The 55180-nt window shown below is 70.0% G+C and carries 53 protein-coding genes, 2 tRNA genes and 1 pseudogene (1 of these 56 cut by a window edge); 26 read left to right on the top strand and 30 right to left on the bottom strand.

The genetic code is table 11. From position 1 onward, the window contains the following. The 7 genes from C466_RS05465 to C466_RS05435 form a co-directional block, all read right to left on the bottom strand. On the bottom strand, window positions 1-6 hold the 5' portion of the coding sequence (locus C466_RS05465) for a hypothetical protein (protein WP_004598502.1). It extends 378 nt beyond the left edge of the window; the window shows 6 of its 384 coding nt (coding positions 1-6); its start codon is at window positions 4-6; its stop codon lies off the left edge, out of view. 36 nt (window positions 7-42) lie between these two features. Next, complete coding sequence (locus C466_RS05460; RefSeq protein ID WP_004598501.1) at window positions 43-915, bottom strand: alpha/beta hydrolase; 873 nt, start codon at window positions 913-915, stop codon at window positions 43-45. Continuing rightward, on the bottom strand, window positions 912-1910 hold the full coding sequence (locus C466_RS05455; protein ID WP_004598500.1) for a phosphate signaling complex PhoU family protein: 999 nt from the start codon (window positions 1908-1910) through the stop codon (window positions 912-914). The genes C466_RS05460 and C466_RS05455 overlap by 4 nt, the downstream gene beginning before the upstream one ends. Window positions 1911-2103: 193 nt before the next feature. Beyond that, window positions 2104-3051 carry a D-2-hydroxyacid dehydrogenase gene (locus tag C466_RS05450; RefSeq protein WP_004598499.1) on the bottom strand — a complete coding sequence of 316 codons (948 nt, stop codon included), beginning with the start codon at window positions 3049-3051 and terminating at the stop codon, window positions 2104-2106. 78 nt (window positions 3052-3129) lie between these two features. Next, the gene (locus C466_RS05445) at window positions 3130-4317 is read right to left on the bottom strand and encodes a cystathionine gamma-synthase (RefSeq protein WP_004598498.1); all 1188 of its coding nucleotides are present in this window, start codon (window positions 4315-4317) and stop codon (window positions 3130-3132) included. 108 nt (window positions 4318-4425) lie between these two features. Continuing rightward, a tRNA-Glu gene (locus C466_RS05440) sits at window positions 4426-4534 on the bottom strand. Between the two features lie 128 nt (window positions 4535-4662). After that, entirely contained in the window at window positions 4663-5229 is a 567-nt protein-coding gene (locus tag C466_RS05435; RefSeq protein WP_004598497.1) for a peptidylprolyl isomerase, read from the bottom strand. Window positions 5230-5340: 111 nt separating this feature from the next. Here C466_RS05435 and C466_RS05430 point away from each other — a divergent pair, with 111 nt between their 5' ends. Continuing rightward, the gene (locus tag C466_RS05430; protein WP_004598496.1) at window positions 5341-5856 is read left to right on the top strand and encodes a universal stress protein; all 516 of its coding nucleotides are present in this window, start codon (window positions 5341-5343) and stop codon (window positions 5854-5856) included. After that, window positions 5853-6770, top strand: a complete 918-nt coding sequence (gene truA / locus C466_RS05425) for a tRNA pseudouridine(38-40) synthase TruA (RefSeq protein ID WP_004598495.1) — start codon at window positions 5853-5855, stop codon at window positions 6768-6770. The genes C466_RS05430 and truA overlap by 4 nt, the downstream gene beginning before the upstream one ends. Before the next feature lie 35 nt (window positions 6771-6805). On the opposite strand, the gene C466_RS05420 is transcribed toward truA, so the two are convergent. Continuing rightward, a complete protein-coding gene (locus C466_RS05420) occupies window positions 6806-7339 on the bottom strand; it encodes an Rrf2 family transcriptional regulator (protein ID WP_049897987.1) in 534 nt (177 codons plus the stop codon). Window positions 7340-7769: 430 nt separating this feature from the next. Between C466_RS05420 and nadE the strand changes: the two genes are divergently transcribed. Then, window positions 7770-8765, top strand: coding sequence for an NAD(+) synthase (gene nadE, locus C466_RS05415; RefSeq protein WP_004598493.1), 996 nt, complete (start codon window positions 7770-7772; stop codon window positions 8763-8765). A gap of 52 nt (window positions 8766-8817) precedes the next feature. Here nadE and C466_RS05410 read toward each other — a convergent pair whose 3' ends face one another. After that, window positions 8818-10251: a M28 family metallopeptidase gene (locus C466_RS05410; RefSeq protein WP_004598492.1), complete on the bottom strand. Its 1434-nt coding sequence runs from the start codon at window positions 10249-10251 to the stop codon at window positions 8818-8820. 118 nt (window positions 10252-10369) lie between these two features. Between C466_RS05410 and C466_RS05405 the strand changes: the two genes are divergently transcribed. Further along, a tRNA-Gly gene (locus C466_RS05405) sits at window positions 10370-10440 on the top strand. A 570-nt stretch (window positions 10441-11010) separates the two neighbouring features. On the opposite strand, the gene C466_RS05400 is transcribed toward C466_RS05405, so the two are convergent. Then, on the bottom strand, window positions 11011-12447 hold the full coding sequence (locus C466_RS05400) for a KaiC domain-containing protein (protein ID WP_004598491.1): 1437 nt from the start codon (window positions 12445-12447) through the stop codon (window positions 11011-11013). A 146-nt stretch (window positions 12448-12593) separates the two neighbouring features. On the opposite strand from C466_RS05400, the gene C466_RS05395 reads away from it, so the two are divergent. Beyond that, the gene (locus tag C466_RS05395) at window positions 12594-13421 is read left to right on the top strand and encodes an NAD(+)/NADH kinase (protein ID WP_004598490.1); all 828 of its coding nucleotides are present in this window, start codon (window positions 12594-12596) and stop codon (window positions 13419-13421) included. Window positions 13422-13497: 76 nt separating this feature from the next. After that, on the top strand, window positions 13498-14190 hold the full coding sequence (locus C466_RS05390) for a VTT domain-containing protein (protein ID WP_004598489.1): 693 nt from the start codon (window positions 13498-13500) through the stop codon (window positions 14188-14190). A 286-nt stretch (window positions 14191-14476) separates the two neighbouring features. On the opposite strand, the gene C466_RS05385 is transcribed toward C466_RS05390, so the two are convergent. From C466_RS05385 to aspS, 3 genes are all read right to left on the bottom strand, one after another. Continuing rightward, window positions 14477-15223 carry a DUF4382 domain-containing protein gene (locus tag C466_RS05385; RefSeq protein ID WP_004598488.1) on the bottom strand — a complete coding sequence of 249 codons (747 nt, stop codon included), beginning with the start codon at window positions 15221-15223 and terminating at the stop codon, window positions 14477-14479. A gap of 1 nt (window position 15224) precedes the next feature. Next, the gene (locus C466_RS05380) at window positions 15225-15527 is read right to left on the bottom strand and encodes a hypothetical protein (protein ID WP_004598487.1); all 303 of its coding nucleotides are present in this window, start codon (window positions 15525-15527) and stop codon (window positions 15225-15227) included. 328 nt (window positions 15528-15855) lie between these two features. Next, a complete protein-coding gene (gene aspS / locus C466_RS05375) occupies window positions 15856-17160 on the bottom strand; it encodes an aspartate--tRNA(Asn) ligase (RefSeq protein ID WP_004598486.1) in 1305 nt (434 codons plus the stop codon). A 567-nt stretch (window positions 17161-17727) separates the two neighbouring features. On the opposite strand from aspS, the gene C466_RS05370 reads away from it, so the two are divergent. Then, window positions 17728-18075, top strand: coding sequence for a hypothetical protein (locus tag C466_RS05370; RefSeq protein WP_004598485.1), 348 nt, complete (start codon window positions 17728-17730; stop codon window positions 18073-18075). Between the two features lie 27 nt (window positions 18076-18102). On the opposite strand, the gene larC is transcribed toward C466_RS05370, so the two are convergent. Continuing rightward, entirely contained in the window at window positions 18103-19500 is a 1398-nt protein-coding gene (gene larC, locus C466_RS05365) for a nickel pincer cofactor biosynthesis protein LarC (RefSeq protein ID WP_004598484.1), read from the bottom strand. Window positions 19501-19839: 339 nt separating this feature from the next. Next, a complete protein-coding gene (locus C466_RS05360; protein ID WP_004598483.1) occupies window positions 19840-20031 on the bottom strand; it encodes a hypothetical protein in 192 nt (63 codons plus the stop codon). Window positions 20032-20260: 229 nt separating this feature from the next. Between C466_RS05360 and C466_RS05355 the strand changes: the two genes are divergently transcribed. The 4 genes from C466_RS05355 to C466_RS05340 all read left to right on the top strand — a co-directional run bounded on the left by C466_RS05355 (window position 20261) and on the right by C466_RS05340 (window position 23764). After that, the gene (locus C466_RS05355; protein WP_004598482.1) at window positions 20261-22483 is read left to right on the top strand and encodes a CDC48 family AAA ATPase; all 2223 of its coding nucleotides are present in this window, start codon (window positions 20261-20263) and stop codon (window positions 22481-22483) included. Between the two features lie 58 nt (window positions 22484-22541). Continuing rightward, window positions 22542-22790 (top strand): hypothetical protein, encoded by a 249-nt coding sequence (locus C466_RS05350; protein WP_004598481.1) that lies wholly within the window; start codon window positions 22542-22544, stop codon window positions 22788-22790. A gap of 75 nt (window positions 22791-22865) precedes the next feature. Then, the gene (locus C466_RS05345; protein ID WP_004598480.1) at window positions 22866-23399 is read left to right on the top strand and encodes a DUF5815 family protein; all 534 of its coding nucleotides are present in this window, start codon (window positions 22866-22868) and stop codon (window positions 23397-23399) included. A 140-nt stretch (window positions 23400-23539) separates the two neighbouring features. Continuing rightward, window positions 23540-23764, top strand: a complete 225-nt coding sequence (locus tag C466_RS05340; protein ID WP_004598479.1) for a hypothetical protein — start codon at window positions 23540-23542, stop codon at window positions 23762-23764. 73 nt (window positions 23765-23837) lie between these two features. Here C466_RS05340 and C466_RS05335 read toward each other — a convergent pair whose 3' ends face one another. Continuing rightward, on the bottom strand, window positions 23838-24857 hold the full coding sequence (locus tag C466_RS05335) for a hypothetical protein (RefSeq protein ID WP_004598478.1): 1020 nt from the start codon (window positions 24855-24857) through the stop codon (window positions 23838-23840). A 199-nt stretch (window positions 24858-25056) separates the two neighbouring features. Here C466_RS05335 and carB point away from each other — a divergent pair, with 199 nt between their 5' ends. Continuing rightward, entirely contained in the window at window positions 25057-28281 is a 3225-nt protein-coding gene (gene carB, locus C466_RS05330; RefSeq protein WP_004598477.1) for a carbamoyl-phosphate synthase large subunit, read from the top strand. A 72-nt stretch (window positions 28282-28353) separates the two neighbouring features. Here the strand turns inward: carB and C466_RS05325 are convergent, their stop codons facing one another. Continuing rightward, window positions 28354-28947, bottom strand: a complete 594-nt coding sequence (locus C466_RS05325) for a nitrous oxide reductase accessory protein NosL (RefSeq protein ID WP_004599595.1) — start codon at window positions 28945-28947, stop codon at window positions 28354-28356. Window positions 28948-29051: 104 nt separating this feature from the next. Between C466_RS05325 and C466_RS05320 the strand changes: the two genes are divergently transcribed. From C466_RS05320 to C466_RS05310, 3 genes are read left to right on the top strand one after another with little or no spacing between them, the layout of a single operon-like run. Then, complete coding sequence (locus tag C466_RS05320; protein WP_004598475.1) at window positions 29052-31106, top strand: NosD domain-containing protein; 2055 nt, start codon at window positions 29052-29054, stop codon at window positions 31104-31106. After that, a complete protein-coding gene (locus tag C466_RS05315; protein WP_004598474.1) occupies window positions 31103-31891 on the top strand; it encodes an ABC transporter ATP-binding protein in 789 nt (262 codons plus the stop codon). The genes C466_RS05320 and C466_RS05315 overlap by 4 nt, the downstream gene beginning before the upstream one ends. Then, window positions 31888-32751: an ABC transporter permease subunit gene (locus C466_RS05310; protein ID WP_004598473.1), complete on the top strand. Its 864-nt coding sequence runs from the start codon at window positions 31888-31890 to the stop codon at window positions 32749-32751. The genes C466_RS05315 and C466_RS05310 overlap by 4 nt, the downstream gene beginning before the upstream one ends. A 47-nt stretch (window positions 32752-32798) precedes the next feature. Here the strand turns inward: C466_RS05310 and C466_RS05305 are convergent, their stop codons facing one another. Beyond that, window positions 32799-33152 carry a DUF7471 family protein gene (locus tag C466_RS05305; protein ID WP_004598472.1) on the bottom strand — a complete coding sequence of 118 codons (354 nt, stop codon included), beginning with the start codon at window positions 33150-33152 and terminating at the stop codon, window positions 32799-32801. A gap of 111 nt (window positions 33153-33263) precedes the next feature. Between C466_RS05305 and C466_RS05300 the strand changes: the two genes are divergently transcribed. From C466_RS05300 to C466_RS05285, 4 genes are all read left to right on the top strand, one after another. Continuing rightward, window positions 33264-33776, top strand: a complete 513-nt coding sequence (locus C466_RS05300; protein WP_004598471.1) for a winged helix-turn-helix transcriptional regulator — start codon at window positions 33264-33266, stop codon at window positions 33774-33776. 127 nt (window positions 33777-33903) lie between these two features. Beyond that, window positions 33904-34758, top strand: a complete 855-nt coding sequence (locus tag C466_RS05295; RefSeq protein ID WP_004598470.1) for a sulfite exporter TauE/SafE family protein — start codon at window positions 33904-33906, stop codon at window positions 34756-34758. 110 nt (window positions 34759-34868) lie between these two features. Beyond that, a complete protein-coding gene (locus C466_RS05290) occupies window positions 34869-35558 on the top strand; it encodes an SCO family protein (RefSeq protein WP_049897985.1) in 690 nt (229 codons plus the stop codon). A gap of 79 nt (window positions 35559-35637) precedes the next feature. Next, entirely contained in the window at window positions 35638-36282 is a 645-nt protein-coding gene (locus tag C466_RS05285) for a DJ-1/PfpI family protein (RefSeq protein WP_004598468.1), read from the top strand. A 16-nt stretch (window positions 36283-36298) separates the two neighbouring features. Here the strand turns inward: C466_RS05285 and C466_RS05280 are convergent, their stop codons facing one another. The 4 genes from C466_RS05280 to C466_RS05265 all read right to left on the bottom strand — a co-directional run bounded on the left by C466_RS05280 (window position 36299) and on the right by C466_RS05265 (window position 39202). Next, window positions 36299-36775, bottom strand: coding sequence for a universal stress protein (locus C466_RS05280; RefSeq protein WP_004598467.1), 477 nt, complete (start codon window positions 36773-36775; stop codon window positions 36299-36301). 100 nt (window positions 36776-36875) lie between these two features. Further along, on the bottom strand, window positions 36876-37244 hold the full coding sequence (locus tag C466_RS05275) for a hypothetical protein (RefSeq protein WP_152418582.1): 369 nt from the start codon (window positions 37242-37244) through the stop codon (window positions 36876-36878). Window positions 37245-37302: 58 nt separating this feature from the next. After that, window positions 37303-38355, bottom strand: a complete 1053-nt coding sequence (gene trmB / locus C466_RS05270) for an HTH-type sugar sensing transcriptional regulator TrmB (protein ID WP_004598465.1) — start codon at window positions 38353-38355, stop codon at window positions 37303-37305. A 97-nt stretch (window positions 38356-38452) separates the two neighbouring features. Beyond that, entirely contained in the window at window positions 38453-39202 is a 750-nt protein-coding gene (locus C466_RS05265; protein ID WP_004598464.1) for a proteasome assembly chaperone family protein, read from the bottom strand. 140 nt (window positions 39203-39342) lie between these two features. Between C466_RS05265 and C466_RS05260 the strand changes: the two genes are divergently transcribed. The 3 genes and pseudogenes from C466_RS05260 to C466_RS05245 all read left to right on the top strand — a co-directional run. Next, entirely contained in the window at window positions 39343-40434 is a 1092-nt protein-coding gene (locus tag C466_RS05260) for a mechanosensitive ion channel family protein (RefSeq protein ID WP_004598463.1), read from the top strand. Between the two features lie 44 nt (window positions 40435-40478). After that, window positions 40479-42107: an MATE family efflux transporter gene (locus C466_RS05255; protein WP_004598462.1), complete on the top strand. Its 1629-nt coding sequence runs from the start codon at window positions 40479-40481 to the stop codon at window positions 42105-42107. Between the two features lie 340 nt (window positions 42108-42447). Further along, a pseudogene (locus tag C466_RS05245) lies at window positions 42448-42732 on the top strand (HVO_A0114 family putative DNA-binding protein); the annotation flags it as partial. Window positions 42733-42866: 134 nt separating this feature from the next. Here the strand turns inward: C466_RS05245 and C466_RS05240 are convergent. The 5 genes from C466_RS05240 to C466_RS05220 form a co-directional block, all read right to left on the bottom strand. After that, window positions 42867-43094: a DUF7385 family protein gene (locus C466_RS05240; protein WP_004598460.1), complete on the bottom strand. Its 228-nt coding sequence runs from the start codon at window positions 43092-43094 to the stop codon at window positions 42867-42869. Between the two features lie 85 nt (window positions 43095-43179). Further along, window positions 43180-44382, bottom strand: coding sequence for a DUF418 domain-containing protein (locus C466_RS05235; protein WP_004598459.1), 1203 nt, complete (start codon window positions 44380-44382; stop codon window positions 43180-43182). Between the two features lie 797 nt (window positions 44383-45179). Next, window positions 45180-46244 carry a Gfo/Idh/MocA family protein gene (locus tag C466_RS05230; RefSeq protein ID WP_004598458.1) on the bottom strand — a complete coding sequence of 355 codons (1065 nt, stop codon included), beginning with the start codon at window positions 46242-46244 and terminating at the stop codon, window positions 45180-45182. 80 nt (window positions 46245-46324) lie between these two features. Continuing rightward, window positions 46325-46816, bottom strand: coding sequence for a hypothetical protein (locus tag C466_RS05225; RefSeq protein WP_004598457.1), 492 nt, complete (start codon window positions 46814-46816; stop codon window positions 46325-46327). 70 nt (window positions 46817-46886) lie between these two features. After that, window positions 46887-48659 carry a thiamine pyrophosphate-binding protein gene (locus C466_RS05220; protein ID WP_004598456.1) on the bottom strand — a complete coding sequence of 591 codons (1773 nt, stop codon included), beginning with the start codon at window positions 48657-48659 and terminating at the stop codon, window positions 46887-46889. 160 nt (window positions 48660-48819) lie between these two features. Here C466_RS05220 and C466_RS05215 point away from each other — a divergent pair, with 160 nt between their 5' ends. Both C466_RS05215 and C466_RS05210 read left to right on the top strand, forming a co-directional pair. Then, on the top strand, window positions 48820-49104 hold the full coding sequence (locus C466_RS05215; protein WP_004598455.1) for a DUF5789 family protein: 285 nt from the start codon (window positions 48820-48822) through the stop codon (window positions 49102-49104). Beyond that, window positions 49104-49658, top strand: a complete 555-nt coding sequence (locus tag C466_RS05210) for an adenylate kinase (RefSeq protein WP_004598454.1) — start codon at window positions 49104-49106, stop codon at window positions 49656-49658. Before C466_RS05215 ends, C466_RS05210 begins: the two co-directional genes overlap by 1 nt. 72 nt (window positions 49659-49730) lie before the next feature. Here the strand turns inward: C466_RS05210 and C466_RS05205 are convergent, their stop codons facing one another. Continuing rightward, a complete protein-coding gene (locus C466_RS05205; RefSeq protein ID WP_004599593.1) occupies window positions 49731-51659 on the bottom strand; it encodes a DEAD/DEAH box helicase in 1929 nt (642 codons plus the stop codon). Window positions 51660-51771: 112 nt separating this feature from the next. On the opposite strand from C466_RS05205, the gene C466_RS16915 reads away from it, so the two are divergent. After that, the gene (locus tag C466_RS16915; RefSeq protein WP_004598452.1) at window positions 51772-51915 is read left to right on the top strand and encodes a hypothetical protein; all 144 of its coding nucleotides are present in this window, start codon (window positions 51772-51774) and stop codon (window positions 51913-51915) included. Window positions 51916-52322: 407 nt separating this feature from the next. On the opposite strand, the gene C466_RS05200 is transcribed toward C466_RS16915, so the two are convergent. Next, window positions 52323-53081 (bottom strand): hypothetical protein, encoded by a 759-nt coding sequence (locus C466_RS05200; protein WP_004598451.1) that lies wholly within the window; start codon window positions 53079-53081, stop codon window positions 52323-52325. A 33-nt stretch (window positions 53082-53114) separates the two neighbouring features. Further along, entirely contained in the window at window positions 53115-53948 is an 834-nt protein-coding gene (locus tag C466_RS05195; RefSeq protein WP_004598450.1) for a thermonuclease family protein, read from the bottom strand. A 366-nt stretch (window positions 53949-54314) separates the two neighbouring features. Between C466_RS05195 and C466_RS16460 the strand changes: the two genes are divergently transcribed. Continuing rightward, window positions 54315-55136: a hypothetical protein gene (locus C466_RS16460; protein ID WP_152418581.1), complete on the top strand. Its 822-nt coding sequence runs from the start codon at window positions 54315-54317 to the stop codon at window positions 55134-55136. Window positions 55137-55180 lie beyond the last annotated feature (44 nt).

Raw genomic sequence — 55180 nt, 5'->3', positions numbered from 1 at the left:
TGGCATGCGATCCACTCGGGGGAGCGCGGTCAAAAAACCCGCTCACCCGGCAACGACGGGCGCGCCGGAGCGGACGGCGCCCGGAGCGCGGTCCGAAACCGATCGCGACGGGCCGTCGCGGGTCACCGCGCCCCGTTCCGAGAGCCACGTTCCGGTCGCGTTCCCGACCGCCTCGCGGCTTGCGTCCGGCGACAGCGACGCGGGATCGTCGCCGGGCTGTGGTCCGTACGCTCCGAATCCGGCGTGGTTGACGCCGTCGAGTTCGACGACCCGAGCGTCCGCCGGGAGGTTCGACCGAGACGCGCGCTCGCGCTCGGCGTCGATCACCCCGTCGGCGCCGCCCAAGACCGAGAGCGCGTCGAGGCCGCTCTCGGAGACGTCGCGATCGCAGTACGCGGCGTGGAGGACGAGCGCGTCGTACGCCTCGGCGTTTCCGGCCGCGTGTCGACAGGCCATGGCGCCGCCGAGCGAGTGGCCGCCGACCGCCCACGCGTCCACCTCGGGGTAACGTTCGCGGACGCGATCGGCGCGGTCCGGCGCGAGGACAGCCAGGTTGAGCGGGGCGTCGACCACGACGACGAACGCGTCGCGATCGGACGCCGCCACGATCTCTGCGGCGGTGGGAACGTAACTCTCGTGTGCCACCCGCCCGCCCGGATAGTAGACGAGCCCGACTGTCGATGACGTCACCGGCCCGTCGCGGACCGCGGTCCCGACCGCCGTCCGATCGACGGAGACGTTCGGGTCGGCCTCGACCGCCGCGACCGCGTCCGCGTCCGGCCCCAGTCCGGCGGCGAAGTACGCGGCGCCGCCGGCGACGACGATCGCGACGAGGAGGACGACCGCACCTCCGACGAGCGCGAGCGTCCGGCGCCGGGGCAGTCGGCGCACCATCGCGTCGAGGGCGTCCCTCACGGCGTCGGCGCGGCCTTCTGGAGGGCCGTCTCGGCGATGTTACCGCCGTAGTCGGCCGACCGGAGGACGGAGTCGACGACGAGCCCCAGCAGCTGTGCGCGCGTCGGGTCGAGGTCGCGGAGGCGCTCGTCGATGGAGCGCACGCGCTCGTCGATCGCTCTGACGCCGGTCCGCGCCTCGTTGGCTCGGCGGGTCGCGGCGTCGGTGTCGTCGTCGAACAGCGCGTCCATCGCCGCGTCGATCACGTCGACCGCGTCGCCGTGGAGGTCGCGCACGGCGTCGACGACCTCGTCGGGAAGCGGCTCGTCGATGTTCAGCGTCAGGTGCGCGATCTTCGTCGCGTGGTCGCCGATCCGCTCCAGCTGGCGGGCGCTGGAGTGGTAGTCGAAACACTCCTCGCGCGGGAGGCCGAGTTCCTCGGCGGCCTTCGGCGTCCGCAGCGTGGCGCGGAAGATCCGCGAGACGACGAGCCACAGCCGGTCGAGGTCGTCGTCGCGGCCGATCACGTCGCGCGCGAGCTCGTGGTCGCGCTCGGCGAGCGCGGTGATCGCGTCGTCGAGCATCGACAGCGAGATCAGCCGCATCCGCGTGACAGCGTTGTGGATCGAAAGCTCCGACGAGTCGAGGAGATCCTGGACGACGACGCGGTCGCGCGTCTCCTCTAACACCTCCAAACCGACGAGGCTCTGGACCGCGTCCCGGATCGTCGACCGCTGCTCGGTGGTGATCTCCGCCCCCTCCAGTTCGATGACGTCGAACCCGCTGACGTACATCGTCGTCACCGCCCGGCGGAGCGCCTGGCCCGTCAGGTCGGCGATGTCCAGCGTTCCCCGGGTCCGCTCCGAATCGGACCGCGGCGTGAGGAACAGCGAGTCGCCGTCCGGGTGGAACTCGATCTCCGTCCCGGCCTCGACGCCGTTGTCGGTCGCCCACGTCTTCGGAATCGAGACGGTGTACGTCGAGCCGCCGGTGACCTGGACCTTCCGCGTTTCCATACCTCACCCTCGGGAACGGAACACCTTAATTTTGATCAAAATATATACCTCCGTTTTCCTGCGTCTGGGGTTTGATGGAGTCTCTTCTGTGTCGATAGGCGACTGACAAGGGCGATAGCGACGACATCGTTCGATTTAGAAGTACAAAATATATAGGAGTATATAGATTTATTTGGTCGGTCGCCGGACTCTTTCACACCACCCGGTTGCGGAGCTCGTCGCCGGCGTCAAGCCGCGCGACGTTGTCCGCGAGGATGTCCGCGACGCGCTCGTAGTATTCGGGCGTGTGGCCGGCGTTGTGCGGCGTGATCGTCGCGTTCGAGAGTCCCCACAGCGGGTGGTCCTCGGGGAGCGGCTCCGGGTCGGTGACGTCCAGCGCCGCGCCGCGGATGCGGTTGTTCCGGAGCTCCGTCACCAGGGCGTCGGTGTCGACGATCGGTCCGCGCGCGATGTTGACGAGGACGGCGTCGGGCCGCATCGTCCGGAGCGCGTCGGCGTCGACGAGCCCCCGCGTCGTCTCCGTGAGCGGACAGGCCAGCACGACGTACTCGGCGTCCGTGACGGCCTCGTGGAACTCGTCGAACCCGTACACCTCGTCGGTCGGGCCGCCCTTCTCGGGGGAGTAACGCACGCCGACCGTGTCGACGTCGAACGACGCCAGCCGGTCGACGACGGCCTGCCCGATGGCGCCGAGCCCGACCACGGCGACGGTCGAGCCGTACACCTCCGTGGTCTCGTAGGTGCGCCACTCGCGGCGGGACTGCTGGCGGTACGCCCGGTGGAACTGTCGCGCGTGCGCGATCATCGACCCGACGACGTGCTCGGCGATGTTCGGCCCGTGGACGCCGGAGGCGTTCGTCACGGCGACCCCGTGGTCGTCGAGCAGGTCGCGCGGCAGGTGGCCCGTCCCCGCGAACACGCAGGCGAAAAGCTCCAGCTCCTCGGCGGCCGCGAGCAGTTCCTCGTCGATGGTGAGCCCGACGGCGACCCGCGCGGTCCGGATCAGGTCGCGCTCCTCGGCCGGCGTCCGTGCCCGCGCGACCGTCGCGTCGGGGAGTCGCTCGCGGATCGCCGCCGCCAGTTCGTCGGGGCCCAGTCCGTGGATCGTCTGGCGAAGCACCAAGACGTCTGGATCGCTCATGGAGGCAGTCTCGGCGGCACCGATAAAAATGATGTCAGTCGTCAGACGCCGGTCGTGACCGCCCGGACGGTTAGACGCCTACGACAGCGCCGCGTCGAACGCCGCTTGGAGGTCGCCCTTCATGTCGTCGACGTGTTCGATCCCCACGGACACCCGGATGAGCCCGTCGGTGAGCCCGGCAGCGAGCCGCTCCTCGCGCGGGATCGCCGCGTGGGTCATCGCGGCGGGCTGCTCGATGAGGCTCTCGACGCCCCCGAGCGACTCCGCGAGCGTGAACACCTCCGTCTCGCTCACGACCGTCGACGCCTCGTCGAGGGTGCCGTCCAGCTCGAAGGAGAGCATGCCGCCGAAGTCGTCCATCTGCTCTGCCGCGAGCTCGTGGTCCGGGTGCGACTCCAGCCCGGGGTAGTAGACGCGCTCGACCGCCTCGTGTCCCTCCAGCCACTCGGCGAGTTCCATCGCGTTTTCGCAGTGACGGTCCATCCGGACCGGGAGCGTCTTCGTCCCGCGGAGGACGAGGAACGCGTCGAACGGGCCGGGCGTCGCGCCGACGGAGTTCTGATAGAAGCCGAGCCGCTCGTCCAGCTCCTCGTCGTCGACGATCAGGGCGCCGCCGATGGTGTCGGAGTGGCCGCCGAGGTACTTCGTCAGCGACTGGGAGACGACGTCCGCGCCGTGTTCGAGCGGGCGCTGGAGGTACGGCGTCGCGAACGTGTTGTCGACCGCGCAGAGCGCGTCGCGCTCGTGGGCGATGTCGGCGAGCGCGCCGATGTCGTTGACGTTCATCAGGGGGTTCGTCGGCGTCTCGACCCACACCAGCTCGGTCTCGTCGCGCATCGCGTCACGAACCGCGTCGTGGTCCGTGGTGTCGACGAAGCTGGTCTCGATGTCGTACTCGTCGTACACCTGCGTCAGGATGCGGTGCGTCCCGCCGTACACGTCGTCGCCGGCGACGACGTGGTCGCCCGCGGACAGCAGGTTGAGGACGGTGTTGATCGCGCCCATCCCCGAGGAGAAACAGCGGGCGTGACTGCCCGACTCCAGCGAGGCGAGGTTCGCCTCGAGGTCGCTGCGCGTCGGATTCCCCGTGCGACTGTACTCGTAGCCGCGGTGGTCGCCCGGCGCGTCCTGCTCGTACGTCGAGTTCGCGTGAATCGGCGTCATCAGCGCGCCCGTCTCCGGGTCCGGCTCCTGGCCGGCGTGGATCGCGCGGGTCTCGAAGCGGCGGTCGTTGTCGCCGTCGCGCTCGTCGGGTCGGTCGCTCATACCCGACTCTCCGTCACCGACAGCCGTGATTCTTCCCCTTTGGCCCGACCGGAGAACGGGGCGGATCGGCCGGAGAACGAGACGCGTCGCTCGCGGTGTGAGAGTGGATGCTCGGTCAGGGATTTGAACCCTGGTCGTCGGCTGACTTCCGAACCGGCGCCGAGGCGCCGCGTCCGCCGAAAGGCCAACATGATTGGCCGGACTACACCAACCGAGCGCGAACGGTGCTTACGTCGGGGATAATTTAACTCTTCTCAACTCTCCGCAGCGTGAGAGGTCGGCGCACGCGGCCCAGGCCGCGGACGGATCGGGGCCGAGACCTGACGCAGGCCGGAGTCGACGGTCTTACTCGTCGATGTTGACCTTCTCGATCTCGACGGCCTCGCGGGGGTCGTCGTTGCGGCCGGTCGGCACGCCGCCGATCTCCTCGACGGTGTCCATCCCGTCGATGACCTGCCCGAAGACGGCGTGTTTGCCGTCGAGGTGCGGGGTCGCGTCCAGCGTGATGAAGAACTGCGAACCGTTCGTGTTCGGGCCGGAGTTCGCCATCGAGAGGATCCCGGGTCCGTCGTGGGTGAGGTCGTCGTGGAACTCGTCGTCGAACTGGTAGCCGGGGCCGCCGCGACCGTTCTCCATCGGGTCGCCGCCCTGGATCATGAAGTCGTCGATGACGCGGTGGAAGACGATCCCCTCGTACAGCGAATCGCCGCGGACCTCGCCGGTCTTGGGGTCCTCCCACGTGTTCGTATCCCGCGCCGGCTCCGCGTCGGCGGCGGGGTCGTGGCGCGCCAGCCCGAGGAAGTTCTCGACCGTCTTCGGCGCGCGGTCGGCGAACAGTTCGACGACGATGTCGCCGTGGTTGGTCTGGAGCGTCACCTGCGGGTTGTCGGGGTTGGAAACCTCTCGTGCCATGTCCCCAGGGACGGCCGCCCGTCGGAAAACCCTGCCCATCCGGTTCTCCGCGACCTGCGAACGGGGGCGAACGCCGACAGGACTTTGCGGGTGGGCGTTCCGTCACCACGCATGTACGACAACATCCTCCTGCCCGTCGCGCCCGGCGGCGAGGCGAACGACGCGATCCCGCATGCCGCCAGCCTCGCCGAGCGATACGACGCGACGGTCCACGTCATCTCGGCCGCCGACACCGCGGTCGACACGCTCGCCGGCCCGCGGACCGGCGTGTTCTCCGACCGGCTCGCGGAGGCGGCCGAAGAACGGGTAGAAGCGGTGACCGCAGAACTGGAAGCGGCCGGCGTCGAGGCAGTCGGAAGCGTCGTCCGCGGCGACCCGCTGGACGTCATCGAGAACGCGATCGACGACGGCGCCGACATCGTCGTCATGCCGAGCCACACCCGTCGCGGGATCCGCCGGCTGCTCCTCGGGAGCGTCACCGAGAAGGTCGTCCGCGTCGCGTCGGTGCCGGTGGTAACCGTTCCGATGGCCGACCCCGAAGAGGCCGGAGGAGAGGCGGAGCCGACCGAGACCGACGAAGACGCGAGCGACGCGACGGACGGCGGCGACGCGTCCGACGCCCAGTGACGGCCGCGTCGAACGATCGCGGGACGATCACCCGCGCCTTCCGGGTCGCGTACGACGGCCGGGGGTATGCCGGCTTCCAGCGCCAGCCGCACGCCAGCACGGTCGCGGACGCGCTCCTCGAAGCGCTCGCGGAACACGGCGTCGTCGAGCGCGGCGACGGGTCGACCCACGCCACGCCGGCCGGCTACGCCGCGGCGGGCCGGACCGACGCCGGCGTCTCCGCGGTGGCACAGACCGTCGCCTTCGAGGCGCCGACGTGGCTCACGCCCCGCGCGTTCAACGGCCACCTGCCGGGGTCGGTCCGCGTGTGGGCCGCGGCCGACGTCGAGGGGGGGTTCCATGCGACGCACGACGCGGTCCAGCGGACGTACCGCTACCACCTCTACGCGCCCGAATCGGGCTCCGAATCCGGCTCGGACCGCACGCGCCGAGACCCGGAGCACGCGGTCGACGACGACCGGTTCCGGGCGGCGCTCGCGCGGTTCGACGGCGAGCACGACTTCCACAACCTGACCACCGACGAGACGGGAACGGTCCGCGACCTCGACGCGCGGGCGACCCGGGAGGGCGACGCGCTCGTCGTCGAACTCTCGGCGGACGGGTTCCCCCGCGCGCTCGTCCGGCGCGTCGTCGCCGCGGTCCGCGCCGTGGGTCGCGGAACCGCCGACCTCGCGTGGATCGACCGGCTGCTCGCCGCCGAACCGGTCTCGGGCGATCGCGGCGTCGGTCCCGCGCCCCCGGAACCGCTCGTGTTGTGGGACGTGACCTACCCCGACGCGGAGTTCACCGTCGACCGCGAGGCGGCGGAAAGCGCACGCGTCGCCTTCGGCGAGCGACACCGGGACGCTCGCCACGCCGCGGCCGCGACCGGCGCGGTCCGCGACAGGCTGATCTCCGCGGTCGACGGGGAGTGAATCGGACTTTCGGACGCCCGCCGCTCGGGCCGCCGCTACGCAGCCGACCCCCCCGCCGCCGTCTCCATGCCGTCGACGCGGACCAGGAGGCTGTTGCCGTCGACGTTCGTCGCGTCGACGACGCCGGAGAGCCGCAGCCCGGTGGCGGGCGTCGGCCCGACGGTCACGTGATCGCCCGCGTCGAAGGGGCCGACCGGGCCGCGGATCACGAGCTCGGCGCGACACAGCTCCGGATTTGCGACGCTCGACAGGTCGATCTCTGCGACCGTGACGTCCTCGACGGGGTCGCCCTCGCGCTCGACCGGCGTCGTCGCGGCGTCCTCAAGGCGCTCGATGCCGAGCGCGTCGTACGCCTCGTCGGTCGGGATGTAGCCGCCGTCCGGCCCGGCGACGCCCTCGACGAGGCCGAGGGTGCTGAGGCTCCCCATGCGGTTCCGCACCGTTCCCGGATTGCGGTCGATCGCGTCGGCGATCTCCCGCCCCTGTACCGGTGCCTCCCGGCCCTCGGAGAGGTTCACGAGCGCGGTGAGCACGCGTTCCTGACTCGAACTCAGCTGAATACGTGACATGGACAAATCGAACTCTATCTAACTAATAAATGTTCGTATATAATCACATTATATGCTTAGAACAATTGTTCTACGACTGATTTCTATTCAAACGTACTCAAATAGGGCGCATTATTTCGGGAGACGAGTTATTCCCTCGTTCAGCGGCATAGAAGCTCAAGTATACCAGATTATTTCGAGTATAATCGTATGTACATCGTAGTTCACGAGTAACTCTACTCTATTCAGCCGTAACAGTACCAATTCCTTATACGATCCACACCGCAAGTATTTACCATCGCAAACGGAAGCGGCGGCCGACTGATGACGATCCAACGCGACGCTCGCGAACGCCCGCAGAGACGCACCCGCGCCTCCTCACGAGCCGTCGGCGGACAGCCCCGTCGGCGGACGATTCGGACGGGACGGACAGTCCGCGCCGGAGGAGGAGATGGCTGACCCGGAGTCGGCGTTCGATCCGGACGAGGCCGCCGCCGAGCGGTCGGCGGAAGGGGCGGTGTCGAACCACGATCGAGACGCCGCCAGTTCTCACCCCCCTCCCGCCTCGCTGCTCCCGGAGCGGGATCTCGCGGTCGAACGCGACCGAGTTCGGTCGTTCGTCGCCGATCGGGTCGACGCCGCGGGCGCCGACGGCGTGGTAGTGAACATGAGCGGCGGGCTCGACTCGACGGTGACGGCCGCGCTCGCAGTCGAGGCGGTCGGCGCCGACCGCGTGTACGGGCTGATTCTCCCGTGTAACAAGGTCGGCGCGCCGCACGCACGCGACGCAGAGGCGCTCGCGGAGGCCTTGGGCATCGACCACGACACGGTTCACCTCCAGCCGCTGTTCGCGCAGTTCGGCGCCGTCGCTCCCGACCGCTTCGACCTCCACGACGAGCCGGTCCGGTCCGGCAACGCCGTCGCGCGCCTCCGGATGGCCGTCGCCTACCTCGCCGCCAACGCGACGAACTGCCTCGTCTGCGGCACCGCGAACCGGAGCGAAATCCTGTTGGGCTACCTGACGAAACACGGCGACGGCGCGGGCGACCTGTTCCCGCTGGGTCACCTCTACAAGACGGACGTGCGGGCGCTCGCGGCCGAACTCGACGTGCCGGAGTTCGTCGTCGAGAAGCCGCCGACCGCGGGGTTTCTCCCCGGACAGCGCGACGCGGACGACCTGGGCGCGCCCTACGCCGTCGTCGACCCCGTCCTCCACCTCGGCGTCGACCGCGGACTCGACCCGGAGTCGGTCGTCCAGCGGATCGAGGCCGCGGTCGCCGACCGGGACGCGGAAGACGGCGCCAACGCCGACACAGCCGACGCCGGGAACGAGGCCGGCGAACCCGCCGCGGTCGACCGCGAACTCGTCGCGGACCTGCTCGGACGTCACCGCGCGACGGCGCACAAGCGGCTCCCGCCGCCGACGCCTGAGGCTGACGTGAAGTGACCGAGGAGCCGTGAATTGACCGAGGAGCGGGACCCGGGGCGAGACCGGCCGCTCAGTCCCAGTCGCTGGGCCAGAGGTCGGCGGCGCGCATCCCCGTCTCGAAGTCGGCCTCGCGGAACGCGGCCGCGAGTTCGTCGCGGTCCAGCCGCGGCAGGTCGCGCTCGGGCGCCGCGAACTCGGCGACGAGCAGCGCGATCAGCATCGCGTGTTCGCGGACGTTCCGGTCGTCGACCTTGTCGCGGGTGTCCGCGTGAGTGTGACCCCATCCCCGCCCGCGGTCGCCCGAGTCGCTGTGGAGCTGGAGCGCCGGCACGCCGCGGCGCACGAACGGCCACTGGTCGGAGAACGGGTGCGGCTGCGCGTCGACCGCGATCGGCTGGCGCGTCGCGGTCGACACCGCCTCCGCGACCGACGCGGCCGCCGTGGAGGCGTGCGCGAGCGCGACGAGGTCGCGGAACCGCCCCGCGCCGTCGACGTTGACGACGCCCTTCACGCGGTCGAGGTCCAGTCGGTCCGCGAGGTGCTCCGCGCCGAGCAGCCCGACCTCCTCGGCGCCCACGGCGACGACGTCGACGCTGAGGGGGAGGTCGGCGTCCGCCAGCACTCCGGCCGCGGTCGCGACCGTCGCGATGCCGCAGCCGTTGTCGAGCGCCCCCTCCGCGATGTCGTGGGCGTCGTAGTGGGCGAGCAGCAGGACGCGCTCGTCGGTGTCCGGGCCCGCTTTCCCGATCACGTTGCGGCTCTCGCCCGGGGTCGTGGACGCCTCGACCGACAGTTCGGCCTGTGCGACGTCGTCCGCAGCGATTCCGTTTCCGCCGCCGACAGCGTATTCGCGGAGCCACGAGCCGGTCTCCTTCGAGACGCCGACCGCGACCGCCTCGGCCTCCTCGCCGAACGTGAGCGACCCGGTGGGCGGGAGCTGGCCGTCGAGGTGGTTGACGAACACGAACCCGACCGCGCCGGCGTCGATCGCGTAGCCGAACTTCTCCATGCGGTGGACGAACCGGCCGCCCTCCAGCGTGGTCGTCGAGGCGACCGCGATCCGCCCCGCCACGTCGCGCTCGTCGATCTCTCTCGGGGTGCCGTACCCCACGTCGACGAGTTCGCCCGCGACGCTCCCCGACGGCGAGTACGGGAGCGCTAAGGCCTCGAACGAGCGCGTCGCCGGCTCGCCGTCCCGCCCCGAGACGGTCACGTCGAGCGACGCCGACCCGCGCTCCCAGGCCGGGAGCTCGAACGGCTCCGTGCGCACGTCCGCGAGCCCCGCGCGCTCGAAGGCGTCGGCGACGAGGTCGGCGGCCCGGCGCTCACCCTCGCTGCCTGCCATGCGACTCCCGATCGCCGTGAGGTCGGTGAGGAAGCGCCACGGCTCGTCGTCGGTCCAGGTCGCGCCGAGCGCGGGCGCGAGGTCGGCCGCGCGCTCTCGCACGCGGTCGACCGCCGCGGCCGCGTCGGTTCGCGTCGCGTCTGCTGTGTCGTCGGTCATGGGCGTGCCTCCGTCGGTGACGGCTTAAGCGTGTGGCTCGCGGCACCGACGCCTCGGAGTCGGCCGGCGTTCGCCGAAACGCTACGTTCAAGTGGGACGGTCGGGTACCTCGAATCGAGCACCGTTGGTCCAGTGGTAGGACATTAGCTTCCCAAGCTAATAGCCCGGGTTCAATTCCCGGACGGTGCATTCCTGCGGCGAGCAACGTCGCGAGCCGCAGGAATCGGCAGCGGAATTGAACCCTATCAGTCGCGCGCAGCGAGTGAAACGAGCGAGCACGTCTGATTCCGGTTCAATTCCCGGACGGTGCATTTCTGCGACGAGCGAGTCGCGAGTCGTAGGTCTGCCGGAATACCCTCAGACACGGCGAACACCTCCGAAGTCTCAGCCGCTTATTTATAAATAACCGACTGCGGATCGACGACGAACACCGCCAAAGCCCCAGTCGCGAGGGCTCGGTGCGCTCGCTGCGGTCCTCGTCGTTCGCTTCGCTCACTCCTGCGGTCCTTGCGTTGCGCGCCTTCGCCCTCGCGACTGCCCCTTTGAGTCCCTCCCCGCACAGCACCGCCCCGCACCTCACGCCTCCCCAGCCTCGCGGCTCACGCTTCGCGGCTTCGCCGCTCGCGTTCGCCGCGTCCCTCGCGCGTGCGGTTCGCGGCCTTTCGGCCGCTCACCGGCACGCGCCACCGCACAGCGTTCGTTTATAAGCAACCGCGGCTGCGCAATGTGCCGATTTAAATACCACGTCGCCCTGCCCGCTCAGAAGATGTTCGCCTGATCGTACACCGAGATCCCGGTGTCGGTGATGTCGTACGGCTTCGTCTCGCGGGAGTGGTTCGCGTCGCGGATCTTCTGGATCTCGACGGCGAGGCGGGTCTCGCGGAAGTCCGACCCGCGGACGTACTGGAGGACGAACACCGCGTCGGTGAGGTACTCGACGATGCCGTGTCGGGAGGCGTACGGCGTTTCTTCGCTCGCCTCGGAGGTGAGCAGCGTCGTGACGCCCGACTCCTTCAGCGAGCGCGTGAACCCGAACACCTCCGAGCGCCGCTTCGCGGGGTGGTCGTACATCATCTCCAAGAGGGAGACGGAGTCGAGCACCAGCCGGTCCGCGTCGAACTCGGCGATGAGCCGGACGAGGTCGTTGCGGATCGACGACAGCGAGTTGGCCATCTCGATGGGGTCGATGGCGACGACCGCGAGGCGGTCCTCCGCCGCGTGCTCGCGGAACGACCACCCCTTCTCTGTCGCCGTGTCGAGGATCGACTCGCGGGTCTGTTCGAGCGTGATGTAGATCCCCTTCTCGCCCGATTCGAGCGCGTCGTTGAGAAACTGGAGCGCGAACGTCGTCTTCCCGGTGCCGGCCCCGCCGATGACCGAGAGCAGCGACCGGCTGGGGACGCCGCCGAGGATCATGTCGTCGAGCCCCTCGATCCCGATGTCGGTCCGCTCGATTCCGGACTCGAACTCGTCGGGGTCGACGTCGAAGTCGGTCGTCCCTCCGGCGTCGGCATCGTCGCCGAACTCACCGAACCCGAAGTCGTCGTCGCCTCCGCCCGTGCTTCCGCGGTAGCCGCCGAACGGGTCGTCGCCACCGCCTGCCGCTCCGCCGCCCCCGCCGCTCGACTGGCCGTCTGACCCCCCACCGCCCCGACTGCCGCCGAAGGGGTCGTCAGCGCCGAACGGGTCCGTCGCGCCGCCACCGCCGTCGGCGTCCGTTCCGGCGTCGGCCTCCTCCCCGCCACCGCCGCCGAAGGGGTCGTCTTCGCCGAAGGAGTCGAATCCGGAGCCGGCGTCAACGTCGCCGAACGCGTCCGCCGGAACACCGCCGCTCGCCGCGTCGTCGGTGCCGGACTCGCCGCCCTCGGACTCGCCGCCCCCGGACTCGCCGCCCTCCCCGACGTCGCCGGCGAAGGGGTTCCCGTCGCCCGCCTCGGCGCCCGTCTCGTCGGCGGCACCGCCGAACGGATCGGCGAACTCGGCGTCGTCGCTCGCGGCCTCCGTCTCCCCCGCACGGTCGTCCGCACCGGCTTCCGGATCGTCCGCGTCGTCCGCACCGGCTTCCGCGTCTTCCGGGTCGTCCGCACCGGCTTCCGTACCGTCGGAACCGCTCTCCGCACCGTCCACCGGCGGGTCGTCGGACTCCTCGTCGGTCTCGCGGAGCGCGCGTTCGAACCAGTCGTCCTCCTCGCTCATCGTTTCCGCCGCCCGTGGGGGGTCGACATGGACCCAGCAACGCGGCCGAGCGGCTTGAAACTTTCCGGCGAGGTTTCAGATACCGAGAACCCGGCCGGGCGGCCGATGTCCGCACGCTTTTATCCGGGGCTCGGGATGGATTCCGCATGGAAGTGGGCATCGTGGCGCGAAAGGGAAGCGAGCGGGCGGCGTCGCTCGCGGCGACCCTTCGGGACGTCGTCGTCGACGCGGGCGAGAGCGTCTGGCTCGACGAGGAGACCGCCGCAGCGCTCGACGCCGGCGACGACGCCCGACCGGTCGACGCGTTCGGCGACTGCGACCTCGTCGTCGCGGTCGGCGGTGACGGAACCTTCCTTTTCGTCGCGCGCAACGCGGGCGACACCCCGATCGTCGGGGTGAACCTCGGCGAGGTCGGGTTCCTCAACGCCGTCCCGCCGGCGGACGCCGCGACCGCGCTCCGCGCCGAGATCCGTGCGTTCCGCGACGGGGGGCTGGACGTCCGCGAGGCGCCGCGGCTCACCGCGAGCGCCGGCGACTGGACGTCGACGCCGGCCGCGAACGAGGTGGTCGTTCAGGGCGACCGGCGCGGGCCGGGCGGCGGGATCGACTACGAGGTGCGCGTCGACGGGTCCCGGTACGCCGGCGGCCACGCCGACGGGGTCCTCGTGGCCACGCCGACCGGGTCGACCGCGTACAACCTCTCCGAGCGCGGCCCGCTGGTCCACCCGGAGGTCGGGGGGCTGGTCGTCAACGAGATGGTCGCGGACGAGGGGATGCCCCCGCTCGTGGTGGACGCCGACGCGACCGTCACCGTCTCGGTCGCGGACGAGGCGGGCGCGACGGTCGTCAGCGACGGCCGCGACACCGAGGCCCTCGACGGGCCGGTCGAGGTGACCGTCGAGCGCGCCGCGCCGCCGATACGGATCGCGGGCCCGCCCTCGGACTTCTTCGAGGCGCTCGGAAAGCTGTCGTGAGCCGGACGCGCACGCCTTCGGCTCCCGATCGAACGCGCCCACAAAGCGTTTACCGGGCGCCCGCGGACCGAAGAGCGTGAATCGCCGGTCGACGCTCGGGCGGTACGCGGTCGCGGGCGCCGCCGTCGCAGCGCTGGGGGCGCTCGCGCTCGCGGTCTCCCCTGAGGCCGCGCTCTCGCGGCTGCGATGGCTCGCGACGGAGCCGCTCAGCTTCGGGGTCGCCGTCGTCGCGCTCGCGGCCGTGCGGCCCCTCCTCGCGTGGCCGACGACCCTCCTCGCCGTCGCCGTCGGCTTCGGGTACGGCTGGGTCGGGACGCCGTTCGCGCTCGCGCTCGTCGTCGGCACCGCGCTCCCGCCGTACGCGCTCGCTCGGGCGGGGCGGCTCCGAATTCGCGACGGTTCCGAGACGACCGAAGGCTCGGGCGTCGCCGCCCGGTTCTGTCGTGCCGGCGAGCGCTTCGCGGCGGAGTCCGGCAGCATGCGCGCCGTGGCCGGCACCCGCCTGCTGCCGCTCCCCTCCGACGCGGTGACGGCCGGGGCCGCGGCCGCCGGCGTCGGGGTCCGACCGTTCCTGATCGGCACGGCGTTGGGCGAGCTGCCCTGGGTCCTCACCGGGGTCGCGGTCGGCGTCTCGCTCGACCGCCTCGCGGCGAGCGGCGGGTCGCTCGTCGACCCGACCGTGATCCTCGGGATGGCCGCGGTCGGCGCGCTGGTGCTCGCCGGACCGCTGTACCGGACGTTCGTGCGGCCGGACGCGACGGCGGCCTGACTCGGCGCGAAATGAACAGCGTCGAAGCGGCGAACGGATCGGAGAAAGCGAAGACCGCCCGTGCGTCGTCGTCGCGCGGGCGATCGTGCGGGTCGTGTGCCTCTGACGGCAAACGGGTGCCTCGACTCGGGAACCGACCGCAACGGCGCGCGCATTCCCCCGGTCCCCGAATCCCGGGAACCGACCCAGCCCTGACCCCGAAGCCGCGGTGCGGTCCGCGCCCGCTCCGCGCGAGCGGCCGGACGCGACCGCGACTCCAACGGGGGACCGGGGGACTGCGGCGTCGCTACGAGCCGTCGGTCTCGTTGTCGCCGCTCGATTCGTCGCCTTCCGAGTCCGTCGACTCCTCGTACTCCACCTCGATACCGCTCGGCACCGGTCGGAGGAGGTAGCGGCCGTTCCCGCGCAGCACCGGCGCGAAGTCCGCGGTGAACGTCGTCCGCGTGTTCTCGCGGATCTCGAACGCCTCGTTGAACTTCAGGGGCGCGTTGCCCGGGAGGTCGACGGTCGCGTCGCTCCCGTCGGTGAGCGTCCCGTCGGCCGACGACACGTCGAGCTGGAGGTACGGGTACTCCCCGGTCTGGAGCTCCCGCTCGTCGATCAGCTTCGTCTCGCCGTTCTGGAGTTCCACGAGGTCGGCCTCCTGAGGCTCGTCGAACTCGAAGTACTCGCGGCCGGCGTCCTCCTCGCCGTCGGTCTCGTCGCCCGCGTCCGTTTCGTTCCCGCTGTCGGCGGACCCGTCGTCGCTGTCGGCGTCGTCGCCCCCGCCGTCCGTGTCGGTCTCGTTGCCAGCCGTGTCCTCATCGTCGTCCGGCTCGGCGCCCTCCGGCCCGAGCCAGAACCCCTCGACAGTGACGACGAGCGACTCGAAGTCGCCGATGTCGGCGGGCTGGTCGGTCACCTGCGTCGCGAGCGTCCCCGTCGCGCGGCCGACGCAGCCGGCGAGGCCGGCCGCGCCGAGCGCGGCGGCGCCGGTCGCCTGAAGGTAGGTCCGCCGGTCGAGCGCGATGCGGTCGGAGGTGCGGTCCGTCACGTTAGGCCCCCTCCTCGTCGGCGTCGGTTCCGTCGTCCGCGTCGCCCTCGCCGGCGCCGTTCCCGGCGACCTCGCTCACGGTCTCGCCGAGGTCGTCGACGCCGCCGTCGAGGAACTCGTTCACGCTATCGAGGATCCCGCCGACGAAGTCCGGCACCTGGTCGGGGAGGTCGCTCGGCGGGCCCGCATCGCCCGAGGCGTTGTCCGGCCCGGGCGTCGCCGCGACGGCACCGGCGGCCGCGCCGGTCCCGATCAGTACCACCGTGGCCAGCGCCACGAGCAGGGTCGTTCGGAGTGCGTTCATAGCAACTCCCCCTCGGGACCCAACGCCCTTTAATGACGCAAGCCGTTCAGCCGAATTACGCCCAATTTAATTCGGTTTAACGGCCTCGAGAGCCTTTGAAACCCGAATCTCGTTAGATCGATGAGTTGCTTATAAAAGACGGCGAACGGCGAGCGGTTCTCATCGTCGCCCGCGCGGCGGGGTGGCATCCCACTCTCGCGTCGACGTGAGCTCCCGCTCGCGGGGCGGGTCGGATCTCGCTCACCCGAAAAATAGGGCCCCGATTGCGCGGCCGCGTATCGGAGAGCGAACGGAACGAGCCTCGGCGGTCCGGATCGGTTCGGTCCCGTTACGGCTCCAGCCGGTTCGGGTCGCGCGGGAACATGATCGCCTCCTTGATGTTGTCGAGGTCGGCGACCTTCTGGACGAGGCGGTCGATGCCGAGCCCGTAGCCGCCGTGCGGGGGCGTGCCGTAGCTCAGCGCCTCGATGTAGAACTCGAAGTTCGCGGTCTCGACGCCCTCCGCCTCCATGACCTCGACCATGCGCTCGACGTCGTGTTCGCGCTGGCCGCCCGAGGAGAGCTCCTGGCCCTTGTAGATGAGGTCGAACTTCCGGGAGGCGATCTCGTCGTCCGGAACGTCTTGCATGTAGTAGAACTTCTCGTCGGGGTAGCCGACGACGAAGAAGGCGGGGTGGCCCTGCTCCTCGAAGTGCTCGCCGAGCAGCTTCTCGCCCTTCGTGTCGAGGTCGGTCGGGTCGTCCGGGAAGTGCCCGTACTCGGTTTCGAGGATGTCGAGCGCCTCGTCGAAGGTGATCCGCGGGAAGTCCTCTTCGGGCACGTCGAGGTCGACGTCGAGCAGGTCGAGCTCGCGCTCGGCGTTCTCGGCGACCTCGCGGAGCGCGTAGCGCAGCGACTCCTCTTGGACGTCCATCACGTCGTCGTGGTCGTCGATGTACGCCAGCTCCACGTCGAACATCGCGATCTCGGAGACGTGGCGGGAGGTCGCGAAGTCCTCGGCGCGGAACGCGGTGCCCGTCTCGTAGACCGCCTCGTAGCCGGAGGCCATCAGCATCTGCTTGTACAGCTGGGGGCTCTGCGAGAGGAACGCGTCCTGGTTGTAGTAGAGGATCGGGAACAGCTCCGCGCCGCCCTCGGCGCCGCCCTTCGAGATCAGGGGCGTCTTGATGTCGACGTACCCCTCCGATTCGAACCACTCCTCCATCGCGGTGATCAGCTCCGAACGGAGGGTGAACACCGCGAGCGTCTCCGGCTTCCGGAGGTCGAGCGCGCGGTTGTCGAGCCGGGTCGAGAGGTCGACCTCGATGTCCTTCGAGATCTCCAGCGGGAGCGGGGAGTCGGCCTCGTCGATGACTTCGTACTCGGTGGGCGCGATCTCGACGCCGCCGGGCGCCTGGTCGCTCTCCAGCGGCTCGCCGACCACGCGGACCACGTCCTCGGCGCCGACGTCCTGGACGGCCTCGAACAGCTCCGGCTCGCGCTCCTCCTTGAAGACGATCTGGATAAGTCCCTCGCGGTCGCGCACGATGAGGAAGACGAGGCCTCCCAGGTCGCGGATCTCGTGGACGTGGCCGGCGATGGCGACCTCGTCCGCGTCCGGTTCGACGTCCGACGTGTGAATTCGCTCGATCATGACGGTGGCTGCTTACGCGCAACTGGTCGGGCGTTCGGCATAGGCCTGTCGTCTCGGCGTCGACGGAACGGCTGGCCCGCGGCCGCTCCGGCGGATTCTCGGGGACTTCCGGACCGAACTCGCCGTGGCATGAGGTCACATAACTAACATAATTTTAATACGAAACCGATATACGAGGTTGATAACGGCGCGTTCCGCGCCGCGGAGACCGATCATGACCCGTTCCACCACCTCGACGCTCGGCCGGTCCGCGAGCGTCGCGTTCCTCGGGTGGATCGGGTATTCGGCTCCGAACTCACGGTCCGTCCGCCCGACCGCGTGACGCGCGTCGGCTGGGGAGGGTTCCCCGCGGGACGGACCATCTCCCGTTCTCTCCAGCCGCCGCTGTCCGTCGCGCGCGTCGAGTCGGACGGCCGTCTCCCTCGCGAGCGCCGCCGCCGGTGGCCCGGCTGCTGACCCCAGTCGGCGGATCGCCGGCGGCGCGTTCGAGGCCGCGGACCGCTCGCTTCCCGGGTTCGGACCGGGACGCCGACCGGCCGCGCCGCGTTCGACTCGCGGCGAGGGCGTATGGCGGCAGCCATCCACACGCCGTCGGTCGAGGCCACGGTGACCGTCCGCGTCTCGCAGGCGGCCGCCGGCGACCTCGTCGCCGGCGCCAGAGCACAGATCGAGCGAATCGACGGCCTCAGCGTCGAAGAGCTCGAAATCGCCGGCCTCCGCCCCGGCCTCAACGACACCACGGTCGAGGCGGTCGCCACCCTCGCGGTCGACGAGGGCGCGGCGCCCGAGGCGGAGTTCGACGCCGCCGGGATCGACGCGGCCGACGAGTTCGTCGTCGACCGCGTCCGCGAGCGACTCGCGGACGGCTTCGGCGTCGACCCCGAGCGCGTCGAGCGGGTCGACCCGCCCGACTGACGGGCCGGTCGCGAGGGCGGCCTCCGGCTACTCCTCCGCGAGCCGCTCCCGCACGTCGGCCTCGGCGCGCCGCAGCACCTCCCGGATCGGGAGGCCGGTCGCCTCGGCGACCGCGGCCGCGTCGTCGTACTCCCCGCTGACGTCGTACACCTCCTCGTCGGTCGTCGACGCGACCTTCACTGCCACCTCGTGGTCGGCGCCGTCGACCCGGAGCGTCGCCGTCTCGAACTCGCGCTCCGCGATCCAGCGGTGGCTCGCGCCGGACTGGCGCACGCCGAGCGTCCCCGTCTCCCGGGCGAGCCGCTCCGCGACCGCCTCGGCGTCGGCGGGCTTACAGATCACCTTCACGAGGTGACCGGGCCGCGACTTCTTCATCGTCGTCGGAACGATCGTGACGTCCCGCGCGCCGGCCCGCGAGAGCGTCTCCTGAAGCCCGCCGAGGACCTCCGGCGCGGCGTCGTCGAGGTTCGTCTCGAGGACGGCGATGTCGTCGTGAGCGAGCGATCCGTCGGGGGCGTCAGCGTGAGCGCGGTCCGCGTGCGCGTCGTGTCCCCCGTCGCCGACCAGCGCCCGGAGGACGTTCGGGTGCGCCTCGAAGTCGGCGTCGCCGGCGCCGTAGCCCGCGCGCTCGACGGCGAGGTTCGGGACCGCGTCGACGCCGTCGGCGATCGCGCCGAGGATCGCGGCGCCCGTGGGCGTGAGCAGCTCGCGGTCGATCGGCCCCCCGACGATCCGGAAGCCGGCGCGGGTCGTGATCTCGGTCGTGGCCGGGGCCGGGACCGGGTACGTCCCGTGGCTCATCTCGACCGTGCCCCCGCCGGCGGAGACGGGGGTCGTGACCACGCGCTCCGGGTCGAGGTCCGCGAGGAGCAGCGCGGCGCCGACCACGTCGGCGATCGCGTCGTCCGCGCCCACCTCGTGGAAGTGCGTGTCGTCGAGGTCGGTGCCGTGGACCGACGCCTCCGCGCGCCCGAGTAGTTCGAAGGCGTCGAGCGCGGTCGACTCGACCGCGTCGGGGAGCCCCATCGACTCGACGAGGTCGACCACCTCGCTGTAGCTCCGGTGGACACCGGCGCCCTCGGCCGGTTCGGCGGCGCCGGAGGCGTCCGACTCGTGAGTGTGCTCGTGCTCGGGGCCGTGGCTGTGGTCATGCTCGTGGCCGTGGCTGTGGTCGTGCTCGTGGCCGTGGTCGTGATCGTGACCGTGGTCCGCGTCAGCCTCGACCGCTCCGTCGCCGTCGTCGACGAGCACGTCGACGGTCGTCGCGCGGATCCCGTTCTTTTCCGTCTCGCCGATCTCGTACCGAACCGGGAGGGCGTCGCTCACGGGCGCGAGGACGTCGGGGTCGGCGCCGGCCGCGATCAGCGCGGCGCAGATCATGTCGCCGGCCGCGCCGGTCCGACCGTCGAAGACGAGCGTTCGCATGGTGCTCCCGAGGCGACTGGCGGACAAATACCTCGGGATTGACGCCGCCGAATCGGTCGGATATTCGTTTATAAGTGCCCGGCCAGTGGCCGTTTACTACTTATAAATAAATAACGACGCTGTGCTGAACACCGCCGAAATCCCAGCCGCTTATTTTTAAATAAGTGACCACGGATCGACGGAGCGCTCCTCCAAAGCCCCAGCCTCGTCGGGCGCGTCCTTCGGGCTCCCTTCGGTCGCCCTCGGCGCGCTCGACTCCCTCGCGCGTGCTGATTCAGCGGCCTCCGCTTCGCTCCGGCCGCTCGCAGACACGCGCCACCGCTCGATTGTCGTTGCTATTTATAAACTCTCTCCGCCGGTCACGAACAGGTACAGTTCGCCGACGACCACGAATGCGACAGCCGCGAGCGCGACAGCGAGGAAGCCACCGATGTTGAGGGCGTACAGCGCGGTGCCGACGAGGGCGCCGGCGACGAGGAAGGCGAGCCGCGAGAGGAGCGACCGCATCGGATCGGAGAGGGAGTCGAACACGCCCGAACGTTGCCTCGAACGGGCAAAAGACGTCCGTTGCGACCGAGAGCGAGTCGACGGCGAAAACGCACGCTTACGACGGGGTTTTAAGAACGGACGTCCTATCGTGCTATATGATAACACGACATTCCGCGGGCGCCCGGAGCTCGGTGCGAAGCGGCGGCGCCGAGACGGGCAACAGGCTTATTCCCGGACCGGGTCCAGATACGACCATCCCCCGCGAGGAACCATGAACGAAGTCCAACTCGAAGTGGCGAAGGCGTACCCCAACGACTCGGGGCGCGGCATCGCCCGACTCGACCCCGACACCCTGCTGCATCTGAAGCTCTCGCCCGGCGACATCATCGAGATCGAGGGCGCGGAGACGACCGCCGCGAAGGTCTGGCGCGCCGACCGCCAGGACTGGAACACCGACACCGTCCGCGTGGACGGGTTCACCCGCCAGAACGCGGACGTCGGCATCGGCGAGCGCGTCACCATCCGGAAGGCCGAGGCCGAGAAGGCCGACAAGCTCGTCTTGGCCCCGCCCGAGGAGGCGTCGGTCCAGTTCGGCTCCGACGCCGCCGGCATGGTGAAACGCCAGATCCTCAAGCGCCCGGTCGTCGAGCGCGACATCGTCCCGGTGATGTCCTCGACGAACCACCCGTTCATGCGGTCGCCCGGCCAGGCGATCCCGCTGATCGCGGTCGAGACGGAGCCCGACGGCGTCTGCCTCATCACCGAGGACACCGAGGTCGAGCTGCGCGAGGAGCCGATCTCCGGCTTCGAGAAGACCGGCGGCGGCATCACCTACGAGGACATCGGGGGCCTCCAGTCGGAGATCCAGCGCGTCCGCGAGATGGTCGAGCTGCCGATGAAACACCCGCAGATCTTCTCGAAGCTCGGCATCGAGCCGCCGCAGGGCGTCCTGCTCCACGGCCCGCCGGGCACCGGGAAGACGCTGCTCGCGAAGGCGGTCGCCAACGAGACGTCGGCGTCGTTCTTCTCGATCGCCGGCCCGGAGATCATCTCGAAGTACTACGGCGAGTCCGAACAGCAGCTCCGCGAGATCTTCGAGGACGCGAAAGAGGAGTCGCCCTCGATCATCTTCATCGACGAGCTCGACTCCATCGCGCCCAAGCGCGAGGACGTGACCGGCGAGGTCGAGCGCCGCGTCGTCGCCCAGCTTTTGACGATGATGGACGGGCTGGAGACGCGCGGGCAGGTGATCGTCATCGGCGCGACGAACCGCGTCGACAGCGTCGACCCCGCGCTCCGCCGCCCCGGCCGGTTCGACCGCGAGATCGAGATCGGCGTCCCCGACGAGGTGGGCCGCAAGGAGATCCTCCAGATCCACACCCGCGGCATGCCGCTCTCGGACGACGTGAGCCTCGACCACCTCGCCGACGAGACGCACGGGTTCGTCGGCGCCGACATCGAGAGCCTCACGAAGGAGGCCGCGATGAAGGCGCTGCGGCGCTACCTCCCCGAGATCGACCTCGACGAGGAGGAGGTCCCGCCGAGCCTCATCGACCGGATGATCGTCAAGCGCGACGACTTCTCGGGCGCCCTCAACGAGGTGGAGCCGTCGGCGATGCGCGAGGTGCTCGTCGAGCTCCCGAAGATATCCTGGGACAACGTCGGCGGCCTCGAAGAGGCGAAACAGCAGGTGCAAGAGTCAGTCGAGTGGCCGCTCACGTCGCCGGAGAAGTTCGACCGGATGGGCGTCGACGCGCCGAAGGGCGTGCTGCTGTACGGCCCGCCCGGTACCGGGAAGACGCTGATGGCGAAGGCGGTCGCCAACGAGACGAACGCGAACTTCATTTCGGTCAGGGGGCCCCAGCTACTCTCGAAGTGGGTCGGCGAGTCGGAGAAGGCGATCCGGCAGACCTTCCGGAAGGCCCGGCAGGTGAGCCCGACGATCATCTTCTTCGACGAGCTCGACAGCCTCGCGCCCTCGCGCGGACAGGAGATGGGGAACAACGTCTCCGAACGCGTCGTCAACCAGCTCCTGACGGAGCTCGACGGCCTCGAGGACATGGGCGACGTGATGGTCATCGGCGCGACCAACCGCCCCGACATGATCGACCCCGCGCTGCTGCGTTCCGGACGCTTCGACCGCCTCGTGATGATCGGCCAACCGGATCAGGAGGGCCGCGAGCAGATCCTCGACATCCACACCGAGGACACGCCGCTCGCGCCCGACGTGAGCCTCCGCGAGGTCGCCGAGATCACCGACGGCTACGTCGGCTCCGACCTGGAGGGTATCGCACGCGAGGCCGCCATCGAGGCGCTGCGCGACGACGACGACGCCGAGGAGGTCGAGATGAAGCACTTCCGGCGCGCGATGGAGTCGGTGCGGCCGACCATCAACGACGACATCCTCGCGTACTACGAGGACGTCAGAGAGCAGTTCAAGGGCGGCGGCGGCGAGTCGCTCCGCGACACCGGCGGCCGCATCGGGTTCCAGTAACGCGGCCGGCGGTCGCACCTGCCGGGATATTTTGAGTGTCGCCCGCGTACGGCGAGTCATGTCCGACGACGTGACCGTCGACGTGGAGGTCGAAGTGGAGGTCGACCGCGACCAACTGGAGATCGAACGCGACGACGCCGAAGTGATCGAGGCGACCTACGAGGCGAACGGGATCGAGATAGAGGTCGAAGCGGAGGTGGAGTCGTACGGCGGAGGCGACGATTCCGGCGAGGACGACGAACACGACGACGGCGCGAGCGCGGCCGAAGCCGAGGACGGCGAAAGCGGCTACGAGGATTTCGAGTAGCGACTCTCGCCGGCCCCGCCCCGCCGCACCGACCCGTTCCGCTCCTTTTAACCTCGACAGCGACCAAGCGGAGCTATGTCTCAGCCCCGCGTCCCCGGCGGCGACGAGAACGCGCTGGAGCTACCCTGCGGGGAGACGATCGGCGTCGGCGACCTGGACCTCGGGATGCGCGAGTACGAGTGCGACTGCGGCGGAACCCACGCGGTCGTGATGGACGTCCACCCCCCCGAGCGGTTCCTCCCGGACTTCCTCGTCGATGTCCTCCGCGAAGCGATCGACACGACCAGCGAGGAGATGCCGGAGTTCGACACGCCGCACCTGCTCGGCGTCGTCTTAGAGGAGTTCCCGGAGGCGGTCGTCTCACACGACGCCAGCGAGAACGCCGACGTGGGGTACGCGATGGTCTGGGTGACCGAGTTCGACTCCCGGCGCCTCCACGAGATCGTCGTCGAGCTCGTCGTCGAGCTGATGGAACACGCCGTCAGCCACGCGGACGACGACGAGGCGCTGTCGGCGTTCGAAGAGGAGATGGTCGAGTTCGACGTGAGCGAGTTCGTCGAGCAGTACCGCGCGGAGCGCGACCTCGAAGCCGAGGACCCGTACGCCTGAGCGGAACCTGACTCGGCTCCCGTCGCGTCTCGGTGAACGGCTCAAACGGCCGAAAACGACCGCGAGAACAGTCGTGTCAGACAACCGTCCGACTCCTGTCTCACTGAACCCTATATGTTCGGAGACCGTACGTAAGACGTATGAGCGCCGGCGAATACGACCGGTTCGACCGGATCCGCGGCGTGCTCGCCGAGGCCGACGAGCCGCTGACGGCGCGGGAGATCCTCGCACTCGTCGAGGAGTGCGACGACTGCGAGGAGATCGACAGCCCGCACCGAGTCGCCACCGTGTTGGGGCGGCGAGCCGAGCGCGGCGAGGTCGAGGTCATCGCGGGCCAGCCGTACCGGTACCGGCTGGAGACCTGACGGGCGGTCGGTACCCGTTCCGGTGCCGCCCGCGTCGAGGATGGGTGCGGGGCCGGCGAGGGTCCGCGAGCGTTTACGGGCTCACGATCAGGTCGAACCGGTAGACGCCGTCGCGGTACTCGACGACGACGTTCCGGAAGTCGACGCGCTCCTCGTAGCTGTCGATCGGTTCGAGGTCCTCGGCAATACCGAGCGCACCGAGGGCCTCGTTGAACTCGTCCGAGGGAGGCGCGCCCTCCTCGTAGCGGCGCGGGTCCTCGGCGATCGCGTCGTCTAACACGCCGCGAGCGCCGTCCGAGAGCCCGACGGAACCGAGATCGCCCTCGACGATCGCGTCTCGCGCGTACTCGTTGAATCCGCCCGGCGAGGCGGCGATCTCGTCGATCGCGTACGTCCACTCCGGAACCTCGACCGTTCGGCGCTCCGCGACCGCCCGGAAGAACTCGTCTTCGTACTCGACGTACTCGAACGGCGGCGACGGGACGAGGGCGCTGGCGTCGGCGTCGAGCCCGTGGTGGAACTCGACGGTCTGGAGCTCGTCGAACTGGGGGTCGCCGAGGAAGCCGTCGTGGCCGGCGTACACGGCGTCGAGCGCCGCGTCGAGCACGCGCTCGTCCTGGTCGGAGAGGTCGAAGGGCGGCTCCGCGACCGCCGCGCCGTCGGGCGGCGTCTCGTCGACCCGGTCAACCGCGAAGTGCCACCGCTCTCGTTCGAGGACGCGCTCCTCCGCGATTCGAACCTCGTAGAAGGTCCCGTCGCGTTCGAGGAACGTCGGCCGCGGGCGCGTCTCGGTCCCCCACTTGTCGCGACCGACGAGCGGCCACTGTCTGACGGTCACTTCCCCGGTCTCGAACAGTTCCGTGAGGGAGGCTTCCTTCGCCTCGGTCGCGAAATCGACGCGGGTCGTGGCGTCGATTTCGGTCGGGTCGGGCCACAGGTACGGCCGACCGATCGACGAGGCGTCGAATTCGTCGCCGATGAGCGCGTACGAATTGAGGCTGCCGGAGCTGAGACAGCCGGCCGTCGCGGCCGTCGCGGCCGTCGCACCGGTGATGCCGAGCAGTCGGAGGGCGCGGCGGCGGGAACAGCGCATATCGGTCCAAGATTTCTGACATCTCGATAAATCCCTTGTGGTGAGCCTCTCAGCTAACCGATACGGAGAAGCGGTGGGAGAATCATGTGGTGTCGTACCGACCACCGTGGCACGTCGTGTCTTGCGAAAATCGCAAACTCACTGCGAGATTCGTACTCTACCGCCGGCCTTATTACGATGAGCGTATTCCGTCCGCGTAATGAGCGAGGACCGGACGATTCTACTTATCGGCAGCGGACCGATTCAGATCGGACAGGCGGCCGAGTTCGACTACTCCGGCGCACAGGCGTGTCGCGCCCTCCAGGAGGAGGGCGCCCGCGTCGTCCTGGTGAACTCGAACCCCGCGACGATCATGACCGACCCCGAGACGGCCGACCGGGTGTACATCGAGCCGATCACGCCCGAGGCCATCGCGGAGGTCATCCGCATCGAGGAGCCCGACGGCGTCATCGCCGGGCTCGGCGGCCAGACCGGGCTCAACGTCACCGCCGAGCTCGCCGAGGAGGGCATTCTGGAGGAACACGACGTCGAGGTGATGGGGACGCCGCTCGACACCATCTACGCGACGGAGGACCGCGACCTGTTCCGCCAGCGCATGGAGGGGCTCGGCCAGCCGGTGCCGAAGTCGACCACCATCTCGCTGGACGAGGACGAGTCGGTTACCGACTTCGACGAGGAGTACTTCCGCGAGCGCGTTCAGGACGCTGTCGACGCGGTCGGCGGGCTCCCGGTCATTGCGCGCACGACCTACACTCTCGGCGGCTCCGGCTCGGGCGTCGTCGACGACTTCGAGGAGCTCGTCGAGCGCGTCCGCAAGGGGCTCCGCCTCTCGCGCAACAGCGAGGTGCTGATCACCGAGTCCATCTCGGGCTGGGTCGAGCTGGAGTACGAGGTGATGCGGGACGCCGACGACTCCTGCATCATCATCTGTAACATGGAGAACATCGACCCGATGGGGATCCACACCGGCGAGTCGACGGTCGTCACCCCCTCGCAGGTCATCCCCGACGACGGCCACCAGGAGATGCGCGACGCGGCGCTCGAAGTGATCCGCGACCTCGGCATCCAGGGCGGCTGTAACATCCAGTTCGCGTGGCACGACGACGGCACCCCGGGCGGCGAGTACCGCGTCGTGGAAGTGAACCCCCGCGTCTCCCGCTCCTCCGCGCTCGCGTCGAAGGCGACCGGCTACCCGATCGCCCGCGTCACGGCGAAGGTCGCGCTCGGCAAGCGCCTCCACGAGATCGACAACGAGATCACGGGCGAGACGACCGCCGCCTTCGAGCCGGCGATCGACTACGTGGTGACGAAGGTGCCGCGCTGGCCCATCGACAAGTTCGACGACGTGGACTTCGAGCTCGGCACGGCGATGAAGTCCACCGGCGAGGCGATGTCGATCGGCCGGACGTTCGAGGAGAGCATGGTGAAGGCGCTCCGCTCCTCCGAGTACGACCCCGCGGTCGACTTCGACGAGGTCGGCGACGACGAGCTGGAGTCGGAGTACCTCGAACGGCCGAGCCCCGACCGCCCGTACGCGATGTTCGAGGCGTTCGACCGCGGCTACGCCGTCGACGACGTGATCGGACTCACCGGCATCCACCGCTGGTACGTCGAGCGCTTCGAGAAGATCGCCGACGGCACCGCCGCGGCCGCCGAGGGCGACTTCACCGAGGCCGCGATGGTCGGCCGCACCGACGCGGAAATCGCGGCGACCGCGACCGCGGGTGGCGTCGACGCCGACGTCGGCGAAGTCGAGGCGAGCGTCCCCGACCGCACTTATAAACAGGTAGACACCTGTGCGGGCGAGTTCGAAGCGTCCACGCCGTACTACTACTCCGCGCGCCTGCCGGAGTTCCTCCAAGGCGCCGACACCGCTGGCGCGGCGAACGAGGTCCGCGTCGACCCCGACGTCGAGAGCGTCGTGGTCGTCGGCGGCGGCCCGATCCGCATCGGGCAGGGCGTCGAGTTCGACTACTGCGCGGTCCACGCGGTGCGCGCGCTCCGCGAGCTCGGCATCGACGCGCACGTGATCAACAACAATCCCGAGACGGTGTCGACGGACTACGACACCTCCGACGGCCTGTTCTTCGAGCCCATCTCCGCGGAGGAGGTCGCCGACGTGATCGAGACGACCGGGGCCGACGGCGTGATGGTCCAGTTCGGCGGGCAGACCTCTGTCAACGTGGGCGAACCGCTCCAGGCTGAGATCGAGCGCCGCGGGTTGGACTGCGAGATTCTGGGGACGAGCGTCGAGGCGATGGACCTCGCCGAGGACCGCGACCGCTTCAACGTCCTGATGGACGAGCTGGGCGTCGCCCAGCCCGAGGGCGGCACCGCGACGAGCGAGGCGGAGGCGCTGGAGCTCGCCCACGAGATCGGCTACCCCGTCCTCGTGCGCCCCTCCTACGTGCTGGGCGGCCGCGCGATGCGGGTCGTCGAGGACGACGCGGAGCTCGAGGAGTACATCGAGGAGGCGGTCCGGGTCTCCCCCGACAAGCCGATCCTCGTCGACCAGTTCCTCGACGACGCGGTCGAACTGGACGTCGACGCCGTCGCGGACGGCGATGACGTCCTCCTCGGCGGCGTGATGGAGCACGTCGAGAGCGCGGGCGTCCACTCGGGCGACTCCGCGTGCATGATCCCGCCGCGGTCGCTGGGCGACGAGACGCTCGGTCGGGTCCGCGAGGTCACCGAGGACATCGCCCGCGCGCTCGACACTGTCGGGCTGCTCAACGTCCAACTGGCGGTGACGGGCGTCGAGAGCGAGGCGGACAGCGAGGTGTACGTGTTGGAGGCGAACCCGCGCTCCTCGCGCACCGTCCCGTTCGTCTCGAAGGCGACGGGCGTCCCCATCGCCAAGCTGGCGGCCAAGGTGATGACCGACGACCTGACGCTCGCGGACCTCGACGCCGACGAGCAGATCCCCGAACACCGCTCCGTGAAAGAGGTCGTCCTGCCGTTCGACCGCCTGCCGGGCTCGGACCCGCGGCTCGGCCCGGAGATGAAGTCCACCGGCGAGGTGATGGGCACGGCGACCTCCTTCGGCAAGGCGTACGACAAGGCGCAGGACTCCACCGGGAAGCCGATCCCCGAGTCCGGCACCGCCGTCGTCGACCTCTCGGCCGAGGAGTTCCCGGACCCGGGCAGCGAGGCGGGCGAGGCGCTCGTCGACGGGTACGCGGATCACTTCGAGCTGAGCGAGGCGACGGACCTCATCGAGGCGGCCAAGCGCGGCGAGCTCGACCTCATCGTCTCGCGGCAGCGCGACCTGCTGGAGGTCGCCGTCGAGGAGGAGATCACCTACTTCTCGACGCACGCCTCCGCGACGGCGGCGCTGGAGGCGCTCGACCACGCCGGCGACGACCTCGACGTGATGGCGGTCTCCGACCGCCCGAAGCGCGTCGAGCAGTGGGGCGGCGAGTAGTCGGCTCGCGTCGCGAAGACGGTCGGACCGAGCCGTCTGTTTAAATATTCTCGCCGCCGGTCGGCGTCTTATTTATAAGGCTTCGAGCGTCGACCGCTCCACCTCGGTCGCGGGCATCGCCTCGCCGCCGTACTCCGCGACGAACTCGTCGACGTCTCCGTCGTCGCTGAACGGGATCAGGTCCGGCCCCATCGCGCCGATCACCTCGCTGCGCGCGACGACCGTGAGGGCCGTCTCGCGGGCGAACGCCTCGCTTTCGACGTGCGAGGAGAACATCGTGTCGCCGCCCTCCTCGAACACCTCCTGGTCGACCGCCGAGTAGTCGGTGAGGAAGGTCGCGAGCGGCGTCCGTCCCGCGTCCTCGGCGTCGAACCGGTAGGTGTACGTACAGGTGGCGCTACAGAACTGGGCCGGGCGGCCGCCCTCCGGCTCGTCGTCCTCGAAGTGGACCTGCCCGACCGTCCCGGGATGGTCGGCGACGATCATCCCGCACTGGTCGCAGGCCTGGTCGTCGTCGATCGACACCGGGGCGATCGAGTTCGATTCCCCGCCGGCGCAGCCGGCGACGGCCGCGGTACCGGCGGCGGCGATTCCGGCGAGCAGGCGTCGCCGCGGGACGCTTTCCGAGCGGGAGTGCGCGGGCATCGAGGGGTCGTCTCTCGTCATAGTCGAATTTGGATTACTGGCCTCTTATCCCCTCTGGACGCGTTCAAAGGCACGTTCGAGGAACGAACCAGACGCCCTAAGTCGCCGCCGATCGAAGCGGACGCGTGGCAGTTTTCGACCCCGATACCGCCCGGTCGCGTCGCATCCGGCTCGCGGCCGCCGGTCTGGTCGCGCTCGCCGCGGTCGCGACCGCCGGCGCGTTCGCCGCGGACCCGAGCGAGTCGGTCCCCGAACCGGTGCGGTTCGACGACGCGGTCGAGCTGGGGCTCTCCTCGGAGACGGACGCGCTGATGGCCGGGGACGCGACCCTTCCGCGGGTCCAGGTGTTCTACTCGCAGCTCCAGTACGTCGTCGGCTACAACGGGATCGCCTCGTTCGTCGACTCGCGGCGGGACGGGCGGACGGAGCGCCAGTTCGGCTACCCGCTCGTCGCGTACGTCGAGACGTTCGACCACAGGGACCCGGGCACGACCGAGTCGGGGCTGTTCTCCGCGACCGGCGCGGGCGGGTGGACGCCGGTCGGTGAGGCCCGGTACGTCGTCGGAAGCGACGCTCAGGGGCCCTCCGGCGAGGTCGTCGTTCCATTCCGGGACCGGGAGGCTGCGGCGGCGTTCGCGGCCGACCACGGCGGATCGGTCGTCGGCTGGGAGGCGGTCAGGACCCGGTCGTTCGACGTCGACTCCGCGGCGACCGTGCGTTCGCTCGCGCCGGAGCGCTGGCGCACGGCGACCGAGCGGCTCGCGGCGGCGGAGCGGCGCGCGGACCGACCGGTCTCCGTCGTCGTCGGCGAGGACGCCCCCACCATCGACGCCGCGGTCGCGGCCGCGCCGCCGAACACGACGGTCCGCGTCCCGCCGGGGACGTACGAGGAGACCGTGACGGTGAACCGGTCCGTGACGATCGCCGGCGCGGGCGCCGGCGGCGAGCGGGGCGACGCCGGCGCGACCCGCGTCGTCGGCAACGGGACCGGGTCGGTGATCACCGTCCGCGCGCCCGACGTGGCGCTCACGGGGATGCGGATCGCGGGCACGGGGGACCGCACCCGCGACCCGGACGCGGCCCGCGAGTCCCGCGACCCGGAGGGCGGGACGTGGGACACGAACATCCAGCTCGGCTACGGCCACGGCGACGCCGGGGTCAAGGCGGTCGGCGCGCCCGGGCTCGTCGTCGACGACGTCGCCGTCGACACGGACGCGAGCGGTCTGTTGCTGCGGGAGGGGTCGCACGCGACCGCGAGCGGGCTCGTCGTCGAGGGGACCGACGAGTGGCAGGACGGGTTCATGGGCGTCACCGGGATGGAGTCGCGCGTCACCGTCACCGACAGCCGGTTCGAGGGCGGCCGGGACGGGATCTACCTCCACCGCGCGGACGGCTCGATCGTCCGGAACTCGACGTTCGTCGACAACCGGTACGGGACGCACCTCATGTACACCGGCGACGCGCTGGTCGCGGACAACGCCTTCCGGAACGAGCTGTTCGCCGGGATCACCGTGATGACGCGGCCGGCCGGGAACGCGATCGTCGGCAACGACGTCCGCAACTCCAGCGCCGGGATCCAAGCGTCGGGCACGCGGACCTATATCGGCTACAACACGCTGGTCGGGAACGAGCTCGGCTTCTCCACGAGCGCCCGCGGGTCGCTGTACGAACACAACGTCGTCGTCGACAACGAACTCGGGGCGCGCGCGACGACCGTCGTGCCGTCGAGCCGGATCGTCGCGAACGACTTCGTCGGGAACGACGACCACGCCGACGCCGGGGCCGGCGCCCTGCGCGTGTGGGCCGACGGCGACCGCGGGAACTACTGGGAGGGCGCGAACGTCGGCCCGCGCGCGGCCGGCGACCGGGCGTACCGGCCGACCTCGCCGGTCGACGGCGCGCTCCACCGACATCCGAGCGCGGTCGCGGTCCGCGAGTCGCCCGCGGCGCGGCTGCTCGACCGGCTCCGCGGGACCGTCCCCGGCGCGCGCTCCGGGAGCATCATGGACCCCGTACCCGCGGCTACGCCGTACCACCCCGACCGGATCGACGCGGTCACGGGGGTGAACGCCGACGACGGACCGGTTCGGGGCGACTGGCGGTCCGCGCACGGGGCCGCCGGAAACGCGAGCGTGACGCCTTCGGTACGACCGACTGGGACCGCGGAGGGATCGGCGTGAGCGACCGCGCGCTCGCCGCGATCGACGGCGTCACGCGCGCGTACGGTGGTGTCCCGGTCCTCGACGAGGTGTCGCTGTCGGTCGGAACGGGCGTCACCGCCGTCGTCGGCCCCAACGGCTCCGGCAAGTCGACGCTGCTCGGCGTCCTCGCGGGGGCGGTCGAGCCCACCGAGGGAACCGTCAGTTATCCCGACGGCGCCCCCCGCGAGGGGGGCGAAAAGCGCGTCGGCTACCTCCCGCAGCAGGTCCCGTTCCGCGACGGGTTCACCGCGCGCGAGACGCTCGGGTTCTACGCGGCGCTCGTCGACGGGGACGCGGACGCCGCGCTGGCGGCGGTCGGACTCTCCGACGCGGCCGACAAGCGCGTCGAGGCGCTCTCCGGCGGGATGCGGCGGCTGCTCGGGATCGCGCAGGCGACGCTCGGCGACCCGGCCGTCGTCGTCCTCGACGAGCCGACCAGCGGGCTCGACCCCGAGATGCGCGAGCGGGCCTTCCGCGCGGCGGCCCGCGCGGGCGACGACGCCGCGGTCGTCGTCAGCTCGCACGACCTCGAACTGGTCGACGCGCACGCGGACGCCGTCGTCGTCCTCCGCCGCGGACGGGTCGCCGCGGCGGGGCCCCGCGAACGGCTCCTCGACGAGCACGAGGTCGACGATGTGGACGGACTGTACCGCGCCGTCGCGAGCGGCTCGGCCGACCGGCCGACGACCCCCGACGGCGAGAGCGACGCCGGCGGTGAGACCGACGACGAGTCGGTTCACGTCGTGGGGGTGTCCGACCGATGAGCGCCCCGTTCGACGGCGTCTGGCTCGTGTTCCGTCGCGAGCTGGTCACGGTGCGGCGGACTCCCGGCTACGCCGTCCTCGCGCTCGGGCTGCTCGTCGTGCTCGGCGGGCTCGTCGCGGTCGGCGGCGGCGGCGCGACCGGGTTCGTGCCCGCGGTCGTCGACCTGCTCTTACCGACCGAGGTGCTGGTCCCGCTGCTCGCGGTCGTGCTGGGGTACCGCGCGCTGTTCGCCGACGCCTCGAGCGGCGAGCTCGCCGTGATCCGGACCTATCCCGTGAGCGCGGCCGAGTACGTCTTCGGCGTGCTGCTGGCCCGGACGGTCGCGCTCGTCGCCCTCGTCGGCGGACCGTTCGCGCTCGTCGGCGCGTACGTCTGGCTCACCGCCGCCCCGGACACGGGTATCTTCGCGACGCACGCCGGCGTCGACTCGCCGGTGCTTTTCGTCCGCTTCGTCGCGCTCGTCGTCCCGTTCGGCGCGGCGTACCTCTCGCTGTCGGCGGCGGTGTCCACGATCGCGACGAGCCGGCGGAGCGCGGTCGCGCTCGGCGTGCTCGCGCTGCTCGCCGGGGTCCTCGGCGGCGACCTCGCGGTGCTCCGGTCGCTGTCGGCGGGGGCGTCGCCGAGCGGGATCGCGGAGTCCATCGCCTTCACCCCCAACGGGGCGTTCAGGGGGCTCGTCTTCGAACACGTGATCGGGGTCGCCTTCGCGCCGGAGGGCGGCTTCGTGGACACCGGCCGCGCCGTGGCCTCGCTCGTCGGCTGGAGCGTCCTCGGGGTCGTCGCGGCGGTCGCGGCGGTCGCCTTCGAGTCGCGCGTCGACGTCGCCGTCGAGCGCCTCCGCGGGAGGCTCGGTCGGTAGGCGCATCGGCGACAGCGGCGCTCGCTCGGTCCGAGACGGTGCCCGACTCAGTCCGAGGCGGATTCGTCGCCGACGGACCCGGGCGCGTGGGCGTACACGGCGTAGAGGACGAGCGCGGCGATGAGGAAGTCCAGACTGTGCGCGATGAGGTGGTGGGCCGGCATCGGGACGACGCCGAGGACCGTGCCGGCGCCCACGACCGACCGGGCGAGGAGCGCGCCGACGGCGAGGGCGATCAGTCGGTACTGCGCCCGTCGACGGCGACGGTACGCGGCGAGGCTGACGGCGAAGAGGAGGGTCGTTCCGAGCCCGGCGACGATCACGACCGCCAAGATGGGGAGCGACCCCTCTACCGACCACCCCGCGAGTGCCGGTACCGACCCCGAGAGCGACTGCGCCACGCCGGCCCTTGGGACGCGACCGATAAGAAGCCGTTCCCCCGCGACGTTCCCAGACGAGGAGACCGCGCGGGCGCCTTTTATTCCGCGCGAGGGTAGGACGGACAGCCACGAATGTCGGACACCAGATCCCGGATCCGACGCCACGTCCGCGACACCCCCGGCGTCCACTTCAACCGGATCGGCCGCGACCTCGACATCGCGACCGGGCAGGCGCAGTACCACCTCCGGCGACTCGTCCGCGACGGCGAGCTGGCGGTCGAGCGGATCGGCGGGCGCGCCCACTACTTCGATCCGGCCGTCGACGCGTGGGACCGCCGGACCCTCGCGTTCCTCAGGCGCGAGACGGCGCGCGAGATCGTCGTCCGCCTCCACGCGGACGGCCAGACTCGCCCGGCGGCGCTCGCGGACGACCTCGACCTCGCGAAGAGCACGGTGTCGTGGCACGTCTCGACGCTCGCCGACCACGGGATCGTCGAGAAGTCGCCCGACAGACCGATGACCGTCTCGCTGGCCCGTCCGGAGCGGACGGCCGCGCTCCTCGACGAGGTGTCGCCGTCGCTGCCCGACCGGCTCGTCGACCGCTTCGTCCGCACGGTCGACTCGCTCTTCGACGCCGAGGAGTGACGGCGTCGACGCCGCTTGGGAGGCGGGCCGTCTCGGCACCGTCACGGGCTGGCCCCGCCCGGAACCGGTCTCGTCCGTTCGCCGATCGCACCAGATCGGTTAGCGGCCTCCGGGCCGTTTCGCCGATATGCACGTTGTCAGCGCCGCGGCGCTCCGTCCGCTCCTCGCCGCCGCCGACCCGGCGACCTGCGAGCCGAGCGGCTCCCTCTACGCGACCGACTCGCTGGGCCTCGGCGTCTTCCTCCTCGTCGGCCTGCTCGGCGGCGCCCACTGTCTCGGCATGTGCGGGCCGCTCGTCACCACCTACGCCGACCGGATGCGGTCCGAGGAGCCCGGGAGAAGCGGCGGTCGAGACGACCTCACCGTGCGCCAGGTCCGCCAGCACGCGCTGTTCAACCTCGGCCGGGCGACGAGCTACGCGGTCCTCGGGGGCCTCTTCGGGCTCGCCGGGAGCGTCGCGTTCGTCACGGGACGGACGGTCACGACGCTCGCCGACGACGTCCACGCGCTCACCGGGATCGCCGTCGGCGGAATGATCGTCGCCGTCGGCGTTCGCTACGCGCTCCGACTCGAGTTCGAGTCCGTCCCGATACCGGGGTTCGACCGGGCGGCGGCGGCGGTGAGCGACCGGATCGTCGCCCGCGTCGACGCGTGGGTCGGCGACTGGCGCATCCTCGGACTGGGTGCGGCCCACGGGTTCCTCCCGTGTCCGCTCCTTTATCCCGCGTTCCTGTACGCGTTCGTTCAGGGGAGCGCGGTCGGGGGCGCCGTGTCGCTCGGCGTCCTCGGCCTCGGGACGGTGCCGGCGATGCTACTGTTCGGAACGGCCTTCCAGTCGATGCGCCTCGAAACGCGGCTCCGGTTCCACCGCGTCCTCGGGGTCGCGTTCGTCGCGCTCGGGTACGTCCCCCTCCAGCACGGGCTCGCGACGCTCGGCGTCCCGCTGCCGCATCCGCCGATCCCGTACTACGCGCCGCTTTGAGGGGCGAGCCGCCGAACCGGGTCGCCACCCGCCCGACCTCGCGGGCCGCGTCGCGCCCGTTCGTCGATCGCACCAGACGCGTTATGCGCCGCTCGCTCCATCGGTCGAACATGAAGCGCCGAACGCTGCTCGCCGGCGTCGGGACGGCCGCCGCCGGCTCAGTCGCGGGCTGTACCTCTCGCCTGTTCGGCGGGAGTCCGGACGGCGTCGCGCTCGATCCGCAGGAGGACCAGATCGCGGACAGCGAGGACCTCGCGTACCCCGCGTACGGGCAATCGCTCCCGTCGTTCGAACTCCCGGCCCCGCTCGCGGACGAGACGTTCGACAGCGACGAACTCGACCGGACTGCCCTCGTGACCGGCGTGTTCACCTTCTGTCCCGCGGAGTGCTCGATCCTGCTGCGGCAGTGGGTGACGGTCCAGCGCCGCGTCGCTGACGCGGGACTGACCGACGACGTGTACTTCCTCCCGATCACGTTCGATCCGGAGCGCGACGACGCGGCCGCGCTGCGCGACAACGCCGAGTCGATCGGCGCCGACCTCGACGCCGGCAACTGGCTCTACCTCCGTCCAGAGACGCCCGAACGCGCCAAGGCCGTGGTCGAAGAGGAGCTGGGGATCGGGTTCGAGCGGACCACCGACAGCGACCGCCTCCCCGGATACGACTTCACCCACCTCGTGGTGACGCTGCTCGTCAACCCCGACGGCGTGGTCGAGCGCGCGTACCGCGGCGAGCGGCTCGACCCGGAGCGGGTCGCGAGCGACATCGAGCGGGTCGCGGCCGCCTTCGACGACGAGTGACCGGGTCGGCGTCGGCCGCGCCGCGTCACGTCGCTGAAGGAGGGGAACGCACAAGCCGTCCGCCGCCCTCCCGAGCGGTATGAACGTCGACGTGCTGCTGTACGACGGGTTCGACGAGCTCGACGGGGTCGGCCCGTACGAGGTGTTCGACTACGCGCTCGGCTACGCGGCCGAGCGCGACGACGGCGAGGAAGAGTCGGCGAGCGCGGGCCGCGTCCGGTACGTCACGCTCGACGAGCGCGATCGGGTGACCGCGAGCCACGGGACCCGCGTGGGCGTGGACGGGAGCCTTCCCGATCCGGACGCCGACGACGCGCCCGACCTGCTGGTCGTCCCCGGCGGCGGCTGGAGCGCGCGCGACGAGGACGCGAGCGCGTGGGCCGAGGCGCGGAAGGGAGACGTGCCGCGCGCGCTCGCGGCGCACCACGAGGCCGGCACGCGGATCGCCTCGGTGTGTACCGGGTCGATGCTGCTCGCGGAGGCGGGGGTCACCGACGGCCGCCGGGCGGTCACGCACGCCTCGGCGATCGAGGAGCTCCGGGAGTCGGGCGCCGAGGTCGTCGACGCGCGCGTCGTCGACGACGGCGACCTCCTCTCCGCGGGCGGGGTCACCTCCGGGATCGACCTCGCGTTATACATCGTCGAGCGCGAGTTCGGCGAGGCGGTCGCCGACCGGGTGGCGACCGTCATCGAGTACGAGCGGCGGTACGAGGTCGCGGAGTGATCCGAGCGGGACGCGCTCAGTCGTCGCCGTCGTTCGGGAGGGGAACGTCGCCCTCGTCGCCGCCGTCCGCCTCGTCGCCCGTAGTCTCGCCGTCGGCGCCGACGGTGACCACGGTGCAGTCGAGCTCGCCGCGGAGGAACGAGTCGATGTCCGGGTCGGAGAGCAGCTTCTGGACCATCCGCCGCCACCGGCCGGCCTGCTTCGAGCCGATGACGACGACGTCGGCGCCCTCGGCGACGATCTCTTCGAGGATCGTCTCCTCGACGAGGAAGCCGCGGCGGACGACGTAGCGCGCGCGGTCGACCCGGCCGATCCGCTCTTCGACCGCGCGCTTGAGGTCGCTGCGCGAGACGCCCCCCGAGCGCTGGTATAAGTCGACGTGGAGGACCGTGAGGTCGGCGCCGCGCTCCTCGGCGATGCGAGCCGCCTCTCGGAGCGTCGCCGCCGAGTGCGACGAGGGGGGAAATCGGACCGGAACCACGACGAGCGTCATGTCAGTCCGGTGGGACCCCCGGCGTAAATACGCTGTCGGTGTGGCTGGCCCTCGCGAGCGCGACACGCACGGCGGGCGATTCGGGGACGGAGCCCGGCCCCTACGACCCGTTTTCCCCGTCTCCGGGTGAGACGACCTCGTCGTCGCCTCTCGGGGCTTCGATCCGAACGGGGTGGCGCGTGTGTCGCGCGTGGGTCCGCGCCCAGCGCCGCGCGGGCCGCTCCGCGAGGAACCGCTCGCCGTCGGGACAGCGGTCGCACCGGGCGACCCACGGGGTCACGCCGTCCGGGTAGTGACCGGTGTGGCGCTCGTGGTCGAGCGCGAACTGCTCGATCGCGTGGCTCCCCGGGTCGAGGTCGTCGACCTCGCGGTCGAGCTCCCACTCCCGGCCGCACCGCTCGCACGAGACGGTCGGTACCTCGCGGTCGTCCTCGGAGAACGCGTCGTCGGAAAACGGGTCGTCGGTCACGGAGTCGCTTTGGGCCGCGCGCACTTGAACGGCGACCTCCGGGGGCCCGGACCTCGCCTCACAGCGCGGGCGGCTCGTCCCGGCCGATGACGATCTCCTGGCCCTCGATGTCCTCCAAGGCGGCGACCCGGCCGCCGATCTCGACCCGGCCGTTCTCGGTCTCGACGACGAGCGAGGCCACCTCCTCCGTGTCGACGAACGCGACGTCGACCACCTTCCCGCGGACCGTCACCTCCTCGCCGGTCTCGATGTCCCGCCCCTCGACGCTCGCGTAGAACTCCTCGTCGCCGAACTCGCGGACATCCTTCACCGCGCGGCGGATCGAGGCGTAGCGGCGCGGGAAGGGACGTTCCTCCCCGTCGGCGGCGAGCGTCTCGGCGGTCGTCCACAGGACCGTCCCGAAGAAGCCGGAGACGAGGAAGCCGAGCGCGGAGCGGTTGAAGATGACGCCGTAGCGCTCGCGGTCGTCACGCAGCGCGTCCTGCGTGGCGTACACGGAGTACTCGCCGTCGCCGACCGCGAGGACCGGCGTGGTGATCCCCCGGCGGGCGCGTGCGATGGTCGCGACCTCCAGGTAGTCGAACTCCGTCGGGTCGGGGGCGTTCGACGCGGGCGTGACCAGCAGTTCGACGCTGACGCCCGCCGCGACCTTCGCGGCGAGTTCGTCGCGGAACCGCCGGAGGAGGCCGGGCGTGAGCGACAGGGCGAGCTCGTACTCCGCGTTCTCGATCACCTCTTCGAGGTACCGGAGGATCGTCGAGCGCGACTTCACGAGCGACACCGCCTCGGTCTCGCGAGTCGGCGCGGTGTAGCGCGCCTCCAGCTCGTCGACCATCTCCGCGAACGACGAGCGCAAGTCGCCGAAGGCGTCGTCGGGGTCGACCGCGACGATCTTCATCGGCCGCGACTCGCGGAGCTCGACGAGCCCGCGGTCCGAGAGGCTCCGCACGGTGTCGTACACCCGCGGCTGCGGGATGTCGGTCCGGTCGGCGATGTCGCTCGCCGTCAGTTCCCCGTGCTCCAGCACCGCGAGGTACGCGTCGATCTCGTACTCGCCGAGGTTGAACCGGTCCCCGACGCGGTCGAGGGTGTCGCGGAGATCGTCTGTCATGGTCCGATGAAGGGGGGCGGGGATTATAGCTTTTTACTATGAGCCGAGTTGTACGCGTTTTCGGAGCGTGGTCCTCGCCCCGCCGACGGCCGACCGGTCACATGTACATTCGGTCGTAGCTCCCCTCCGGCTCCCGCTCTTCGATCCGCTCGGCGAGGTCCTCGTAGCGCCGTCGGATCTCCTCCGCGAACGCCTCCAGGGGGGCCGCGTCCACGCCGAGGTCGTAGGTCGCGTTCGCCGTGTCGACGAGCCGCACCGCGGCGTCGACGTCGGGCGCCTGGGCGTGGACCGGCGTGACGAGCACCCCGACGCCGAGCGGGGAGTCGATCCCGCGTTCGAGCAGGCCGGCGTTCGCCCCGTCGAGGAAGCCGGACTCCATCGCGGGGACGTCCGGGCCGTCGTCGAGGCGGGCGGCGCGGTAGTCCTCGGTGGCGACGTGGAAGGTGCGGTGGGCGTCGGGACCGTGCGCCACGGGAACACCCGCCAACACCGCGATCTCGTCGACCTCGTTCGCCTCCGTCCAGTCGAGGAGGGCGTCCGCGAGCAGCTCGCCGAGGAACGGCGGGACGAACTGCTCGGCGACCAGGACGGTGATGTCGCGGTCCGAGTCGGTGTAGAGCCGGATCGGGTGCCGCGGCGTCCCCTTCGTGAACGGCGTGATCGACGGGGCGCCGTCGATCCGGACGTGGCCGGTCTCCTCGAGGTCGAGGTCGTCGACGAGGTAGTCGACGGCGGTCAGCCCGGCGAGCCCGAACGAGGAGAAGCCGGCTATCAGGGTTCCGCCCGGCTCGGTGTCGTGTTCGACGCTGAACCTCGGTGTCGTCGGATCCGCGGGCGGTCGAGACATACCTCCCGTTCGCTCAGCCGGGCCATAGTGGTTGCCCCGCGGCTCGCGCTCGGGGCGCCGTCGATCGCTGTGCCCGCGCTCTCGCGGCCGCGACCGGCACGGGGAGAAACGCTTTTTCGGATGGCCGACCGCGAGTTCCCATGGTCTTCCCGGAGGGGACGCCGATCGCGGGAGTCGTCTCGCGGCTCGCCGGCCTCGGCTCTCGCCTCGCAGATCTTCCGGGAGCCGGCGTTCTGACGGTCATCGCGTCGGTCGCGGTCGGCGTCGCCGTCGCCAACTTCGTCGTCCGACTGATCGGCCGGCCGGTCGCGCGCCGCGTGTCGCGACAGAGCGTCGCGCAGACGATCGTTCGCGGGGTCCGGGTGGGGACGATCGGCGTCGCGCTGTTCATCGGTCTCAGCGCGGCCGGGTTCCAGTTCTCGGACCTCCTCCTCGGGACGGCGGTGTTCTCGGCGGTCATCGGTATCGTCCTCGCCCCGCTCGTCGGGAACTTCATCAACGGCGTGTTCATCCTCGCCGACCAGCCGTTCGAGATCGGCGACATGATCGAGCTGGAGGACGGGACGGCGGGGTTCGTCGAGGACATCACGATCCGGTACACGAAGATATTCACCCTCGATAACACCTTCCTCGTGGTGCCGAACGGGACGATGCGCGAGCGCGACGTCACGAACCTCTCGGCCGAGGACGAGCGCACCCGGCGGTCGATCGACGTCCTCGTCACCTACGAGAGCGACATCCCGGAGGCGCGCCGCCGCATCGAGCGCGCGGCGCGCGACTGCGAGGCCGTCATCGACGGCGGCCCCGACATCCGCATCGGCGTGGCGCGGTACATGGCGGGCCCCGACTGTCGGCTCCACGAGTTCGGCGACAACGGGATCCTCCTGCGGCTCCGCTACTGGGTGAAGAAGCCGTACAAGCTGGCGAAGGTCCAGTCGGACGTGAACACGAACATCCGCCAGCGGCTCGGGGATCCGGAGGCGAACGTCACGATGGCGTACCCGCACCGGCACCTCGTCTTCGACGACACCTCCGGCGTCGCGCGCGTCGAGTCCGGGTCCGGGACGCCGAACGGCGTCGACCCCGACGCGCCCGCGGCCGCCGCCCCGGACCTCAGCGACGACGCCGCCACGGACGCGGACCGACCCGGAAGCGACGCTTCCGCGTCGTCGAGCGGCGCCGGCACCCGACGCGACCGGGACGATCGGGGCAGTGGCGCGGCGGAACAGTGACCGGATCGGAAGCCTGATAGAGCGCCACCGGCGTTTGTACGGCAGTGAGCGACGAGCCCGCTGCCGACTCGGACGACCCCTCCGACGACGGTTCGCCCGACGGCCCATCCGGCAACCCGTCGGACGGTCCCGTCGCCGGTCCGTCCGGTGGCCCCGGCGACGACGACGGCCCGCTCGACGACGAGTCGATCACCGAAGGGAGCCTCCTCCGGCCGCTGTTCCGCCTCGCGTGGCCGATCGTCGTCATCCAGCTGCTACAGGTGACGTACAACATCGTCGACACTCTCTACCTCGGCCGGCTCTCGGCTGAGGCCGTCGGCGCGATCAGCCTCGCGTTCCCGCTCATCTTCCTCCTGATCGCGGTCGCCGGCGGGTTCACGACGGCGGGCGCGATCCTCGTCGCGCAGTACACCGGCGCGGACGGCGAGGGGTCCGCCGGGCTCGTGGCGGGACAGACGATCTTCACCGTCTCGGTGCTGTCGGTGCTGATCGGTGTCGGCGGCTACTTCTACACCCGGCCGGCGCTCGAGATCCTCCCGAGCGACGCGGACACCGCGGCGACGGTGATCCCGCTCGCGGCCGACTACATGGAGGTCATCTTCGCGGGTATCCCCCTGATGTTCGGCTTCTTCGTCTTCTCGGCGCTGATGCGCGGCTACGGCGACACGCGGACGCCGATGGCGGTGATGTTCGTTTCCGTCCTCCTGAACGTCCTGCTCGACCCGTTCTTCATCTTCGGGTTCGAGGGGAACCCGCTGTTCGGGTGGCTCGCCGCGGTGCCCGGCCTCGGCGCGCTCGACCCGGTCGCGCTGGAGGCGATCCTGCTCTCGGCGACGGGGATCACCGGGATCGGCATTCAGGGCGCCGCGCTCGCGACGATCCTCTCCCGGGGCGTCGCGACCGCCATCGGGCTCTGGATCCTCTTCGGGACGGGCTACGGCCCAGACGTGACGTTCGGCCACCTCGTCCCGGACCTCGATTTCATCCGCGACATCTTCCGGCTCGGGCTCCCCTCCAGCGTCGAGCAGACGACGAGCGCGATGGCGATGATCACGCTCACGGCGATGATCGTCACGTTCTCGCCGCCCGTCGTCGCGGCGTACGGGCTCGGGAACCGTCTCATCTCGCTCGTCTTCCTGCCCGCGATGGGGCTCGGCCGCGCCATCGACACGATGGTCGGGCAGAACCTCGGCGCGAACCGCGCCGACCGGGCCGCCAAGGCGGTGAAGTTCGCCGCCACGACCGGCGCGGGCGTGATGTTCCTCGTCGCGGTCGTCGCCGTCGCGTTCACCGAGCCGATCGTGGGCGCGTTCCTCGGCGACGTGCCGGACGCGCCGGCGACCATCTCCTACGCGGTCGAGTACGTCCGGATCCGGTCCGTCGAGTTCGCCTTCATCGGCGTCTCGCAGGTAATCCTCGGCGCGTTCCGCGGCGCGGGCAACACCAAGACGGCGATGGTCATCTCGATCGTCACGCTGTGGGTCGGCCGGGTCGCGAGCGTGGCATACCTCGTGTTCGTCGCCGACTGGGGAGAGACCGGCGTCTGGGTCGGCATGGCGCTCGGAAACGTCCTCGGCGCGATCGTCGGGGTCGCGTGGTTCTCGCGGGGCACGTGGACCGAGCGGTACATCGACGACCCCGATCCCGGCGTCGACCCGGTGGGCGACGACTGACGCCCCGGATCAGTTGCGATCCGTCACAAGAGATATATTCCGGCCCAATCGCGCTCAATACAGGGGTAGTAGTCTATCGGCGCTTCAGTAGCACAGAAATGAGCATAAGCGCCGCAAAGACGATTGTGAAGCCCATCACTCCGACTCCGAAAACGTAGTACGGGTTCGTAAAATCGGGACTGTTGAGGAACAGATAGAGGCAAAAACTCGAACCCATCAAGACAATTATCGCAGACTGAATACTCGGCTTATACCAGTCTTCAAGCGATTCCCGAACAGTCCCATACATATCAGAACGATAACTCCAATACAGTATATCGTTTGCGGTCGGTAAAACTCCGATAAGTTCGCACACGGTCTCACCCCGCTCCGCCTGAATCTCATCCGGGCCATCGCCGAGGAAGCTCCCGAAAGCATGCGCGAAGCGGCGCGGCTCGTCGAGAGGGACGTATCCGACGTCCACTCTGACCTGAAGCAGCTGGAAGTCCTGGGTATCCTTCCGCTCGAAGAGGGCGGCCCCGGCGGCGCGATACAACCGGTCGTCCCGTTCGACCGCATCGAAGTCCACATCGATTACCCGCTCATCGATGACGGCGATGCCGACAGCGCCCCCGCGAGTGCGTAGTCGGTTCGTCTCAAGCCGGGAGGTGTCTCAGCGATCAATTCGCACTCTTCAGCGACCAGCCGTTTCGGGCGAATGTACGTCTGAAGACGGGATTTCAACGGAGCCGGCGCTCCGATAACCGATCGCCTGTGCGCTCAGTGCCTGAACAGGTACACCGCATCGTCGTCGCGGAGCAGACAGAACCGGGCGCCGTCGTTCTCGGGGAACGTCGTCCCCGCCTGTCGGGTGACGAACAGCCGCGAGAAGACGTCGTCGCACACCGGACACGCCATCTCCTCGCGGTTCTCCCAGAGGCTCGTCGCGCCCGAGTCGCGGAGCTGCTTCAGTTCGTGGCGGTGGTCGTGGACGTCGAAGCCGGTCATGGACGGGGGTTCGGCGGGAGGGTGTTGAACGTGTCCACGCGAGTCTCAGTTCGGAGAACGGGCGCGACCCGAGGGGCGCGCCCGGTCAGTTCCCGAGCCGCATCGGCTGCGCCTCGCCGTAGGTGAGCGTGCGCCACACCCACTCGACGGGACCGAACCGGAAGTACCGGAGCCAGAGCACCGAGAGGACGACCTGGACCGCCCAGATCCCGACGACGATCCCCATCGCCTCGACCCGGCTGACGTAGCCGAACAGCCCGAGCCCGTGCCCGTAGAAGATCGTCGTCGCGATCACCGTCTGGAGGAGGTAGTTCGTGAACGCGGTCCGGCCGACCGCGGCGAGCGCGCGGGTGACGATCCCCTCGCCGCGCCACCGGACGAACAGGGTGATCAGTCCGACGTAGCCGCCGGCGACGAGGAGGCTCCCGACGTAGTTGAACTGCCGCCAGTACAGCGCGGCGCCCGCGCTCCAGTCGTTCGCCTCGATGTAGGCGACGCCGGCGACGACGATGCCGACGCCGACGACGCCGCCCGCGACGAGCCGCCGGTAGAACGCCGTCGATCGCTCGCCGGTCAGCACGCCGCGCTTGTACAGCGCCATGCCGAGGAGCATGACGCCGCCGACCCGCCAGAAGCTCGACCCGATGAACCCGCTCGTCTGTCGCTGGAACGAGGAGTCGACGCGGTGGCTCATCTGGTCGAGCCAGCCGCCGCGGTAGGCGGCCACCTCCTGTCGGATCGCGGCCTCCGAGGGCAGCCACTGCCCGGCGAGCGCCTCGCCGCCGATCGAGACCGCGGCGAACAGCTCGATCGCGGGGATGAAGAGCAGGAATACCCCGGCGAGCCCGGCGAGCCGGCGCGCGTCGAGGTCGCGGACGAAGAGGAGGAAGATACCCGTGAACCCGTACGCGACGAGGATATCCCCGTACCAAAGCAGGTAGGCGTGGAGGAGTCCGACCGCGATCAGCACCGCGGTCCGCCGGAGGTGGAGGCGGACGGCGTCTTGTCCCTTCTCTTCTTTACTCTCGATGAACATGAGGACGCCCGCGCCGAACAGCGCCGAGAAGATGGTGATGAACTTCGACTGCGCGAACACGTGGCCGAGGAACCACGTCCAGTAGTTGAGCCCGGAGAAGTCGCCGTACACGTTGGGGTTGAGCAGGGTCTGCTCCGGCATCGAGAAGACGCGGATGTTGATGACGAGGATGCCGAGCAGCGCGAACCCCCGGAGGGCGTCGAGGCTGGTGATCCGTTCGGAGGGCGGCGTCGGGCCGGGATCGCGGGTCACGAGTTGTCCGACGGAAGAGCGCCCAGCACCGAATAGGTTCCCATCGCGGAGGGAGTCACCGGGGGTCGGGGCGGGCAGCGTCGCTGATCGGGACCGCTACCCTCGACTGGCGCGGTCGGCTCTGTCGAAATCCGATCCGTCAGGCAGATTCTCAACCGAAACAGTCGGTCGATGAACGTGCTTCCTGATCGGGTGCGGGAGTAGGTGTAGTAGGTCGTGAGTGAGTCCATTTATAAATAGAATTGCGGAGTCGCTGTCGGCTGTTTATAAGTGAGTGACGCTACTGCGGCGAGTTCCTCCAAAGCCCCAGCCGGCGAGGCGCGCGGAGGCGAAGTAAGCACTGCAGGAACGAGCAACGCGAGTGACGAGGAGCACAGCGAGCGTCCGCGCGCCTCGCCGGCTGCCCCTTTGATTCCCGCCCCACACCGCACAGCACCACCGGAAGACGTTCCTGCTCGCTTCGCTGCGCGGGCTGCGTCTTCCGTGATCCCGCTCACTCCCTTCGGTCGCTCGCGGGACCGCAGCCTCACACCTCCCCAGCCTCGCGGTTCGCGCTCTCCGAGCGCTCACCGCGTCCCTCGCGGGCTGGCTCGCGGCCTCCGCTTCGCTCCGGCCGCTCGCAGGCGCGCCACCGCCGGCTATTTATAAGCGAGAGTCGGTGTCGGTCGCGTCCGTTTACGTATCAAACTACCGCGACCGATCTACAGTACTCACTCCCGCTATCGCTCATCTCTCCCTCTATATTGAACGGAACTGGCAGCGAATGTATCTCTTGAAGAGGATTTCAAACGGGCCGCTCAGTCCAGCCGGACCGCCGCGCCGGTCTCCGAGGACCGGTAGATCGCGTCGATGACCCGCTGGACGCGTAACCCCTCCTCGACGGTGTTGATCGCGGGCGCCTCGCCCGCGGCGACCGCTTCGAGGAACGTCGCCTGCTCGGCGGCGTGGCCGTCGCCATCGCGCGTCTCGACCGTCGCGTCCGTGAGGTGGTGGCCGCCGCCGACGCCCGCCTCGTGGATCGTGAGGTCGTCGCTGCCGCGGTCGAGCGTCGCGCCCGCCTCGGTGCCGCGAACGACGAACTCGTCCGTCGCCGGTCGGTTCGTCGCCCACGCGACTTCCAGCGACACCGTGGAGCCGTCGGCGGCGCGGATGAACGCCGACGCGGAGTCGTCGACGTCGAACCCCTCCGGACCCGAGTCGTCGCCCCACATGTGGACGTACGCGTAGTCGTCGCGGCCGCCGAACTCCGAGCGCGTCTCCCCCGAGACCTCCACGACCTCGGGGTGATCGAGGAAGTAGAGGGCGAGATCGATCGCGTGGACGCCGATGTCGATGAGCGCGCCGCCGCCGGCGACGTCGGCCGACGTGAACCACGACCCGCGGCCGGGGACGCCCCGCCGGCGCACGTAGTTCGCCTCGACGTGGGTCGTCTCGCCGAACCGCCCCTCGTCCTGGTAGTGTTTGACCACCCGGACCGGCTCCGCGAACCGGTTGTTGAACCCGACCATACAGAATCCCTCGGCGTCGCGGGCGGCCTCGGCGATGCGCTCGGCGCTCTCGAGCGTGTGCGCCAGCGGCTTCTCCAAGAGGACGTCGAGGCCGGCCTCCAGCGCGGAGGTCGCGTACACCTCGTGGAAGCGGTTCGGCGTGGTGATCAACACGGCGTCGCAGTCGTCGTAGAGGGCCGCCTCGTCCTCGTAGGCCGGGATGTCGAACTCCTCGTGGAACCGCGCCCGGGCGTCCGCGTCGATGTCCATCCCGGCGACGAGGTTCGCGTCGCGTTCGACCAGCTTCGTCGCGTGGTGGGACCCGATGCCGCCGAGGCCGACGATGCCGACGGCGACGTCGTTCGGATGCGTCATGGGCTGGATTCACAACGAGTGTTGTTAAGGCTCACGTCCGCCCGAACGCCGTGAACCCGACGCGTCGACCAAAGGGTCGCTCAGGCGACCGGGACGGCGGTGGCCGCGGTCACCGCGCCGTCGGCGAGCGTCGCCGCGACGTCGAGCGTCGCGGGCGCCATCGAGTCGACGAAGTCGAAGAGGCCGCCGAGCGACTCCGCGTTCTCGACGAGGCCGTCCCGCGCGTCCAAGAGCGCCCGGAACCGCTCCGGCTCGCGGGCGATCACGAAGCGACCGACGGACGCGCCGGTCCCGAGAAGCGCGAGGAGGGCGAGCGCTCGCGAGATCGCGAGCAGTTTCAACAGGACCGGCAGCGCCAGCGCCAGGGCCAGCGCGGCGACGACACCGGTAACGACCTCCCCGAGGGATCCGCCGTCGGCCAGATCGACGACGCCCGCCCCGGAGAGCAGGACGAAGCCGCCGACGAGGAGCGCCAGCGATCCCCACATGAACGCCGCCAGCAACCGGACCGGGCCGTCGTATCCGTTCCCGGCGTTGTCCGGAACGTCGTCGTGGACCCACGGGTTTCGCATACGGAGACTTCAGAACCAACGCTGATATAGATCGCTTCAGATCTCCGAAACGCCGGGCGTGAAACGGAAGCTACTCGCCGGGACGCGCGCCCGTCATCCACTCGCTCGCCTGCGGTTCGGCCGGGTCGGTGACGACCTCGACGAGCGCCGGCCCGTCCCGGCCCCGAGCGCGCTCAACGGCGTCGCCGACCGCGTCGCGCTCGCTGACGCGCTCGGCCGGCAGGCCCATCCCCGACGCGACCGCGACGAGGTCGAGGCCGGTCTCCGCCCAGCCGTAGGCGCCCTCGGAGAACTCGTACGAGCGCGACGCCGCCTCGCTGATAATCGCGTAGTCGTCGTTGTTGAGCGCGACGACGGTCACGTCGATCCCCGTCGCAGCGAGGGTGTGGAGCTCGTGGACGCACATCATGAGCCCGCCGTCGCCGGTGAGGGCGACCACGTCGCGGTCCGGGTTCGCCAGCTTGGCGCCGATCGCCGAGGGGAGCCCGGTCCCCATCGTCGCCCACGAGCCGGGGTTGACGTACGACCGCGGTCCCGCGGCGGGGAAGGAGACGAGCGTCCACAGCCGGAACCCGCCCGCGTCGGCGGTGACGACCGCCTCCTCCGGGACCGCGTCGCGGACCGCCGAGAGGACCTCGACGGAGCGGAGCGGGCGGGAATCGCGGTCGTCGCGGTCGTCGCGGTCGTCGCGGTCGTCGCCGCCGTCGCCGTCGGTCGACGCCGACAGGGCCGCGAACCGCTCGCGGTCGGCGGCGCGGACCGACTCCGCGCGCTCGGCGCCTGAACGGTCGCGAGACGGCGCGCGCTCGTCGGCGAATTCCTCGTCGAGCGCGCGGAGGAAACGGTCCGCGTCGGCGACGACGCCGAGGTCGGTCTCGTAGCCGAATCCCACGTCGTCGCCGTCGAGCGTGACGTGGATCAGCGTCTCCGGCATCGAGACGGACCACGAGGCGGTCGCGACCGCGTCGAGGTCGGAGCCGACGACGAGGCCGACGTCGGCGTCCGCGAGGAGGTCGCGGAGCTCCGCGCTCGCGCCGCCGCAGAGGACGCCGGCGGACAGCGGGTGCGACTCGGGGAGCGTCCCTTTTCCCTTATAAGTCGTCACGACCGGCGCGTCGAGGCCCTCCGCGACCGACCGGAGCGCGTCGCTGGCGCCCGAGCGCCTGACGCCGCCGCCGGCGAGGAGGACGGGAGCGCCCGCGTCTGCGAGCAGGTCTGCGGCCTCCGTGACCCCCTCGGCGGGCGGGGACGGCGGCGGGGACGGGTCGCGCTCGCCGACCGCCGGCTGGGGCGTGCGACCCGCGAGGACGTCCTTCGGGATCCCCACGCGGACCGGTCCCTGCGGGTGTTCGCGCGCGGTGCGGATCGCCTCGACGACGGCCGGGACCGCGCCCGCCGGCGAGTCGACGAGGACGTTCTCCTTGACGACCGTGTCGTACGTCTCGGGCGGCGTCTCGTGGATGCCGTCGCCGCCGCGGACCGACCGCTCCGTCTCGACCGCGAGGTGGAGCAGGGGGACGCAGTCGTTGAGGGCGTTCTTCAGCCCGTTCATCGCGTTCGTGTCGCCCGGGCCGGGGACGACGCAGGTGGCGGCCATTTCGCCCGGCTCGCTCGTCTCGGCGTACCCCCACGCCTGGTGCGGGACGGCGGTCTCGTGGCGGGCGACGACGAACCGCGCGTCGCGGTCGGCGAGCGCTCGGTTCAGCGGGAGGGTCTGCTTCCCGGGGATGCCGAAGACGGTGTCGACGCCGCGGTCGAGCATGGCGTCGACGACCGCCTCGGCGACGGTCGGGTGCGGGACGGCGTCCCTGTCGGTCGCGGACGAGGGCTTGTCAGCGTCCATGTCGCGAAGTCACCGGAGTGTGTGTTGAAAGCTTCGCCGGACGACGGCCGGCGGTGGGGTCCGTGCTGCCGGCGGGCGCGCGAAGGCAACGGCCGGGAGGCGCGACGACGCCCCGCGGTACATACACACTTATACTCACGTGCGTTGTCATATGGTATGGATGCGCTTACCAGAGACGCGGGACCTGTTCGCGAGGAAGCTGGAGTTTCCGGCACCCCGAAGCGAGGTGCTGGAGACGGTCGGTGACACGGAGCTGTCGCCGCCGGGCGGGGAGTCGACGACTATCCGGGCGGTCATCGACCGGTCAGAGGTCGAGACGTTCGACTCGGCGGACGACCTCTACGACACGCTGATGATGCTCGTCGGGGCCCAGTTCATCGGGCGCCGGTACTACGACGACCGCGGCGGGATGTCGGGCGACGAGGAAAACGAGGTGAGCTTCTGATGTCCGTCACGCTCGTGTCGGGGGTCAACGGCGTCGGCCTCTCCAGCGTCTGTCAGGCGGTCAGGCGCGGGCTCGGAGACGGATACAAGCTGATCAACTTCGGCGACGTGATGCTCGAACAGGCGGCGGCGATGGGAATCACGACCGAGCGGGCCCAGCTCGGCACGCTCTCGCAGACCGAGACGCGTCGCCTCCAGCGCCGCGCGGGCGAGTTCGTCGCCGAGGAGGCGGCGACGACGAACGTGATCCTCTCGACGCACCTCGCGGTCGAGGCGCAGACCGGATACGTCCAGGGGCTGCCGGTCGAAGTGCTCCAGGACGTCTCGCCCGACGCGTTCGTCTTGGTGGAGGCGGACCCGGCGACGATCCTCGAACGGCGACGGGAGAGCGACCGCGACCTCGACGGGATCACCGAACGCCAGATCGACTTCGAGCAAGACCTCAACCGGTCCGCGGCGCTCCAGTACGCGAGAGACCAGAACGCGCCCGTTCGGTTCGTCGAGAACGAGGGGGAGATCGAAGCAGCGGCCGAACGCCTGGCGGACTCGCTCTGACCGCCCGACTCGGGCCGACCCGCACCGCGGGCAGAGGGGGTCGCGTCGCGGGCTGAGGAGTCGCGTCGCGCGTCACTCCGCGACGTTCGTCTCGCGGACGCGGACGCCCTTCCGGCCGAGGTGGCGCATCTGGCGCTGGGCGAACTCCTCTTCGCTCGACCCGCGCGTCGCGAGGACGTAGACGAGCGCGGAGCCGGTCGGGCGCATCGTCCGGCCCGCGCGCTGTGACCCCTGTCGCCGGGAGCCGCCGAGGCCGCTCGCGACGACCGCGAGCTCGGCGTTCGGGAGGTCGATCCCCTCGTCGCCGACCCGGGAGACGACGAGGACGTCGAGGTCGTCGGTTTCGGTATCTTCAGCGTCGACGTCCGCCGCTCGGAACCGTCGGAACAGCTCCGCGCGCTCGCGGTGGGGCGTCTCGCCGCTGATGAACGGGGCGTCGAGCGCGTCGGCGATCTCTCGGCCGTGGTCGAGGTACTCGACGAAGACGAGCGCCTTCTTGTCGCGGTGGGCCGCGAGCAGGTAGCGGATCTCCTCGACCTTCGCGGGGTTCTCGGCCGCGAGCCGTCTGTGCTCGCGGCCGTCCGCGGCGGCGTACTCGTTGCGGGCCGTCTCGTCGCGCCACGGGACGTAGCGGATCTCGACCTCCGGCTCCTGAACGAAGCCGGCCTCGAAGAGTGAGTCCCAGTCGGCGCCGATCGGCTGACCGATCAGGGTGTAGATCTCCTCCTCGCTGCCCGTTTCGCTGACGGGGGTCGCCGAAAGCCCGAGCCGGTGTTTGCTCTGGAGCTCGGCGGTGCGGGAGTAGACGGGGGCGCTGACGTGGTGAGCCTCGTCGAAGCAGATCAGCCCCCACTCGCGGGAGTCGAAGAGGCTGCGGTGGCGGTCCATCCCGGCGATCTGGTAGGTCGCGATCGTGACGGGGCGAACGTCTTTCGTGCCCCCGTGGTACAGCCCGATGTCGGCCGGGTCGACCGTCGAGTGGTCGAGCAGTTCCTCGCGCCACTGGTCGGCGAGCTCGCGTGAGGGGACCAATATCAGCGTCTCGCCGCCGACCGCGGCGATCGTCGCGATCGCGGCGACCGTCTTCCCGGATCCGGGCGGCCCGACGTACACCCCCGACTTGCGGTCGAGGAACGTCTCGACCCACGTCGCCTGGTAGTCGCGGAGGTCCGTCGTGAGCTCGATCTCGACCGGGTCGCCGGTTTCGAGGTCGCGGTCGTCCTCGACCGGGTAGCCGGCGTCGTAGAGCGCGCGCTTCACCGCGGCGACTGCGTCCTCGTTGACCCACGCCTCGGTGTCGGAGATGGGCGCGCGGAGGTGGTCGTCGTCGAGGTGCTGGTCGGCGACGTTGCCCATCAGGCTCTCCGAGGCGGCTTCGAGGACCACGTAGCCGTCCGCGTGGGTGTACAACCGGAAGCGGTGCGCGCGGCGCCACTGGTCGCGCACCCAGTCTTCGAGGTGTTCGAAGCGTCTCGGGAGGACGGAGCGCAGCGCGTCGACGAGCGCGTCGGCGGCGTCGAACGGCGCGGCCCACACGTCCTCCTGCCGGATCCGATAGAGGTAGCCGCGCGTGCCGGGCTCCGTGCCCGTGGTGTCGACGAGGTGCGCGAACTGCGAGAGCCGTGCGCGGGTGTACTGGGTTGGCCGGTCGACGACGATCTCGCGGCGCTCCGGGAAGACGACGACGCGCTCGCGGCTCGCCAGCGCGCCCCAGTCGCGCGGGTAGAAGACGACGGGGTCGGCCTCGACGTCGAGCCGGTCCACGTCGCCGCGGTCGACGAGCGCCGCGAGGGCGTCGCGGGCCGCGGCCTGTGTGGTTCCGATTCGGCGGGCGACCTCGCTCGCGGTCGCGACCGGGCGCTCCTCGGCTTCGAGCGCCTCGTGGAAGCGATCCAAGGAGAGATTGTCGGCGTCAGAGCTGTCGGGGTCGGGAGTCGCGTCGTCGGTGAGAGCGTCGCCTCCGGAATCTTCGCCGGCGTCATCGCCGGTGTCGTCGGTCATCACCGACGCTTCGACCGCGACGCGGAAATGAATAGCGTCACCGGGTGGGCGGTCCGGTCGGCCGGCGCTCGGCACAAAGCATATAGGGCGAATTCGAAAAACGCCCGGCCCCATGCTCGACGCTGAATTCGAAGTGTGTACCGAGTGCGGCAACCTCCACATGGAGGGCGGGGCCGGTCCCCGTGATGTCGCGGAGTGCGCGGTGTGCGGCGGCCGCGTGAGCGACGTCGAACTCGACGACATCATCGGATTATAACTCTCGACGGGCGTTCGGCCGAGTCGATGGCGTGTCCGAGACGGCGGCCCGGTCAGCTGTTTATAAATAGCTGCTACCGTTGACCCGGGAAACACCGCCAAAGCCCCAGTCGGGAGGCCGGCGCAGACGACGTCAGCACCGCAGCGAGTGAGCGGAGCGAACGAGCGAGGAGCGCAACGAGTGTGCGCCGGCCTCCCGACTGCCCCTCTGAGTCCCGCCCCGCACCGCTTCGCACAGCTCCTCATACCTCCCCTGCCTCGCGGTTCGCGCTCTCCGAGCGCTCACCGCGTCCCTCGCGCGTGCTGGCTCGCGGGCCGGTGGCCCGCTCGCAGGCACGCGCCACCGCACAGCCGAGCCGTTCGCGAATCGCGTGACTACTCGGGGTCGTTTATAAATAGCGCCGCCAGCTACCGACCCGGCGACCGCTGCCGACACCGCCGCGAGGTGATCCCCTCCTTCGAGCGGAACCGGCAGCCGCAGTCGGTACAGCGCACGAACGGCTCGCCCGGCTCGGTTTCGAGCCGGTGCTGGCCCACCTCGAAGGGGCGAGTCACGGTCCGGGGGCGGATCCGGTCGGGGATCGGCGTCGACGCCGACTCGCTCAGGGCGGCGCGCACGGCGATGGTGTCGACGTCGACGCCGTCCCACCGCGAGGCTTCGAGGGCGGCCTCGCGGTCCGCGACCTCGGTCCAGCCGGTCACGACCACCGGGGAGTTCGTCTCCGTGTCGCTCACGACCACGACGAACCGGACGCCGCCCTCGACCAGCGCGAACCGCCAACCGTCGGTGCTGTTCCACCGGAGCTGTCCCTCGCGGATCGCGTCGCTCACGGTGCGCGTCGAGACGTACCGGCCCGGCTGTTCGAGCCGCTCGCGGAAGTGGTCGGTGAGCGCGTACAGGGAGGGGTCGCGCACCGGCGGGTCCTCCGGCGTCCGGGCGGCGGCCGCCCCGCCGCGGCGCGAGTCGACCGACCGATACTCCGCGCGACGGTCGAGCCGGTCGGACCGACCGGCCCGTTGTCGGCGACGCGCGGGCGACTCCGGCGGGGACCGAGGCCGGACGTCGTCCTCGCGGGTCGCGGCGGCGGTCGTGGAAGCGGTCCGACGCTCCGTCGATCCGGGTCCGAGGGGCTCCGCGTCCCCCGACCCGCCCTGTCGGGATGCCACTACGACACCGTATCGAGCGCGCTCTTAAGTGTGTTACGGCGACACAGGGAGGGCGGCCGGGGTAACCCCGAACTCGGGGATCGACTCGCACGCCTCGCCGTCGCCGTCCGCGTCGAGGTTGTGCGGGTCGTCAGGCGACCGGTCGAGGACCGCGTTCGCCTCCGCCCGCGTGTCGAAGTCGCCGCAGTCGTAGTCGCCGTCGTCCGGGAGCGGCGGGAGATCACCGTCGTCGACCTCGCTCGCCTCGGTCGGGTAGTCGGACTCGTCGAACGCCCAGAGCCCCGCCCCGCGCTCCCGCGCGTCCGCCTCGGCCGCGGCGTACGCGTCCCGCTTCGCGAACTCGGTGTCGTACAGCCGCGCGTACCCCGCCGTGAGCAGGCGCTCGTTGAAGTCCTCGCCGTCGACGTACAGCACCGCGAGGAGGCGGCCGTAGCTCCCGCGGCGGTCGCCGCCGGTGACGGCCGTGACCTCCTCGCCGGCGAGCTCCGACTCCGCGAACGCCGACGCCTCGAGGCCCCACGCCCGGAGGTGCGCCCGGCCGGCGTCGGTCTCCGGGATTCCCTCGAACTCGCCGGGCGAGGTCGACTCGGCGCTCGTCTCGGGCGTGTCGACGCCGAGGAGCCTGACGGTGTCGACCTCGCCGTTCGGGAACTCGACCTCCATCGTGTCGCCGTCGACGACGCGCACGACGGTGCCGGTCCAGGCCGTGTCGTCCGGGTCGTTCGGGTCGACGCCGTCCGGGTCGGCCGGGGGCGAGTCGAGGTCGGCAGGCGGCGAGTCGGTGCCGACGTCCGGGACCGGCGCGCCGGCGCAGCCGGCGAGCACGACGAGGAGGACGACCGCGATCGGCCGCCAGCGAACGCTCATACTCACGCGTGGCCGGGAGCCGTGAAAAGTCGGGTGGTGGCGGCCTTACCCTCACGCTCGGCCGCGATCGAGCGGTTTCGCTGACCGATACACGTGGAATCTTCCGTCCCGGTGAACGTGAAGCGTGGGATGAGGGGATCGAGGAGGCCGACTACATGAGCGAGCTATGACCTTGGCAAAGCACTACATGACGCGATGATCGACCGAGATGGGGTCGATGATGCCGTCAACGAGCATACGGAAGATTGAGTATAGGCGTTTGTTTAAGCCTATCTTGTATACGATCTTCTTTATATATGCACCCGTCGTTTGTTTCAAATTAATAATACGTGTTTATTTATCAGACGAGCAAATATCTTCTCGAAAATGGCAGCTCATAAATTGATTCCATATTGGATTCAAATCAGGGAGTCAAATAATGCGGACTCTAACTGGGATCAGACACGACTTCGTGAGTACGAGTCAAGTTTTCCATATAACAACCTCACAGACTATTTTGAGGACTTTCTGGACCAATACACTCAGGAAACACACTTAGACTGGGATCGGCAAAAGATCTTCAACGTTGCTGAATATCGTAGGGACGGAAATACAATTGAAGGACGATTCAAGGGTGGTGAGTGGGGTCGAAATGCTGATTTCTACGACGTGGAAGAAGAAACCAGATACGAAGATCGGCGTGAAGAGAGTCACGCCGAAGAAATACCGTTCTATTTCTTATTCCATATCCCAGACCGAGACACTTCACAAGCACTCTTCATTCTCAGCAAGTACAAGCGAAAAGGTATAAAAACTACATTTAAACAGCTCTTCGATCCGGCTATCCGAGAAAGTGGAATCGGTGACGCCTATATGACCATCAAACCGCATTTTTCTGATAGAGCAGCAGAGAAGATCGATGAAGCAGATAAAGTTGCTTCAGTCAAGTTCCGAGGGCAAGACACAGTTCCTGCGAGAGAAGAGTACGCAAGCCAGCAGAACATCCAACGAGTTCACGATGATATCAGCGGGATGCTCGAAGTAGACATGGAAACAAAACTGACCCCCGATGAAAATAGAGAAGGGTTCCGCGGGTTAGTTCGAGGTCTTTTACCAGAAGGCGACAGTGAGGCATTTGAGTATGGCCAGTTCACACAAGACAATTTCAGTACTTCACAAAGCCGCTTAGTTAGAACGCCTGCTTGCTGAAGGTGTGTCTACGACCCAGCAAGCAGACAGTGAACTCCACGAAG

It is taken from the genome of Halorubrum distributum JCM 10118 (assembly GCF_000337335.1).
In the GTDB taxonomy this organism is placed as follows: domain Archaea; phylum Halobacteriota; class Halobacteria; order Halobacteriales; family Haloferacaceae; genus Halorubrum; species Halorubrum distributum.
This window is presented reverse-complemented; position numbering and strand designations above follow the sequence as displayed.

Excerpts from the sequence above, each read along its gene's own strand:
- C466_RS05240 (WP_004598460.1), bottom strand. The coding sequence starts at position 43,094 with ATGACCGGCTTCGACGTCCACGACCACCGCCACGAACTGAAGCAGCTC.
- C466_RS05230 (WP_004598458.1), bottom strand. The coding sequence starts at position 46,244 with ATGACGCATCCGAACGACGTCGCCGTCGGCATCGTCGGCCTCGGCGGC.
- C466_RS05215 (WP_004598455.1), top strand. The coding sequence starts at position 48,820 with ATGCGCTTACCAGAGACGCGGGACCTGTTCGCGAGGAAGCTGGAGTTT.
- C466_RS16915 (WP_004598452.1), top strand. The coding sequence starts at position 51,772 with ATGCTCGACGCTGAATTCGAAGTGTGTACCGAGTGCGGCAACCTCCAC.
- C466_RS05455 (WP_004598500.1), bottom strand. The coding sequence starts at position 1,910 with ATGGAAACGCGGAAGGTCCAGGTCACCGGCGGCTCGACGTACACCGTC.
- C466_RS05260 (WP_004598463.1), top strand. The coding sequence starts at position 39,343 with ATGGTCTTCCCGGAGGGGACGCCGATCGCGGGAGTCGTCTCGCGGCTC.
- C466_RS05430 (WP_004598496.1), top strand. The coding sequence starts at position 5,341 with ATGTACGACAACATCCTCCTGCCCGTCGCGCCCGGCGGCGAGGCGAAC.
- C466_RS05435 (WP_004598497.1), bottom strand. The coding sequence starts at position 5,229 with ATGGCACGAGAGGTTTCCAACCCCGACAACCCGCAGGTGACGCTCCAG.
- C466_RS05370 (WP_004598485.1), top strand. The coding sequence starts at position 17,728 with ATGGCGGCAGCCATCCACACGCCGTCGGTCGAGGCCACGGTGACCGTC.
- C466_RS16460 (WP_152418581.1), top strand. The coding sequence starts at position 54,315 with ATGGCAGCTCATAAATTGATTCCATATTGGATTCAAATCAGGGAGTCA.
- C466_RS05335 (WP_004598478.1), bottom strand. The coding sequence starts at position 24,857 with ATGCGCTGTTCCCGCCGCCGCGCCCTCCGACTGCTCGGCATCACCGGT.
- C466_RS05355 (WP_004598482.1), top strand. The coding sequence starts at position 20,261 with ATGAACGAAGTCCAACTCGAAGTGGCGAAGGCGTACCCCAACGACTCG.
- C466_RS05285 (WP_004598468.1), top strand. The coding sequence starts at position 35,638 with ATGAACGTCGACGTGCTGCTGTACGACGGGTTCGACGAGCTCGACGGG.
- C466_RS05350 (WP_004598481.1), top strand. The coding sequence starts at position 22,542 with ATGTCCGACGACGTGACCGTCGACGTGGAGGTCGAAGTGGAGGTCGAC.
- C466_RS05280 (WP_004598467.1), bottom strand. The coding sequence starts at position 36,775 with ATGACGCTCGTCGTGGTTCCGGTCCGATTTCCCCCCTCGTCGCACTCG.
- C466_RS05325 (WP_004599595.1), bottom strand. The coding sequence starts at position 28,947 with ATGACGAGAGACGACCCCTCGATGCCCGCGCACTCCCGCTCGGAAAGC.
- C466_RS05295 (WP_004598470.1), top strand. The coding sequence starts at position 33,904 with ATGCACGTTGTCAGCGCCGCGGCGCTCCGTCCGCTCCTCGCCGCCGCC.
- C466_RS05345 (WP_004598480.1), top strand. The coding sequence starts at position 22,866 with ATGTCTCAGCCCCGCGTCCCCGGCGGCGACGAGAACGCGCTGGAGCTA.
- C466_RS05380 (WP_004598487.1), bottom strand. The coding sequence starts at position 15,527 with ATGAACGCACTCCGAACGACCCTGCTCGTGGCGCTGGCCACGGTGGTA.
- C466_RS05195 (WP_004598450.1), bottom strand. The coding sequence starts at position 53,948 with ATGAGCGTTCGCTGGCGGCCGATCGCGGTCGTCCTCCTCGTCGTGCTC.
- C466_RS05225 (WP_004598457.1), bottom strand. The coding sequence starts at position 46,816 with ATGCGAAACCCGTGGGTCCACGACGACGTTCCGGACAACGCCGGGAAC.
- C466_RS05210 (WP_004598454.1), top strand. The coding sequence starts at position 49,104 with ATGTCCGTCACGCTCGTGTCGGGGGTCAACGGCGTCGGCCTCTCCAGC.
- aspS (WP_004598486.1), bottom strand. The coding sequence starts at position 17,160 with ATGATCGAGCGAATTCACACGTCGGACGTCGAACCGGACGCGGACGAG.
- C466_RS05400 (WP_004598491.1), bottom strand. The coding sequence starts at position 12,447 with ATGAGCGAGGAGGACGACTGGTTCGAACGCGCGCTCCGCGAGACCGAC.
- C466_RS05395 (WP_004598490.1), top strand. The coding sequence starts at position 12,594 with ATGGAAGTGGGCATCGTGGCGCGAAAGGGAAGCGAGCGGGCGGCGTCG.
- C466_RS05445 (WP_004598498.1), bottom strand. The coding sequence starts at position 4,317 with ATGAGCGACCGACCCGACGAGCGCGACGGCGACAACGACCGCCGCTTC.
- nadE (WP_004598493.1), top strand. The coding sequence starts at position 7,770 with ATGGCTGACCCGGAGTCGGCGTTCGATCCGGACGAGGCCGCCGCCGAG.
- C466_RS05265 (WP_004598464.1), bottom strand. The coding sequence starts at position 39,202 with ATGTCTCGACCGCCCGCGGATCCGACGACACCGAGGTTCAGCGTCGAA.
- C466_RS05220 (WP_004598456.1), bottom strand. The coding sequence starts at position 48,659 with ATGGACGCTGACAAGCCCTCGTCCGCGACCGACAGGGACGCCGTCCCG.
- C466_RS05300 (WP_004598471.1), top strand. The coding sequence starts at position 33,264 with ATGTCGGACACCAGATCCCGGATCCGACGCCACGTCCGCGACACCCCC.
- C466_RS05340 (WP_004598479.1), top strand. The coding sequence starts at position 23,540 with ATGAGCGCCGGCGAATACGACCGGTTCGACCGGATCCGCGGCGTGCTC.
- larC (WP_004598484.1), bottom strand. The coding sequence starts at position 19,500 with ATGCGAACGCTCGTCTTCGACGGTCGGACCGGCGCGGCCGGCGACATG.
- C466_RS05450 (WP_004598499.1), bottom strand. The coding sequence starts at position 3,051 with ATGAGCGATCCAGACGTCTTGGTGCTTCGCCAGACGATCCACGGACTG.
- C466_RS05290 (WP_049897985.1), top strand. The coding sequence starts at position 34,869 with ATGAAGCGCCGAACGCTGCTCGCCGGCGTCGGGACGGCCGCCGCCGGC.
- C466_RS05205 (WP_004599593.1), bottom strand. The coding sequence starts at position 51,659 with ATGACCGACGACACCGGCGATGACGCCGGCGAAGATTCCGGAGGCGAC.
- trmB (WP_004598465.1), bottom strand. The coding sequence starts at position 38,355 with ATGACAGACGATCTCCGCGACACCCTCGACCGCGTCGGGGACCGGTTC.
- C466_RS05420 (WP_049897987.1), bottom strand. The coding sequence starts at position 7,339 with ATGTCACGTATTCAGCTGAGTTCGAGTCAGGAACGCGTGCTCACCGCG.
- carB (WP_004598477.1), top strand. The coding sequence starts at position 25,057 with ATGAGCGAGGACCGGACGATTCTACTTATCGGCAGCGGACCGATTCAG.
- C466_RS05310 (WP_004598473.1), top strand. The coding sequence starts at position 31,888 with ATGAGCGCCCCGTTCGACGGCGTCTGGCTCGTGTTCCGTCGCGAGCTG.
- C466_RS05410 (WP_004598492.1), bottom strand. The coding sequence starts at position 10,251 with ATGACCGACGACACAGCAGACGCGACGCGAACCGACGCGGCCGCGGCG.